Source organism: Arthrobacter sp. MAHUQ-56, from assembly GCF_019710585.1.
In the GTDB taxonomy this organism is placed as follows: Bacteria; Actinomycetota; Actinomycetes; order Actinomycetales; family Micrococcaceae; genus Arthrobacter.
The window spans coordinates 989,183-1,045,704 of sequence record NZ_JAIFZQ010000020.1 but is presented as its reverse complement, the minus strand read 5'-3'; the positions used below and the strand labels follow the sequence as shown (position 1 = coordinate 1,045,704).

At 68.8% G+C, this 56,522-nt stretch carries 53 protein-coding genes (2 of these 53 running past the window's edge); 18 read left to right on the top strand and 35 right to left on the bottom strand.

From position 1 onward, the window contains the following. The 3 genes from K4G53_RS17235 to K4G53_RS17225 form a co-directional block, all read left to right on the top strand. Positions 1-2,481, top strand: partial view of an efflux RND transporter permease subunit gene (locus K4G53_RS17235; protein ID WP_221386831.1) — the 3' portion only. 753 nt of this gene lie to the left of the window's left edge; only the last 2,481 of its 3,234 coding nucleotides appear in the window; the start codon falls outside the window, past its left edge; the stop codon is at positions 2,479-2,481. Positions 2,482-2,675: 194 nt separating this feature from the next. Beyond that, positions 2,676-3,785, top strand: a complete 1,110-nt coding sequence (locus tag K4G53_RS17230) for an LLM class flavin-dependent oxidoreductase (RefSeq protein ID WP_221386830.1) — start codon at positions 2,676-2,678, stop codon at positions 3,783-3,785. Then, complete coding sequence (locus K4G53_RS17225; protein ID WP_221386829.1) at positions 3,785-4,258, top strand: MarR family winged helix-turn-helix transcriptional regulator; 474 nt, start codon at positions 3,785-3,787, stop codon at positions 4,256-4,258. Before K4G53_RS17230 ends, K4G53_RS17225 begins: the two co-directional genes overlap by 1 nt. Here the strand turns inward: K4G53_RS17225 and K4G53_RS17220 are convergent, their stop codons facing one another. Together K4G53_RS17220 and K4G53_RS17215 are read right to left on the bottom strand one after the other, a co-directional pair. Next, complete coding sequence (locus K4G53_RS17220) at positions 4,259-5,065, bottom strand: transglutaminase family protein (protein ID WP_221386828.1); 807 nt, start codon at positions 5,063-5,065, stop codon at positions 4,259-4,261. 71 nt (positions 5,066-5,136) lie between these two features. Continuing rightward, positions 5,137-5,958: a hypothetical protein gene (locus K4G53_RS17215; protein WP_221386827.1), complete on the bottom strand. Its 822-nt coding sequence runs from the start codon at positions 5,956-5,958 to the stop codon at positions 5,137-5,139. 147 nt (positions 5,959-6,105) lie between these two features. On the opposite strand from K4G53_RS17215, the gene K4G53_RS17210 reads away from it, so the two are divergent. The 3 genes from K4G53_RS17210 to K4G53_RS17200 are packed head-to-tail and all read left to right on the top strand — an operon-like array spanning position 6,106 to position 8,108. After that, positions 6,106-6,768 carry a DUF1684 domain-containing protein gene (locus K4G53_RS17210; RefSeq protein ID WP_221386826.1) on the top strand — a complete coding sequence of 221 codons (663 nt, stop codon included), beginning with the start codon at positions 6,106-6,108 and terminating at the stop codon, positions 6,766-6,768. Positions 6,769-6,771: 3 nt separating this feature from the next. Then, positions 6,772-7,623 carry a fumarylacetoacetate hydrolase family protein gene (locus K4G53_RS17205; protein WP_221386825.1) on the top strand — a complete coding sequence of 284 codons (852 nt, stop codon included), beginning with the start codon at positions 6,772-6,774 and terminating at the stop codon, positions 7,621-7,623. Further along, a complete protein-coding gene (locus tag K4G53_RS17200; protein ID WP_308287910.1) occupies positions 7,620-8,108 on the top strand; it encodes a GtrA family protein in 489 nt (162 codons plus the stop codon). Before K4G53_RS17205 ends, K4G53_RS17200 begins: the two co-directional genes overlap by 4 nt. Positions 8,109-8,138: 30 nt before the next feature. On the opposite strand, the gene K4G53_RS17195 is transcribed toward K4G53_RS17200, so the two are convergent. From K4G53_RS17195 to K4G53_RS17175, 5 genes are read right to left on the bottom strand one after another with little or no spacing between them, the layout of a single operon-like run. Next, complete coding sequence (locus tag K4G53_RS17195; protein WP_221386824.1) at positions 8,139-9,296, bottom strand: cysteine desulfurase family protein; 1,158 nt, start codon at positions 9,294-9,296, stop codon at positions 8,139-8,141. 3 nt (positions 9,297-9,299) lie between these two features. Continuing rightward, entirely contained in the window at positions 9,300-10,217 is a 918-nt protein-coding gene (gene nadC, locus K4G53_RS17190) for a carboxylating nicotinate-nucleotide diphosphorylase (protein ID WP_221386823.1), read from the bottom strand. After that, on the bottom strand, positions 10,210-12,030 hold the full coding sequence (locus K4G53_RS17185) for an L-aspartate oxidase (RefSeq protein ID WP_374226180.1): 1,821 nt from the start codon (positions 12,028-12,030) through the stop codon (positions 10,210-10,212). Before K4G53_RS17185 ends, nadC begins: the two co-directional genes overlap by 8 nt. Next, positions 12,027-13,331 (bottom strand): quinolinate synthase NadA, encoded by a 1,305-nt coding sequence (gene nadA / locus K4G53_RS17180; protein ID WP_221386822.1) that lies wholly within the window; start codon positions 13,329-13,331, stop codon positions 12,027-12,029. The genes K4G53_RS17185 and nadA overlap by 4 nt, the downstream gene beginning before the upstream one ends. After that, on the bottom strand, positions 13,328-14,038 hold the full coding sequence (locus tag K4G53_RS17175) for an NUDIX domain-containing protein (RefSeq protein ID WP_221386973.1): 711 nt from the start codon (positions 14,036-14,038) through the stop codon (positions 13,328-13,330). Before K4G53_RS17175 ends, nadA begins: the two co-directional genes overlap by 4 nt. Positions 14,039-14,281: 243 nt before the next feature. Between K4G53_RS17175 and K4G53_RS17170 the strand changes: the two genes are divergently transcribed. The 3 genes from K4G53_RS17170 to K4G53_RS17160 all read left to right on the top strand — a co-directional run bounded on the left by K4G53_RS17170 (position 14,282) and on the right by K4G53_RS17160 (position 17,347). Next, positions 14,282-15,679 (top strand): amino acid permease, encoded by a 1,398-nt coding sequence (locus tag K4G53_RS17170; protein WP_221386821.1) that lies wholly within the window; start codon positions 14,282-14,284, stop codon positions 15,677-15,679. Between the two features lie 102 nt (positions 15,680-15,781). Continuing rightward, on the top strand, positions 15,782-16,609 hold the full coding sequence (locus K4G53_RS17165; RefSeq protein WP_221386820.1) for an alpha/beta fold hydrolase: 828 nt from the start codon (positions 15,782-15,784) through the stop codon (positions 16,607-16,609). A gap of 90 nt (positions 16,610-16,699) precedes the next feature. Beyond that, on the top strand, positions 16,700-17,347 hold the full coding sequence (locus K4G53_RS17160) for a phosphoribosyltransferase (RefSeq protein WP_221386819.1): 648 nt from the start codon (positions 16,700-16,702) through the stop codon (positions 17,345-17,347). A gap of 77 nt (positions 17,348-17,424) precedes the next feature. Here the strand turns inward: K4G53_RS17160 and K4G53_RS17155 are convergent, their stop codons facing one another. Beyond that, on the bottom strand, positions 17,425-18,759 hold the full coding sequence (locus K4G53_RS17155; protein WP_221386818.1) for an MFS transporter: 1,335 nt from the start codon (positions 18,757-18,759) through the stop codon (positions 17,425-17,427). A 253-nt stretch (positions 18,760-19,012) separates the two neighbouring features. On the opposite strand from K4G53_RS17155, the gene K4G53_RS17150 reads away from it, so the two are divergent. Continuing rightward, entirely contained in the window at positions 19,013-19,753 is a 741-nt protein-coding gene (locus K4G53_RS17150; protein ID WP_221386817.1) for an IclR family transcriptional regulator, read from the top strand. A gap of 48 nt (positions 19,754-19,801) precedes the next feature. On the opposite strand, the gene K4G53_RS17145 is transcribed toward K4G53_RS17150, so the two are convergent. From K4G53_RS17145 to K4G53_RS17130, 4 genes are all read right to left on the bottom strand, one after another. Beyond that, positions 19,802-21,103: an MFS transporter gene (locus tag K4G53_RS17145; protein WP_221386816.1), complete on the bottom strand. Its 1,302-nt coding sequence runs from the start codon at positions 21,101-21,103 to the stop codon at positions 19,802-19,804. Positions 21,104-21,244: 141 nt separating this feature from the next. Further along, positions 21,245-24,367, bottom strand: coding sequence for an AAA family ATPase (locus K4G53_RS17140; protein WP_221386815.1), 3,123 nt, complete (start codon positions 24,365-24,367; stop codon positions 21,245-21,247). Continuing rightward, entirely contained in the window at positions 24,364-25,542 is a 1,179-nt protein-coding gene (locus K4G53_RS17135; protein WP_221386814.1) for an exonuclease SbcCD subunit D, read from the bottom strand. The genes K4G53_RS17140 and K4G53_RS17135 overlap by 4 nt, the downstream gene beginning before the upstream one ends. A 71-nt stretch (positions 25,543-25,613) precedes the next feature. After that, positions 25,614-26,558, bottom strand: coding sequence for an MIP/aquaporin family protein (locus K4G53_RS17130; RefSeq protein WP_221386813.1), 945 nt, complete (start codon positions 26,556-26,558; stop codon positions 25,614-25,616). 154 nt (positions 26,559-26,712) lie between these two features. On the opposite strand from K4G53_RS17130, the gene K4G53_RS17125 reads away from it, so the two are divergent. Then, complete coding sequence (locus K4G53_RS17125) at positions 26,713-27,726, top strand: ADP-ribosylglycohydrolase family protein (RefSeq protein ID WP_221386812.1); 1,014 nt, start codon at positions 26,713-26,715, stop codon at positions 27,724-27,726. On the opposite strand, the gene K4G53_RS17120 is transcribed toward K4G53_RS17125, so the two are convergent. Beyond that, on the bottom strand, positions 27,707-28,186 hold the full coding sequence (locus tag K4G53_RS17120; protein WP_221386811.1) for a DUF4395 domain-containing protein: 480 nt from the start codon (positions 28,184-28,186) through the stop codon (positions 27,707-27,709). The genes K4G53_RS17125 and K4G53_RS17120 overlap by 20 nt on opposite strands. Before the next feature lie 9 nt (positions 28,187-28,195). After that, entirely contained in the window at positions 28,196-29,239 is a 1,044-nt protein-coding gene (locus K4G53_RS17115; protein WP_221386810.1) for an exonuclease domain-containing protein, read from the bottom strand. Between the two features lie 82 nt (positions 29,240-29,321). On the opposite strand from K4G53_RS17115, the gene K4G53_RS17110 reads away from it, so the two are divergent. Beyond that, positions 29,322-30,116, top strand: a complete 795-nt coding sequence (locus tag K4G53_RS17110) for a DedA family protein (RefSeq protein WP_221386972.1) — start codon at positions 29,322-29,324, stop codon at positions 30,114-30,116. 61 nt (positions 30,117-30,177) lie between these two features. Here K4G53_RS17110 and rdgB read toward each other — a convergent pair whose 3' ends face one another. The 6 genes from rdgB to clpS all read right to left on the bottom strand — a co-directional run bounded on the left by rdgB (position 30,178) and on the right by clpS (position 34,514). Then, positions 30,178-30,825, bottom strand: a complete 648-nt coding sequence (rdgB, locus tag K4G53_RS17105) for an RdgB/HAM1 family non-canonical purine NTP pyrophosphatase (protein ID WP_221386809.1) — start codon at positions 30,823-30,825, stop codon at positions 30,178-30,180. Then, positions 30,822-31,580 (bottom strand): ribonuclease PH, encoded by a 759-nt coding sequence (gene rph / locus K4G53_RS17100; protein ID WP_260323646.1) that lies wholly within the window; start codon positions 31,578-31,580, stop codon positions 30,822-30,824. The genes rdgB and rph overlap by 4 nt, the downstream gene beginning before the upstream one ends. Positions 31,581-31,640: 60 nt before the next feature. After that, the gene (locus K4G53_RS17095) at positions 31,641-32,438 is read right to left on the bottom strand and encodes an MBL fold metallo-hydrolase (RefSeq protein WP_221386808.1); all 798 of its coding nucleotides are present in this window, start codon (positions 32,436-32,438) and stop codon (positions 31,641-31,643) included. Continuing rightward, entirely contained in the window at positions 32,435-33,448 is a 1,014-nt protein-coding gene (gene murI, locus K4G53_RS17090) for a glutamate racemase (RefSeq protein WP_221386970.1), read from the bottom strand. The genes K4G53_RS17095 and murI overlap by 4 nt, the downstream gene beginning before the upstream one ends. Positions 33,449-33,571: 123 nt before the next feature. Continuing rightward, positions 33,572-34,138 carry a DUF2017 domain-containing protein gene (locus K4G53_RS17085; protein WP_221386807.1) on the bottom strand — a complete coding sequence of 189 codons (567 nt, stop codon included), beginning with the start codon at positions 34,136-34,138 and terminating at the stop codon, positions 33,572-33,574. Continuing rightward, complete coding sequence (gene clpS / locus K4G53_RS17080; protein WP_221386806.1) at positions 34,131-34,514, bottom strand: ATP-dependent Clp protease adapter ClpS; 384 nt, start codon at positions 34,512-34,514, stop codon at positions 34,131-34,133. The genes K4G53_RS17085 and clpS overlap by 8 nt, the downstream gene beginning before the upstream one ends. A 38-nt stretch (positions 34,515-34,552) precedes the next feature. On the opposite strand from clpS, the gene K4G53_RS17075 reads away from it, so the two are divergent. Then, positions 34,553-35,881 (top strand): nicotinate phosphoribosyltransferase, encoded by a 1,329-nt coding sequence (locus K4G53_RS17075; RefSeq protein WP_221386805.1) that lies wholly within the window; start codon positions 34,553-34,555, stop codon positions 35,879-35,881. A 9-nt stretch (positions 35,882-35,890) separates the two neighbouring features. Beyond that, a complete protein-coding gene (locus K4G53_RS17070; protein WP_221386804.1) occupies positions 35,891-36,526 on the top strand; it encodes an isochorismatase family protein in 636 nt (211 codons plus the stop codon). Positions 36,527-36,545: 19 nt separating this feature from the next. Here K4G53_RS17070 and K4G53_RS17065 read toward each other — a convergent pair whose 3' ends face one another. From K4G53_RS17065 to K4G53_RS17045, 5 genes are all read right to left on the bottom strand, one after another. After that, entirely contained in the window at positions 36,546-38,324 is a 1,779-nt protein-coding gene (locus K4G53_RS17065; protein WP_221386803.1) for a DEAD/DEAH box helicase, read from the bottom strand. Beyond that, complete coding sequence (locus K4G53_RS17060; RefSeq protein ID WP_221386802.1) at positions 38,324-38,665, bottom strand: DUF3039 domain-containing protein; 342 nt, start codon at positions 38,663-38,665, stop codon at positions 38,324-38,326. Before K4G53_RS17060 ends, K4G53_RS17065 begins: the two co-directional genes overlap by 1 nt. Before the next feature lie 119 nt (positions 38,666-38,784). After that, positions 38,785-39,564: a glucosamine-6-phosphate deaminase gene (gene nagB / locus K4G53_RS17055; protein ID WP_221386801.1), complete on the bottom strand. Its 780-nt coding sequence runs from the start codon at positions 39,562-39,564 to the stop codon at positions 38,785-38,787. Between the two features lie 22 nt (positions 39,565-39,586). Then, a complete protein-coding gene (locus tag K4G53_RS17050; RefSeq protein WP_221386800.1) occupies positions 39,587-41,158 on the bottom strand; it encodes a transporter in 1,572 nt (523 codons plus the stop codon). Beyond that, entirely contained in the window at positions 41,140-41,934 is a 795-nt protein-coding gene (locus K4G53_RS17045; RefSeq protein WP_221386799.1) for an ABC transporter ATP-binding protein, read from the bottom strand. Before K4G53_RS17045 ends, K4G53_RS17050 begins: the two co-directional genes overlap by 19 nt. Before the next feature lie 47 nt (positions 41,935-41,981). On the opposite strand from K4G53_RS17045, the gene K4G53_RS17040 reads away from it, so the two are divergent. Further along, positions 41,982-43,856 carry a Na+/H+ antiporter gene (locus tag K4G53_RS17040; protein ID WP_221386798.1) on the top strand — a complete coding sequence of 625 codons (1,875 nt, stop codon included), beginning with the start codon at positions 41,982-41,984 and terminating at the stop codon, positions 43,854-43,856. 34 nt (positions 43,857-43,890) lie between these two features. On the opposite strand, the gene K4G53_RS17035 is transcribed toward K4G53_RS17040, so the two are convergent. From K4G53_RS17035 to K4G53_RS17020, 4 genes are read right to left on the bottom strand one after another with little or no spacing between them, the layout of a single operon-like run. Continuing rightward, positions 43,891-44,169 carry a DUF3253 domain-containing protein gene (locus K4G53_RS17035; protein WP_221386797.1) on the bottom strand — a complete coding sequence of 93 codons (279 nt, stop codon included), beginning with the start codon at positions 44,167-44,169 and terminating at the stop codon, positions 43,891-43,893. Positions 44,170-44,184: 15 nt separating this feature from the next. Further along, on the bottom strand, positions 44,185-45,282 hold the full coding sequence (locus K4G53_RS17030) for an NADH:flavin oxidoreductase/NADH oxidase (RefSeq protein WP_221386796.1): 1,098 nt from the start codon (positions 45,280-45,282) through the stop codon (positions 44,185-44,187). Continuing rightward, positions 45,282-46,271 (bottom strand): tetratricopeptide repeat protein, encoded by a 990-nt coding sequence (locus tag K4G53_RS17025; protein ID WP_221386795.1) that lies wholly within the window; start codon positions 46,269-46,271, stop codon positions 45,282-45,284. Before K4G53_RS17025 ends, K4G53_RS17030 begins: the two co-directional genes overlap by 1 nt. A gap of 51 nt (positions 46,272-46,322) precedes the next feature. Next, on the bottom strand, positions 46,323-47,990 hold the full coding sequence (locus tag K4G53_RS17020; protein WP_221386969.1) for a hypothetical protein: 1,668 nt from the start codon (positions 47,988-47,990) through the stop codon (positions 46,323-46,325). A 233-nt stretch (positions 47,991-48,223) separates the two neighbouring features. Here K4G53_RS17020 and K4G53_RS17015 point away from each other — a divergent pair, with 233 nt between their 5' ends. Then, a complete protein-coding gene (locus tag K4G53_RS17015) occupies positions 48,224-49,540 on the top strand; it encodes an AI-2E family transporter (RefSeq protein WP_221386794.1) in 1,317 nt (438 codons plus the stop codon). Between the two features lie 5 nt (positions 49,541-49,545). Here K4G53_RS17015 and K4G53_RS17010 read toward each other — a convergent pair whose 3' ends face one another. After that, positions 49,546-50,343 (bottom strand): alpha/beta hydrolase, encoded by a 798-nt coding sequence (locus tag K4G53_RS17010; protein WP_221386793.1) that lies wholly within the window; start codon positions 50,341-50,343, stop codon positions 49,546-49,548. A gap of 45 nt (positions 50,344-50,388) precedes the next feature. Beyond that, positions 50,389-50,742 (bottom strand): ATP/GTP-binding protein, encoded by a 354-nt coding sequence (locus tag K4G53_RS17005; protein WP_221386792.1) that lies wholly within the window; start codon positions 50,740-50,742, stop codon positions 50,389-50,391. Positions 50,743-50,820: 78 nt separating this feature from the next. On the opposite strand from K4G53_RS17005, the gene nucS reads away from it, so the two are divergent. Further along, positions 50,821-51,516, top strand: a complete 696-nt coding sequence (nucS, locus tag K4G53_RS17000; RefSeq protein WP_221386791.1) for an endonuclease NucS — start codon at positions 50,821-50,823, stop codon at positions 51,514-51,516. A gap of 315 nt (positions 51,517-51,831) precedes the next feature. Continuing rightward, complete coding sequence (locus K4G53_RS16995) at positions 51,832-52,035, top strand: cold-shock protein (RefSeq protein WP_003804766.1); 204 nt, start codon at positions 51,832-51,834, stop codon at positions 52,033-52,035. A 93-nt stretch (positions 52,036-52,128) separates the two neighbouring features. Here K4G53_RS16995 and K4G53_RS16990 read toward each other — a convergent pair whose 3' ends face one another. The 4 genes in view from K4G53_RS16990 to K4G53_RS16975 are tightly spaced (at most 32 nt apart) and all read right to left on the bottom strand, a layout consistent with a single transcriptional unit that may run on beyond the window. After that, entirely contained in the window at positions 52,129-54,663 is a 2,535-nt protein-coding gene (locus K4G53_RS16990; protein WP_221386968.1) for a bifunctional lysylphosphatidylglycerol flippase/synthetase MprF, read from the bottom strand. Positions 54,664-54,695: 32 nt separating this feature from the next. Next, on the bottom strand, positions 54,696-56,006 hold the full coding sequence (locus K4G53_RS16985; RefSeq protein ID WP_221386790.1) for an alpha/beta hydrolase family protein: 1,311 nt from the start codon (positions 56,004-56,006) through the stop codon (positions 54,696-54,698). Positions 56,007-56,011: 5 nt separating this feature from the next. Next, complete coding sequence (locus K4G53_RS16980; protein WP_221386789.1) at positions 56,012-56,443, bottom strand: DUF2550 domain-containing protein; 432 nt, start codon at positions 56,441-56,443, stop codon at positions 56,012-56,014. A gap of 10 nt (positions 56,444-56,453) precedes the next feature. After that, on the bottom strand, positions 56,454-56,522 hold the 3' portion of the coding sequence (locus K4G53_RS16975) for a F0F1 ATP synthase subunit epsilon (protein ID WP_018760117.1). The gene runs 216 nt beyond the window's last position; 69 of the gene's 285 nt are visible here — the last part of the coding sequence; its start codon lies off the right edge, out of view — the gene reads right to left on this strand; its stop codon occupies positions 56,454-56,456.

Genomic DNA, 56,522 nt, shown 5'->3' with positions numbered 1-56,522 from the left:
ACCATCGGCTCGGTTGCCGACGTTTCGCTCAAGGACGACGAACGCACCTCGATCACCCGCACCAACGGCGCCGAGACCCTGGCCGTCTCTGTCACCAAGAAGCCCGAAGGTGACACAGTGGGAATCTCCCACGCCGTGCGCGACAGCCTTAACGAGCTGGAGGCCGAACTGGGCTCCAACGCCAAGTTCACCCCGGTGTTCGACCAGGCGCCGTTCATCGAGAAGTCCATCAAGGACCTCACCACCGAAGGCCTGCTGGGGCTGGGCTTCGCCGTTGCCGTCATCCTGCTCTTCCTGATGTCCACCCGCTCCACCCTGGTCACGGCGGTGTCCATCCCGCTGTCACTGCTGATCACGTTCATCGGCCTGTCCGCCACCCGCTACTCGCTGAACATCCTGACGCTGGGGGCGCTCACCATCGCCATCGGCCGCGTGGTGGACGACTCCATCGTGGTCATCGAGAACATCAAGCGGCACCTCAGCTACGGCGAGGAGAAGTCCGCCGCCATCCTGACTGCCATCCGTGAGGTGGCCGGAGCCATCACAGCCTCGACCCTGACCACCGTGGCCGTCTTCCTGCCGATCGCGTTCGTGGGCGAACTCGCCGGCGAACTGTTCCGGCCCTTCGCCCTGACCGTCACCATGGCGCTGCTGGCATCACTGCTGGTCTCCCTGACCATCGTCCCCGTGCTGGCCTACTGGTTCCTCAAGAACCCCGGCGCCGTCCCCGGCGGCCTGCCCGCAGGTTCGCTTGAGGCCCGCCGCATCGCCGCGGAGGCGAAGGCAAAGGCCCACGACGCCGAGCAGCGCAGCCGGCTGCAGCGCGGCTACCTGCCCATCCTCCGGGGCACGCAGAAACACCCCGTCATCACCTTGCTGGCCGCCGTCCTGGTGCTGGGGGCCACCGGCGCCATGACGCCCCTGCTGGCCACGAACCTGCTGGGGAACTCTGGCCAGAACAGCATGACCGTGCGCCAGGTGCTGCCCGCGGGCACCAGCCTGGCGGACACCAGTGCTGCCGCCATCCGCCTCGAGGAAGTCCTTCGCGGCATCGACGGCATCAAGGACGTGCAGGTGACCTCCGGAAATGCCCAGGCCGGCTTCGCCGCGCTCACCTCCACCGGGTCTTCCAACTCCACCTTCACGGTGGTGACCGATGAGAAGGCGAACCAGGAACGCCTGCAGGAGACCGTACGCTCGGAGCTTGCCAAGGTGCCTGACTCCGGCAAAATTTCCGTGGGCACCCAGCAGGGCGGCTTCGGCACCTCGTCCACCGTCGACATCACCCTGAAAGCCGCCACCAGCGCCGACCTGCAGGCAGCCAGCGACGCCATGGTCTCAGCCATGACCGGTGCACCGGGAACCAGCGAGGTAGCCAGCAACCTCGCTGCCAGCAACCCCGTGGTCCAGGTCAAGGTCGACAGGGCCAAGGCGGTGGCCGCCGGGCTGAACGAGCAACAGGTGGCGGGCGTCCTGGCCTCCACCATCAGCCCCATCCCCGCCGGCACGGTGCGGATCGACACCAACGACTTCCCGGTCCGGATCGGCCAGGGCACGAAGTTCACCAGCATCGACGCCGTGCGGAACATCCCGCTGCCGGCGGCTGGGGCGCCTGTGACGCTCGGCAGCATCGCCTCCGTCGAGCAGGTGGACGTCCCCGTCTCCATCACCGCCAGCAACGGCCAGCGCACCGCCAAGGTGTCCGTTACGCCGTCGGGCGCCAACCTGGGTGCGGTCAACAGCGAAGTCCAGAAGCGCCTGGCCGGCGTCCAGCTGCCGCCGGGCGTCACCGCCGAACTGGGCGGCGCCACCACCCAGCAGGCAGAATCCTTCCGGCAGCTCGGCCTGGCCCTGCTGGCGGCCATTGCGATCGTGTACGTCATCATGGTGGCCACCTTCAAGTCCCTGGTCCAGCCCTTGATCCTGCTGGTCTCGGTTCCTTTCGCAGCCACCGGTGCCGTGGGACTGCTGCTGCTCACCGGCGTCCCGCTGGGCCTTCCGTCGCTCATCGGCATGCTGATGTTGGTGGGGATCGTTGTCACCAACGCCATCGTGCTGATCGACCTCATCAACCAGTACCGGCAACCGCACGACGGCCGTCCCGGCATGAATGTTGCGGATGCCATCACCCACGGTGCGCGGCAGCGCCTGCGGCCCATCCTGATGACCGCCCTTGCCACGGTGTTCGCCCTGACCCCGATGGCGCTGGGCCTCACGGGCGGGGGCGGCTTCATTTCCCAGCCTCTCGCAGTGGTGGTGATCGGCGGCCTGGTGTCCTCCACCGCCCTGACCCTCATCCTGGTTCCGGTGCTGTACCGGCTGGTGGAGGGCCGGCGCGAAAGGAAGGCGCTGCTCCGGGACATGCACGCCCGCCCGGAGTTCGGCCCGGCCGCCGACGTCGACGCCGAGTTCCAGGACTGGACCACCGGCCAGGTTCCCAAGGTCAGCGGCCGCCGTGCCGCCCCCGGCGGAGCCGAATAACCTGCATCTTCCCGTCATGCCCGTGCCGCTCCAGCGGTGCGGGCATGGCTGCTTTAACGCCCGTCCCGCCGCCGGCCAGGGCGGGGAATAATCCCGGCGCCGCCACGTTACAGTAGGCGATAGATGCAAATGCATCTAAATTGGTCTAGACTGGAACCAAGCCCAGCAAGTCCAGGAACGGAAAGAGGCACATCATGCAGATCGGTGTTTTCAGCGTCAGCGACATCACCGCGGACCCCACCACGGGCCGCACCCCCACCGAGCACGAACGCATCAAGGCCTCGGTGGCCATCGCCAAAAAGGTCGAGGAAATCGGCATGGATGTCTACGCCCTGGGCGAGCACCACAACCGCCCTTTCTTCTCGTCCTCCCCCACCACCACCCTCGCCTACATCGCCGCCCAGACCGAGCGCATCATCCTGTCCACGGCCACCACGCTGATCACCACGAACGACCCCGTCAAAATCGCGGAGGACTTCGCCATGCTCCAGCACCTGGCGGACGGGCGCGTGGACCTGGTCCTCGGGCGCGGCAACACCGCGCCCGTGTACCCGTGGTTCGGCAAGAACATCCAGGACGGCGTGGAACTGGCCATCGAGAACTACAGCCTGCTGCGCAAGCTCTGGGACGAGGACACCGTGAACTGGTCCGGCAAGTTCCGCACCCCCCTGCAGAACTTCACCTCCACACCGCGCCCGCTCGACGGCGTGGCTCCCTTCGTGTGGCACGGCTCCATCCGCACCCCGCAGATCGCGGAGGTGGCCGCGTACTTCGGCGACGGTTTCTTCGCCAACAACATCTTCTGGCCCAAAGAGCACTACCAGCAGCTGATCGGCCTCTACCGTGAGCGCTACGAGCACTACGGCCACGGCAAGGCGGACCAGGCGATCGTTGGACTCGGCGGCCAGTTCTTCATGCGGAAGAACTCGCAGGACGCCGTGAAGGAGTTCCGCCCCTACTTCGACAATGCCCCCGTCTATGGCCACGGCCCGTCACTGGAGGACTTCACCTCCCAGACCCCGCTGACCGTGGGCAGCCCGCAGGAAGTCATTGAGAAGACCCTGACCTTCCGTGAGCACTTCGGCGATTACCAGCGCCAGCTGTTCCTGATCGACCACGCCGGCCTGCCCCTGAAGACCGTGCTGGAGCAGCTGGACCTGTTCGGCGAGGAAGTCCTGCCGGTCCTCCGCAAGGAGTACGCGGCCCTCAAGCCGGCGCACGTTCCGGAGCCGCCCACGCACGCCGGCCGGGTTGCCGCGCTGCTGGCAACGCAGGAAGCCGATACCGCGGCTTCGGAGGCGTGATGGCTGCCGCGGGCTCCGAATCGCCCGTCCGGCTTGCTGCCGAGATGTGGGAGTCGCTCTTCCGGGCGCAGGTGGCGGTGATGCGCAAGCTGCAGTCCGGGCCGGCCTTCCGGAAGCTGGCCGTCAACGAATACGACGTCCTGTTCACGCTTTCGCGCTGCCCGTCCGGCTGGCTGCGGCTCAACGAGCTCAACGACAACGTCCTGCTGAGCCAATCCAGCCTGAGCAGGCTGGTGGAACGGCTGGAGAAGCGCGGACTCATCGCCCGCATGCCCGCGCCGGAGGACGGCCGCGGCGTACTGCTCAAACTGACGGAGGAAGGACGGGAGCTCCAGAAGGAGATCGGCCGGGAGCACGTCAGGGACATCTCAGCCCTGGTGGCTCCAGCGCTGACCCCGGCCGAGCAGAAGGAACTGGTCCGGCTGACGGAAAAGCTGCGGAACTCGCTGGGTTCCCTGCCCCGGAAGGCCTAGCTAGCCCAGCGCCACCAGCTGCGTGGGGTCCTCCACGGGAAGGGAGCCGTCCACCACTGCTGTCACCCGCAGCTGGTTGAGGGTGAGGCTGCCTCCCACGGTGGAGAGGAAGGCGGTGTCGGACGAGTCCCGGCCGGCGGTGATGCGCAGCATCGACTCCCGCGGGGCAAGCCCCGTGGGGTCGATGACGTGCCAGGCCCCCTCCACGTAGGCTTCCGCCACGGCATGGAAATCCATCGGACTTAGGCCCGGTGCATATACGGCAGCGAGGCGGGCAGGAATGTCCTTCGAACGCAGCAACGCGATGGCCAGGTGGGCGAAGTCCCTGCAGACGCCGCGCCTGCTCAGCAGGGTTTCCACCGCGCCGTCGGTACCCCGGGAGGAACCGCTGAGGTACCGCAGTTCCCCATTGACCCAGTTGCGCACGGCGTGCAGCAGGCCGGCGCCCTGCACCCCCTCGAATTCCGCGTAGGCGGTGGGCAGCAGCCGGTCCGATTCGGCGTAGCGGCTCGGGCGGACGTAGCGGATCCGGTCCGCCAGGCTGGCCTCTTCGGGCTCACCGCGTCCGGCCACGGTGGCGGAATACTCCACGGTGACCTCGGCCGGCTCGGTGAACTCCATGTAGTGGAAGCGGCCACCGTGGTGGTCCGCGATTTCGGTCAGCGGCACCTCGTTGCCGCCGGCTGTGACGGACAGGGTCTCGTCGAAGGATGAATACCCGCTGTTCCTCGCTGCGGCGATGGCCATGGCCACTTTGGTGTTGGGGGCGGTCCTGAAGACCAGGCGTGCGGAAACAGAGCGTTCCATGTCTCTCCGGGGATGTCGGGGGCGGACGGAAAGTCGCGTGCCCCGGCACCTCGTGGGGGCGGGCAGCGGGACTAGTTTTTGACCTTCAGCGACATTAGCATCCGCTGCACGTTGGCGAAGTCGGAGCTTTCGTTCACGTACTGGGCGGCCTGGCCCAGCGTGTCGAACGCCTGCGCGGGAGCTACTTTCTCGTCCGGAGCGAAGGCCTTCAGCGAAACCACGTCGCCGAAGGAGTAGTCCCCCTTGCCAGCCGCACCGCGCACCACGTTGCGCAGCTCGCACGCCTGCCCGTCCGCGCCGCCCACAACGTTGGTGATGCCGTAGGAACCGAAGAACCGGTAGCCCTGGATCACCCGGTAGACCATCCGCGGCGGGATGGTCCCCTCCCCGCCGGCGGCCGGGAGTTCCATGGGCACACTGCTGATCACGGTGTAGGGGCGCCGTGCGGCTTCGGGGCAGTCAGCAGACGACGGCGGCAGTCCCGTCCGCAGGGCTGCCACGAACGTTCCGTCGGACTTCTTCACTTCCACCTTCAGCGCACCGGCAAGCGCACCGTCCTCCGGGGCCACCGACTGCGCGATCCAGTCCTGCGGCAGTTCGAAGCTGACGGTCTTGCCGGGGTCCGAGAAGGTCTTCCAGGACGGTGCAGTGGGAACAGCCTGCGGCCCTGTGGGTGACGCCTGGCCGGACGGGGACGCAGCGGTGGATGCCGCCGGCCCGGATGTTCCGGGGGCCGGCGCGGCCGTGGACGGGGATTCGGAGCCGGTACCGGCCCCCGTTTGCGCCGTCCAGCCGGGGTCCTTCGGCTGCGGGCCCGCACACCCCGCCAGGAGCAGGCCTGCGAGCAGCATGGACGCGCCGGAAACAACCCTCGATGCTGCCTTGCCTCTCATGCAAGCCAGCCTAGTGGCGCGGGCGGCCATCACATGGCCACCACGCTGGCATGTCACGCCCGGCCGGCACGTGGCCCTGCCGCCCCCGCGGCCCGGCGTGTCGCCGTCGTACGCTTCCTGCCGCGGCCGGGCACTAGGCTGGAGGCTATGGCGGAAGAGCAGCACGGCGCAGCCGAAGAAAACCCAGCGGACATCTCCGCCCTGGATATCGCCGACTGGCGGCTGCGCACCTTCGCGATGTACGACAATGTCCGCAAGATCGCCGCCGACGACCCGGCGGAGGCGCACTCGTACTGGCGGCACCAGCGGGACCTGATGTTCGCCACGCACCCGGCGTCCCCGCTGACGCGGGCAGGACGGGCAAACTTCGCCGGACTGAAGACCGCCTACTACGATCCGATCTACCGCTTCCACGTGCCCCTCACCAAGGAGGGCGCCGGCCGGGAAATGAGCGTGGACACGGGAACCGACGGCGTGGTCAACTTTGTCCGGCTGGGCACCTTCGACCTGCCCGAGATGGGCCAGCTGGCGGTATGGAAGATCCATGGGTATGGCGGCGGAATCTTCGTTCCGTTCCGCGACGCCACCGCCGGCCAGCCCGGCGGCAGCTACGGTGCGGGGCGCTACCTGCTGGACACCATCAAGGGCGCCTTCCACGGCGTCAACGGGACTGGGCCCGACGCCCGGTTCGTCCTTGACTTCAACTTTGCCTACAACCCTTCCTGCGCCTACAACGAGGCATGGGCATGCCCACTCGCCGGCCCCGCCAACCGGCTGGCCGTCGACATCCCCGTGGGCGAGCTGTACTGACCCATGGCTTCTTCTCCCCGGCGCCTTGCCCGCGTCCGCCCGCTGTCCGCTGCGTGGCCCGGCGAGCAGTTCTTCGTCACCAGCGGCGGCGGGACCACCTGGACCGTCGCCGAGTCCCCCTTCCCGGATTCCCGGGCCAATGCTTCCAGCCCCTGGCGCGACGGCTGGCGGCCCGGAGCTGCGGTGCCGCAGGATGCCTTTGTCTTCCTCGCCCCAAGCGCTCCGGCCAACGTCCTGGGTATGGCCCACAACACCGGCCAGGCGGGCCGGAACCTTCCGCCGCAGGCTTTCCACAAGGCAACCACCAGCGTGATTGGCCCCGGCGAGGAGATCCGGCTGGCACCCGGAATGACGCAGGTGGAGCCCGAGGCCGAACTTGCCGTGGTGATCGGCAGGACGGCCAGGGCACTGACGCCGGCCACGGCCCGGGATGCAGTGTTCGGCTTCACCATCGCGAACGACGTCACCTGCCGGGACCTGCAAAAGACCGACGAACTGTGGTTCGCGGCCAAGAGCCAGGACACGTTCACGCCGGTGGGGCCGTGGATCGCCGTGGGGCTGGATGACTCGGACCTGGAGATCGGCGTGGCGGTGAACGGCACGGCGCTGGCGACGGCCAGCACTGCAGACCTGGGCTGGACGGTGGATGAGATCCTGGTCTACCTGACCTCCGTGCTGACCCTGCATCCCGGCGACCTGGTGCTGACCGGATTCCCCGCCGTCACCGCGCCCCTGTCCCCCGGCGACTCAGTGGCGTGCCGCGTCCAGGGGATCGGTGAGCTGGCCAATCCGGTCGTCGCGTCGGCATGGCCCGGGGTGCCCGGCAGGATCGGGCCCGGCGGGATGCAGGCGTGAGGGAGGGCGCACCTGCCCCGGTTGCGCTGGAGGCGTCCACGCGGCGCCAACCCGCCACCAGGCACTACCGGGGCATCCTGCGCTTCCCGGTGGTCCGGCAACTGATCCGGTTTTCCGGCGTCGGCGTTGTCTGTACCGCGGCATCCCTGGCCCTGTACGCGCTGCTGCGGCCGTGGCTGGGAGCCCAGCTGGCCAACGCGGTGGCGCTGGTGGTGACGTCGCTGCTGAACACCGCGTTGAACCGCAGGCTGACGTTCAAGATCACCGGGCAGCAGCGGCGCACCCGCGACCACCTCCACGGGCTGGTGGTGATTGCCGTGGCGCTGGTGATCACCGGCAGCAGCCTGGGCGTACTGCACTGGTTCAACCCCAATGCCACGGTGGGGGACGAACTGACGGCAACGACGCTGTCCGGGTTCCTGGCCACGGCCGTGCGCTTCAGCCTGCTGCGGCACTGGATTTTCCGGCGGGCACGCCACCGCTAGCCCGCGTGGGAGTGCACGGGCTGCAAAGGCTCAGCGCGTTCCCAGCGCTTTCACGCCGGCGACGGCGGTCCGGACGGCCGCGGCGGCTGCCTCCAGGTCGTCCCGGGTCACCGAGGCGTCAAAGCTGAAGCGTACTGCCGTTTGGGCGACCACGGCGGGGATCCCCAAGGCGGTGAGCACGGGCGAGGGCGCATCCGAGCCAGCTGCGCACGCCGAGCCGCTGGAGCACACGATGCCCTGCCGCTCCAGTTCCAGGAGGACCGCTTCGCCGCTGGTTCCCGGGAAGCAGAACGAGGCGATGGACGGCAGCCGTTCCGTGGGGTGCCCGGTAAGGACGGCGTCGGGGACTCCGGAGAGCACGGCGTCGATGAACCCGTCCCGCAGGGCGGCCACCCTCCCCTGCTGCTCCGCCTGGCGGCCCTGCGCCAGCGTCAGTGCGGTGGCCATGCCCACTGCTCCGGCCACGTTTTCGGTGCCCGACCGGCGGCCGCGCTCCTGCCCGCCGCCATGGACCAGCGGTTCCAGCCGCGTGCGGCTGCGGACGAACAGCAGTCCGCAGCCCTTGGGAGCACCGAGCTTGTGGCCCGAAATGCTCATGGCGTCCACCCCCAGCGCCCGCACATCCAGTGGCAGCCAGCCGGCCGCCTGCACGGCATCGGTGTGGAACGGGATGCCGTGCGCGTGTGCGAGTTCCGCCAGTGCGGCGATGGGCTGCACGGTGCCCACCTCATTGTTGGCGTACATCACGCTCACCAGTGCCGTTTCCGGCCGCAGCACCGCGGCCAGCGCCTGCGGCGTGACCCGCCCGGTGCTGTCCACCGGCACCACGTCCACCGCGAACCCGTGGAAGCGTTCGAGGTAGCGTGCGGATTCCTCCACCGCGGGGTGTTCGACGGCGCTGATCACCACCCGGTCCAGCTCCGGCCTGGCTGCCTGCCGCGCCAGGGCGATGCCCTTGACGGCGAGGTTGTCCGCTTCCGTCCCGCCGGAGGTGAACACCACTTCCCCCGGCCGGCAGCCGAGGACCGCGGCCACCGATGCGCGGGCGCCTGCGAGCGCGGCTGCCGCCGACCCGCCCAGCGCGTGGTGGCTGGACGGGTTTCCGAATTCGCCCGTGAGGTAGGGCCACATGGCGTCCAGGACCTCGCGGCGGACAGGGGTGGTGGCGGAGGCATCCAGGAAGATCACGGGTCAGCCGGCCGTCAGCTCGACGTCCAGGCCGAGATCCAGGGCGGCCACCGTGTGCGTGAGGGCACCGACGGAGATCACGTCCACGCCGGTGGCCGCTATGGCCCGGACGGTGCCCAGGTTCACGTTCCCGCTGGCCTCCACCCGTGCGCGTCCTGCCACCAGGGCGACGCCGCCCTGCAGTTCCTCCAGCGTGAAGTTGTCCAGCATGATGGTGTCCACGCCGGCGGCGAGGACGGGTTCGATCTGGTCCATGCTGTCCACTTCCACTTCAAAGTGCGTGGTGTGGCCCAGCTGCGCCTTGGCGGCCCGCAGGAGTTCCGTCAGCCTGGCGGGGTCGCCGCCGGTCATCACGGCGAGGTGGTTGTCCTTGGCCAGTACGGCATCGGAGAGGCTGTACCGGTGGTTCATGCCCCCGCCGCAGCGGACGGCGAAGCGTTCAAGGACCCGCAGGCCGGGGGTGGTCTTGCGGGTGTCGGTAATGCGGGCGGCGGTGCCTTCGGTGAGCCGGACGAACTCGGCGGTTTTCGTGGCAATGGCGGACATCCGCTGGACCAGGTTGAGCGCCACCCGTTCTGCCAGGAGCACCGAGCGCGCGGTCCCGCTGACCCGTGCAAGGTGGGTGCCGGCGTCGAACGTTTCTCCATCCGCCACCAGCAGCTCGACCTTCGTGGCGGGGTCCACCAGCTGCATGGCATCACGGAACACGGTGGCCCCGCTGAGGACGCCAGGCACCCGGGCGTTCAGGACTGCGGTGGCCCGCGCCGCGGCCGGGATCAGCAGCTGGGAGGTGATGTCGCCGGAGGGCGCGTCCTCGGCGAAGGCGCGTTCCAGGATCTCCCGTACAGGAGCCACCGGCAGGGTGAGGTCCAGTGCCGGCCGGACGGGCGCAGCCTGGTCGAGTACGGCGGGTTCAGTCATGGAGGAGGCTCGCTTTCGGGCGCAGGGAGTACGTGTTGTCGGGTTCGGCAGCGGCAGGTTCGTCGTTCCGGTAGTGGGCGCCAAGGGATTCGGTCCTGCCCAGGGCTGCCTGGACGAGCAGTTGCGCAGCCAGCAGCAGATTCCGGTCCTCGTGCACCAAAGGGTCGCCGGAGTCCGCAACAGCCAGAGGTTGCACGACGCCGGCCCACCGCTCAAGCGTCCGGCCAGCCTCGCGCAACAGCTGCCCGGAGCGCAGCACCCCGGCATGCGACGTCATGAGGCGACGAAGGGCATCCCGCGAAAAGGGCTCCCCGGCCCCTTCTCCCCCTCCGAAGTTGGACAGCCCACCCCCGCCGCACGCACCTGACCGACCCGCCGTTTGCCCTTCCCCAGTGGCACCCAAACGGGAGCGAACCTCGGCGCCTGAGGGTGCTCCGGAAGCGAGCGTCAAGGGGAGGCCGCCCGCGGCCGAGACAGCGAGCGGAGGAGCGCCGTCAGGCGCCACCCAAGTACCGCCGTCGAGGTCACCGGAGAGGAAGGATTCAACAGCGCGGCGGCCGAAGACGAGTCCCTCAAGGAGGGAGTTGCTGGCCAGCCGGTTAGCCCCTTGGACCCCTGTGCACGCAACCTCGCCGGCAGCGTAGAGGCCGGGGACGCTGGTGCGGCCGGAGTGGTCGGTGGCGATCCCGCCCATCCAGTAGTGGGCGGCGGGTGCGACCGGGACCAGTTCGCGGGTCCAGTCGATGCCGGCGTCGAGGGTCTTGCCTGTGAGCGTGGGGAACCGCTGACGGAGGAAGCCGCTGCCCTTGGCCTGTTCGAGGGCGCGGGCGTCCAGGTAGACATGGCCGGTGGGGTCGCCGAGCTTGGCCAGGTGCAGGGCGATGCTGCGCGAGACGACGTCGCGGGGCGCGAGTTCGGCGTCGGGGTGGTAGGCCTTCATGAAGCGGCGTCCGCCGGCATCCACCAGGACGGCTCCTTCGCCGCGGACGGCTTCGGAGATGAGCAGCGGTCCGCCCGTGCGGGCCTGCCCGGCGGTGTCAACCAGGCAGGTGGGGTGGAACTGGAAGAACTCCAGGTCTGCCACGGCGGCTCCCGCACGGACGGCGAGTGCCAGGCCGTCGGCGGTGGCCACCGCCGGGTTGGTGGTCTGGGCGAACAGTTGGCCGGCTCCCCCTGTGGCCAGCAGGACGGCGTCCGCGTCGAGGCCGGCGGGCCGGCCGGCGTGGAGATAATCCACCCCGGTGACGGTTCCCGCGCTGGTGCGCAGGGCGGTGGCGTGCGCCTCGGAGATGATCGTGAGTTCCCCGGCATCCCGGCGGGCCAGTACCGCCTGGATCAGGGCGGCGGCGACCCGGGCGCCGGTGGCGTCCCCTCCCGCGTGCAGGATCCTTGGTGCACTGTGCGCCGCTTCGAGGCCCAGGGCCGGGCCGCCGTCGTACTTCGTGCCTCCCTGCACGGCGGCACCATGCCCGGCGTCAAAGCTGACCCCGTAATGCTGCAGAGCCGCGATGTCGCCGGCGGCGTCGGCGCACATGAGCTGGACGGCAGCTGCGTCGCAGTGCCCGGCCCCGGCCCGGAGGGTGTCGGCGATGTGCGCGGCAACGGTATCGCCGGGCGCGGGAGCGCCAAGCACTGCGGAGATGCCGCCCTGGGCGTACCAGGTGTTGCTCTGCTCCAGCGCACCTTTGGTCAGCAGCACCACCTCGGCGCCTGCGTCCGCTGCCTGCAGTGCCGCGTACAGGCCCGCGATGCCGCTTCCGACGACGGCAAGCCGGCGCGGCGGCAAGGCGGCACGGGGCTGCGGGGTCACTATGGCCTCGCTGCCAGCATGCGCTCGAGCGCAGTCCTGGCGTTCGCCTGCACGTCGTCGTCGACGGTGATGCGGTTGACGACGCGGCCCGCCACCAGTTCCTCGAGCACCCAGGCCAGGTAGCCGGGGTGGATGCGGTACATCGTGGAGCAGGGGCAGATCACCGGGTCCAGGCAGAAGATGGTGTGCTGCGGGTACTCGGCGGCGAGCCGGTTCACCATGTTGATTTCGGTGCCGATGGCGAACGTGGTGGGCTCGGTGGCCGCCGCGATGGCCTTCTTGATGAAGTCCGTGGAGCCTGCGGAATCGGCGGCGTCCACCACCTCCATGGGGCATTCCGGGTGCACGATCACCTGCACGCCCGGGAAGTCGGCGCGGGCCTTCTCGATCTGCGCCACGCTGAAGCGCTTGTGCACGGAGCAGAAGCCGTGCCAGAGGATCACGCGGGAGTCCAGCAGGGCCTGTTCCCCATTGCCGCCGAGGTCCTTGCGCGGGTTCCACATGGGCATCTGCTCCAGCGGCACCCCCAATGCTTTCGCGGTGTTCCGGCCCAGGTGCTGGTCGGGGAAGAACAGGACGCGCTGTGCCCGCTGGAAGGCCCACTCCAGGACAGTCCTGGCATTCGAGGACGTGCAGACGATGCCGCCGTGTTCACCGCAGAACGCCTTCAGCGCTGCGGAGGAGTTCATGTAGGTAACGGGGATGACCGGGACGCGCCCCCCGGCGTCCGGTTCCGTTCCGAAGATCTCCTCCAGCTGTTCCCAGCACTCCGCCACGGAGTCGGCATCAGCCATGTCAGCCATGGAGCAGCCGGCGGCGAGGTTGGGCAGGATGACGGCCTGCTCCGGAGTGGAGAGGATATCGGCCGTTTCCGCCATGAAATGGACGCCGCAGAACACAATGGCTTCCGCATCCGGCCTGGTGAGCGCCGCGTTGGCCAGCTGGAAGGAATCGCCCACGAAGTCGGCGTGCTGGATCACTTCGTCCCGCTGGTAGAAGTGGCCCAGGATCACTGCGCGGTCGCCCAGCGTGGCCTTGGCCGCGCGGATGCGCTCCGCGAGTTCGTCGTCGCCGGCAAGCTTGTACTCCTCCGGAAGCTGCCCCTGGCGGGGGGTTGCCGCGGGTGCGACGTCGGTGCTGGACGCTCCCGGGCCGTAGGCCGGGATGCCGGCGAGCGCTTCGGCCAGGTCGTAGTCCCACGGCCCCTTGGCGAGGGCAGGGCTGCAGGTGCTGCGGGTGGCGGCAGCGCCCTGTTCGGCCTGTTCGCGCGTGATCAGCTGGATCGCTGTGTTGACGCTGCTCATGGTGTGCTCCTGTTGTCGGGGTCGAGGCCGGGGCGGCCGGTGTAGCGGTAGAGGCGTGGCGGGCGGTGTTTGCCGCCCTGGAGGAATTCGCCGGTTTCTTCGATTTCGGGCGTCGCTTTGAGTTGCCGGCGGAAGTTGGCAGGGTCCAGTTCGCGGTCCAGGACGGCTTCGTAGACTTCCCGGACCTGGGCCAGGGTGAAGTACTCCCCCAGCAGGTGGTAGGCCACCGAACCGTAGGCCAGCTTGTTGCGCAGCCGCCACAGCGCGTAGTCGACGATGGCGTTGTGGTCGAAGGCCAGGCCCCCCAGGCGGTCGGCGCGGAACCAGCGCACATTTTCTGATTCGTCGGCCAGGGCGGCCTCCGTGGGCTGGACCAGTGCCCAGTACACGATCGACACCACCCGCTGGGTCGGGGACCTGTGCAGGCCGCCGAACGCGTACAGCTGCTCGAGGTAGCTGGGGGCGAGGCCAGTGGTCTCCCGCAGGTTGCGGGCGGCGGCGTCCTGCAGGGACTCGCTGTGGCTCAGCGGGCCGCCCGGCAGTGCCCAGAGGCCTTTGAAGGGTTCCCGGATCCGCCGCACCAAGGGAAGCCAGAGGGTGGGCCGGCCTGAGCTTTCACTGGGCCGGAGGGCAAAGATCACCGTGGAAATCGCGAGCGACGGCGGCGCAGCCTGCCGCTCGGAGACATTCGCCGAGCTGTAGTACAACCCCTTCACCGCCCTCCATCGTCCTTGACCGCCGGTCCGGCCGGATCCTTACTTATAGTCACTTTGACCAAAACTAATAATACGTCCGGTAAGGCAGGAAGAGGAAATATTTCCCGGGCTTTAAGCTGCGCGCCTGCCGCAGTCGCGGACCAACGGTCAGCGGGGCGCCAGCCGAGGCGGTAAATTCAAGAGGTCCCACAAGGAACGCCCCGCCGAACCACGCCCCAAGAAGGTTTACCGCCCATGACGATGAAGTCCGCCCCCACCACCGCTCCAGGACCGCACCGCAGCGGCCCCGCCGCCCACAGCATGAAGCCGCGCCAGCTCACGATGATGGGGCTCGGCAGCGCCATCGGAGCCGGCTTGTTCCTGGGATCCGGCGCCGGCGTGCAGGCGGCGGGACCGGCAGTCCTGGTCTCCTACCTGGTGGCCGGGACGCTGATCATCCTGGTGATGTGGGCGCTGGGCGAGATGGCGGCCGCGAACCCGAACAGCGGTGCTTTTTCGGTCTACGCCGGTCGCGCGCTGGGCCGTACGGCCGGCGCCACCATCGGCTGGCTCTGGTGGCTGCAGCTGGTGGTGGTGATCGCCGCCGAGGCGCTGGGCGCCGCGGGCCTCCTGTTCTCCGTCTGGCCGGTGGTTCCGGTCTGGGCGCTGGCGCTGCTGTTCATGGTGGTGTTCACGGCCATCAACCTCACCGGCGTCCGCAACTTCGGCGAGTTCGAGTTCTGGTTCGCCATCCTCAAGGTCGCTGTCATCGTCCTGTTCCTTGCCATAGGTGCCGCCCTGCTCCTCGGCCTGCTCCCCGCCGTCGCGTCGCCCGGCCTGGCAAACCTCAGCGCCGACTTCGCGCCCCAGGGCCTCGGCGGGGTTGCCGCGGCCCTGTTCGTGGTGATCTTCGCGTTCGGGGGGACGGAGATTGTCTCGGTTGCGGCCGCCGAAACCGAGGATCCCGAACGCAGCGTGGGCAAAGCTATCCGGACCGTCGTGTGGCGCATCCTGGTGTTCTACATCGGCTCCGTCTTCGTCATCGCCGCCGTCCTTCCCGCAACGTCCAAGAGCCTTGCCTCGCCCTTCGCGGGGGTCCTCGACGCCGCCCGGATCCCCGGCGCCTCCGCTGCCATCACCCTGGTGGCCGTCGTCGCCCTCCTCTCGGCACTGAACGCCAACCTCTACGGGGCCTCCCGCATGGCGTACTCCCTGGCACAGCGGGGTGAGGCGCCGCGCGCCCTGACCCGGCTCAACGGTGCGGGCGTCCCCCTCCTTGCGGTGGGCGTATCGGTGGCCTTCGGCTTTATCGCCACGGTGCTGGAGCTGTTGTTCCCCGAGCGCATCCTGCCCGCACTGTTCCAGCTGGTGGGCTCGACGTGCCTGGTGGTTTGGGGCAGCGCGCTGGTGTCGCAGCTGATCCTGCGGCGGCGCGCCGACCGGGACGGCACACAGCTTCCCCTGCGGATGAAGGGTTTTCCCGGGCTGACGTACCTGGGTCTTGCACTGCTGGGCCTGATCTTCGCCGTCGGCTTCAGTGCCGAGGGCAGCCGCGTGCAGCTCGTGAGCACCTTTGGACTGGTGGCCGGGATCGCACTGGCCTGCGCTGCCGGTGCCCGCGTGGCCGCCGGACGCCGCGCCTCCGGCGGGTAGAGTGGTGCCCACCTGCGGGGCAGCTGTTGGCGGGCCCCGGCATGAGAGACGCACCGAAGCGCCGGGTCAGCCCAGGCGCAGGACCTGATGAGGACTGAGAGCATGAGCGGCAGGCACACCGGACAGCAGCACCCGCACACCGTGGAAGGCACGGACCCGCAAATGTATGTCGCGGTCCACGAGCCCGCCAACGACGCCGGGCTGCGGCCCGTACTGTTGCTGCACGGGTTCTCCTCATCGTCCAAGCTCAACTGGGAGGACACCGGCTGGGTAACGGCGCTGCTCGACGCCGGCCGGCGTGTCGTCACCGTGGACCTTCCGGGCCACGGCCGCAGCGGCGCACCCGAGGACATGGACTCGTACTCCCCCAGCAGGATCCGGGCGGACCTGCTCCAGGTTGCGTTCGACGCCGGCGCGCGCCCCCTGCACGAGGGCGATCCTTCCAGCGGACTGGACGTGGTGGGCTATTCCCTGGGTTCCAGGCTCGCATGGGAGTTCGCCGCAACCCAGCCCGAGCTGGTCCACCGGCTGGTGCTGGGCGGGCCCAACACCTCGGATCCGCTGGCCGAGTTCGACCTCATCGCCGCACAGGACTACCTTGCGGACGGCACGCCCATCAAGGACGAATCCACGGCCCAGCTGCTCAAGATGGCCCTTCTGCTGCCGAGCAACAACATCTTTGCGCTGCTCTCCCTGGTGGAGGCCATCAAGGCCGAACCCTACGACCCCGCCGAAGCAATCCCGCACGTTCCGGTGCTCCTCGTGGCCGGGGACAAGGACGAACGGCTGGCCAGCCTGCCCAAGCTTGCGGAACTGGCCCGGAGCGCCGGCTCCATGGCCGAACAGCTCGTCTTGCCGGGCCGCAACCACACCAATGCCATCACCAGCCGGGCATTCAAACAGGCCGCCATCTCCTTCCTGGCCGTTTGACTGGCACCCGGTGTTTGACCGGCACAGGGTGTTCGACCGGCACCGGGTCCGCCACGCTCCGGCGCGAACATGAAGGGGGGCGGGGAACACATGGGCACGCGTTTTGAAGACCGGACGGAGGCCGGGGAGCGCCTGGCAACGGTCCTGGCCCAGTTCCGGGAGCAGCCCGACGCCCTGGTCCTTGGCCTGGCGCGGGGCGGGATCCCCGTTGCCGCTGCTGTCGCCAAGGCACTTAGGCTGCCCCTTGGCGCCATGCTGGCCCGGAAACTGGGCATCCCCGGCCACGAAGAAACCGCCTACGGCGCCCTTGCCTGGATGCAGGGCCGCACGGTCAAGGTGGTGAACAAACCCCTCCTGGACCGCGTCCTCAAGCACGGCGTGCGGCAGGAGTGGCTTGATGAGGTGGAAACCCGCGAGCGCGCCGAACTGCTGCGGAGGGCAGGACTCTACCCGGAGGCCGGTGACGATGTTGCTGGCAGGACCGTCTTGTTGGTGGATGACGGTCTTGCCACGGGCGCCACGATGCGGGCCGCCGTCGAAGCCGCCCGGGCGGGAGGCGCTGCCGCCGTCGTCGCCGCCGCTCCCGTGGCGTCCGTTGACGCCGAAGCCTCGCTTGAGCGGGTGTGCGATGCCGTGTTCTGCCTTTACCTTCCGGGCAAGTTCCGTGCGGTGGGCAGCTCCTACCGGCACTTTGGGCAGCTGACGGACGACGACGCCGTCGCCTTCCTCACCCGGTGACGCCGTCCGCACCCGACCGCCGCTGAAAACGCTGCAGGCCCGGACATCGGTCCGGGCCTGCAGTGGTTGGGCAGTCGTTAGTGATGGGCGCTGACCCCGAGCGGGCGGCCCTTGGTTTCCTTGGCGAGCACCACTCCGACGGCGGAAATGACGCACAGCACCATGATGTAGATACCGATCGAACCGGTCCACTTGGTGGACTGCAGCAGCGACTCCGCAATGGTTGCGGCAAAGGCGCCGCCCAGGATGGCACCGAACGCGTAGCCAATGGAGATGCCGGAGTACCTGACGTTGGCCGGGAACATCTCGGCGTACATGGCGGACATGGGGCCATAGGACAGGCCCAGGCCGATGGTCAGGACGAACAAGGCGACGCCGTACAGCATGATGTCCTTCGTATCGATCAGGGCGAACATCGGGATCATCCAGGCGAAAACGATGGCGTAGCCCAGGAGGAAGGTCTTGACCCGGCCAATGCGGTCGGACAGCCAGCCGCCCACCAGGGTGAAGATCAGCCAGCCGAAGGACGCCAGCGTGGTGGCCAGCAGGACCTGGGGCGTGGGCATCTTCAGGGTCTTCGTAGCGTACGAGATGAAGAACGCGATCAGCAGGTAGCCTGCTGCGTTGTTGCCGATGAAGATCAGGGTGGAGTAGAGGACCGGCAGTTTGTGGTTCCGGACCAGCTCGCCCAGGGGCGCCTTGCTCTCCTTTTTCCGCAGGGCCATCTCCTGGAAGACCGGGCTCTCGGCCACGGCACGGCGGATCAGGTACCCGACCACGATCAGGACGATGGAGAGCAGGAACGGCACGCGCCAGCCCCAGGCCGCAAAGTCTTCCTTGGACATGCTGGTGTTGAGGAAGAACAACAGGCCGGTGGCCAGGATCATCCCCACGGGCACGCCGATCTGCGGGTAGGCGCCAAACAGGCCACGGCGGTTCATCGGCGCGTGCTCCACGGCCATGAGGGCAGCACCGCCCCATTCACCGCCGGCCGAGAAGCCCTGGATGACGCGCAGCAGGATCAGCAGCACCGGAGCCCAGGCCCCGATCTGCGCATAGGTGGGGAGCATGCCGATCAGGGCCGTGGCGGCCCCCATCATCACGAGGGTGAAGACCAGCATCGCCTTGCGCCCCAGGCGGTCCCCCAGGTGTCCGGCAATCACGGCTCCGAGGGGGCGGAACAGGAAGCTGATGCCGATAAGGGCGAAGGACAGGATCTGCGCCAGCCCCGGGTTGGACTCGTTCAGCGGTGCCAGGAACAGCGGTGACAGCAGCGTTGCGGTCAGCTGGGCAAAGATGAAGAAGTCGTACCACTCGATCGTGGTGCCGACCAGGGTACCGGCGAGGACCTTGCGCTCCTCGCGCCGGCTGCTGGGGCCGGCGAGCGTATCCACCTTGGAGGGTGTGGTCATTGAAACTCCATTGTTTATTGGGCGGCAGTGCGCCCGGTCGCCTTCAGGATTACCGACAGAACGGTCAGTTAGTTAGTAGGGTACTACGAAAATGTGATGCTGAACACGCGGGCGGCAAATTCAGTTGCTGATGGACGGGAGAGGAGTCGAGTTCTATATTTGAATAGCCAGTTCGCAATGAGGACACTACCGCTATGCGTTTGCCAAAACAAGAGTCGCAGGGCCCCGGCTCCAGCCACCTAGGATGGAGTCCATGACCCCTCCAGCCGCAGCCCGGGCGGGAGCCGCGCCGCAGCAGGCTTCTGTGCCGCCATCCCAGACGCTCTCGCGCGGTATCCGTGCCCTCGAAATCCTTGCAGCGGCCCCGGGGCCGCTCACCATCGCCGAACTCGCCGACGCCATGGGCGTCCACCGCTCCGTGGCCTACCGGATCCTGCGCACCCTGGAGGACCATTCGCTCCTGGTGCGCGACGATGCAGGCAAGGTCCAGCCCGGACCCGGGCTGGCGGTCCTGGCCCGGGGCGTATCCCGGAACCTGCAAAGTGCCGCGCTGCCCGAGCTCACCCACCTCGCCAACCTGCTGGACATGACCGCGTTCGTAGCCGTTTGGGACCATCACGACTGCATCACGCTGGTCACCGTCGAGCCCCGGCACTCCGGGGCGACCGTGGCTCAGCACCCCGGAACGAGGCATCCGATCAACGCCGGCGCTCCCGGGATCGCCATCCAGTCCGCCATGTCCGAGGCCGAGTGGGACCGGCTGGACACGGGCATCGCCTACCGCCCGGAGGCAGCCGAGGCGCGCAGGAAGGGATATTCCGCCAGCCACGACGAAGTCATTGCCGGTGTTTCCTCCCTTGCGGCGCCGGTCCGTGTACCGGGCGGCCGGCCGGCGGCCCTTGCCGTCGTCTACATCCGTTCCGCCCACGACCCCGCGGCCGTGGGCACCGCCCTGGCCGAAAGTGCGGCGCGGATCGAAGGCCAACTGGCCTAGCGCCTGCCCCCCCTGCGCCGGGCTGTCCGGAACGTGGGGGTGCAGCCGTCAGTGACGCCGGCGAAGGACGACGGCGGTTCCCGCACCCAGCAGCGCCAGCGCCCCCGCGGCGCAGACCGGAACAAGGAACGCGGTGCCGTGGCCGTGGAACTGCGCCAACTGGCCGCCGATGGAGGACCCGAGCGCCGTCCCGGCGACAATGCCGCTGGCCAGTCCGGTCATGACCGTGCCGAGCCGCCGGGCAGGGGCGAGCGCACCGCCCACGGCGAACACTGTGACCATGACCGGCCCCACCGGCAGGCCCAGGACCAGCAGGACCACAGCCATCCCGGCGAGGGAAGCGGGCAGCAGCAACAGGACAGCCAGCGCCGCCATCAGCCCTGCGCACAGCATCCACCGCAGGGCCAGGCCGGCGCGCCGGGGCCAGTAGGCCACCGACAGCGCTGCCACCGCCGAACTCAGGCCCATCACCGCGTACAGCAGCCCTGCGATCTCCGCGCCGGCAAGGCCGGCCGAGAATGCGCTCAGGGCAGCCTGGGTGGAGCCAAAGAACGTTCCCATGCAAACCATCGCGGCAATGGGCAGTGCAACGGCCCAGGGCATCCTTCCGCCGGTTGCCGGGCCGCGGTCCCGCCCGGCCGCGGGCCGCCGTGCCACGGGCACTGCCAGGTGTGTGGGATGCGCGGCAAACGCGGGAACGAGCGTAATGGTCATTGCTGCCGCCAGTGCCAGGGGCAGCCACGGAACGACGGCGCTGGCGAGGACGCCCACCAGCGCCGGGCCCAGGACGAAGGTCACCTCGTCGGCGGTGCTTTCGTAGGACAGTGCGGTGTCCAGGTCGCGGTCCGGGCTCTCAGGCCGGTCCGGGGCAGTGGCCGTCAGGGCCATCCAGCGGACCCGGGCCAGGGGACCCACCTGGGGGCTGCTGGCACCGGCGGCGAAAGCTGCGGCCAGCAGGGCCAGCGGGAAGTCTTCGTCCCGTTCCAGGGCGCAGGCAGCGAGGATCAGGAGCACCACCGCCGCCGTGTTCAGGAGCGCGGACAGCAGCAGCACCGGGCGCTGGCCCCGCCGGTCTGCCAGGGATCCCAGGACGGGGGCACCCAGGGCCGATCCGATGCCTACGGCCCCTGCCGCAGCACCGCCGGTGGCAAAGGAGCTGCTGGTGGAAGTGACCAGCGTCAGTGTTCCCATGGTCAGCATGGCCAGGGGCAGCCGGGCGAAGAGTCCCAATGGCAGGAAGCTCTTCCCGGCCAGCAGGGGAAGCCGGGCGAAGCGTCCTTCGCGTGCAGCTCCCGCCAGGCTCCTGGTGGCAGCTTCCTGCGTGGCTGAAGGTGATGTTTGAGAAGTCAATTCCGGGCTCGTTCAGTCAGCGCGCATCGTCCCTCCTCCCGATGCGCCCAACCCGGTAACGGGTCCAAGTATATCGGCCGCCGGGGCGGACGGCCGGTACTGCCGCCGGCCGGCGCCACGTTCGGCACCATCCCTGCGCCGTCAGACGACGGCGTCCAGGCTTTCGGAGATCCGGAGCGTGGAGCCGTTGCGGCCCTTGAGCACCTGGAGCTGGGTGCCGATCCGCTGCTTCATCTCGGCGACGTGGCTGACAAGTCCCACCACCCTGCCGCCGTCGCGGAGCCCTTCAAGGGCGTCCATGACCTGCTCGAGGGATTGCTCGTCCAGGCTGCCGAACCCTTCGTCCACGAACAGCGTCTCGATCTCTACGCCCCCGGACTCCTGCTGCACCACGTCCGCGAGGCCCAGCGCCAGCGACAGCGACGCCATGAAGGATTCCCCGCCGGAGAGGGTGGAGGTATCCCTGCGGTAACCCGTCCACTGGTCCACCACTTCCAGGCCGAGTCCGGATTTGGCGCCCCGGGCGGCCTTGGCGTCGGTGTGCTGCAGGAGGTACCGGCCGTCGCTCATGGCCACGAGGCGCTCGGATGCCGCGAGGGCCACCTGCTCCAGCCGGGCCGCCAGGACATAGCTGTTGAGACTCATCCGGTAGGTGTTGTCGCCCCTGCCGGCCGCGGTGTCGGCCAGGGACGCCAGCATGTGTGCCCGCTCTGCCGGTTTCCGGGCTGAACCGGCAAGAACCTCGTACTCTGCGGCAATGGAAGCCAGGGAGGCCAGGCAGCGGCGGGCAAGGCCGGCGGCCAGGTCGGCGGCACGGGCATCCTGCTGCGCGCCGTCCGCTTCCCGGCGCAGTGCCGTCAACCGTTCCCCGTCCACCGCGAAGCCGCCCGCTGCTTCCTCCCGGGCCAGCAGGATGTCCTCGGACGCGAACAGCTCGGCAACCCGGGCGGCCTCATCCTGCGCCGCCCGTATTCCGGCCTCCAGCGAAGCCACCTCGGGTGCGGCAACGAGCTGGCTGCGGACTTCCCCGGCCGTGGCGAACCCTGCTCCCGGGAGTGCCAGCTCAAGCTGTTCCTGCGCGTCCGCCGCCTGGCTCCGGGCTGCTGCGAGACGCGCCTGGGCTTCAACGGCCTGGCTCAGTGCTGCGACGGCGCCTTCAAGGGCCCGCAGCCGCCGGGACAGGTTGGGGTGTTCCCCCCGCAGCGCCGCCAGCGCCTGGTCAAGCGATTCCTCCTGTTCCGCCAGGTCGGCGAGGGTCGCAGACGCCTGGGAAAGCCCTGCCTCTGCGTCGGCCACCTTTCCCCGGTTTCCGGCGATGTCGGCGTCGAGGGCTTCCAGCCGCCGGTGGGTCCCAAGGAGTTCCTCGGCGGCTTCCTCGGCATCGGCCGCTGCCGCGAGCGCGCGCTCGGCGCCGGCACGCGCCTCCTCCGCCGGGGTGTTCCCGCCTTGTCCGGCGAGGACGGCAACCAGTTGCCCGGCTTCGGCCAGCTCTGCGGCCACGGCATCATGGGCCGCCTCCGCGTGCTCATACGCGACGTGGGCTGCTTCCTCGTCCTGGGCCAGGCCGGGCCCTTCACCGCCGGCAGCCGCAGGATGGGGGTGCTCTTTGCTGCCACACACGGGGCACAGGCCGCCGGGGGTCAGTTGCGCGGCCAGCTCGGATGCCGCGTTGGCGAGCCGCTCTTCCCGGAGGTCCAGCCAGCGGCGCTTGGCCTCCAGCAGGTTTTCCCGGGAATCGTCATGGCGCAGCTTGATCCGGTCCCTGGCCTGGCACGCTGTGCCGTACCGGCGGACCACGTCCAGCAGCTCCTCCGCGGCCGCTGCCTCCTTGCGGCGCAACGCGGCGTCGCCGGCACGCAGTTCCAGGTGCTGCATCCCCGCGGCAAGGCGTTCCCGTTCCGCCAGGAGCTGCCCCGCGCGGGCCTCCAGCATCCCGGCGGCGGCATGGAGTTCCGCCTGCCGGTCAAGCAGGCTGCGGCGCCGTTCGCGCAGGGACTGAAGCCTTTCCTCGTCCGGCAGCCGGGCCTCGACAACTGCCAGCAGTGAACGGAGGCGGCCCAGGTCTTCCGCGGCATTCGTCACGGCCGGCCGGGCGCAGGCGGAACCCCCGCCGGCAGCACCGGCACCGTGAAGATCCCTTGCAGTATCATCCATGGCCCCGTCATCCGCGGGCGACAGGTCCAACTGGGCCAGCTCACCGTCCTCGGCGGCGGCGAGCCGGAGCAGGGTCATGGCGGACTCGGCTGCGCGCTCGGAACTGCGCACTTTGGCCGCTGCGGCGTCCACGGCCTGCAACTGGCCCGCTAGGACCTCGGCCTGCCGGTGCCGGGCCAGCCGGGCGGAGAGGCCCTCCAGGCGCGGCGCGGCTTCGGCCACCGCAGCTTGCCGCGCCACCGCTGCTTCGAGCTTGCGGTGGCGCTCATGCCGTGCAGCCTCGGCGTCGGCGGCGTCCCGGCGCTCCCGGCTCACGGTTTCCGCGGCCTCCGCCAACCTGCTGAGTTCCTGAAGGCGCAGGTCAACGGCGCCCTGCAGCCACGCGAGCCTGCCCGGAATGTCCTCCACGGGGGGCGCAGCGGCGTCATCGAGCTGCAGCTGGACGGCTTCTGCCTCGGCGCGCGAGGCAAGAAGTCCGAGTTGCGCGGTGAGGGCGGCGACGTCCTCCCGTGCGGCGGCTGCCTGCCGGGACAGCTCCTGCTCCAGGGCTTCAAAGCGCTGGGTGCCGAAAAGCTTCTGCAGCAGGTCCAGCCGGTCAGTGGCCTTGGAACGCAGGAAAGCTGCGAAGTCACCCTGCGGCAGCATCACAACCCGGGTGAACTGGTCGCGGTCCATGCCCAGCAGGGCCATGATCTCAGCACCCGCCTCGTCATTGCGGGCGGACTTCTCCACCCAGGCCCCGCCCACCCGCTCGCGCAGGAGCGTCTTGGCCTGCTGCAGGGTGAAGCCGTTCCTGCCCCTGGCGCTTGGCTTTTCCCATGCCGGGGAGCGCGTCACTTCGAAGCGGCGGCCCTGGGCGGAAAACTCGCAGGTCACCGCGGGTTCCTGCGAAGGCTCGGCATGATCGCTGCGGAGCCGCTTGCCGTCCTGCCGCGCTCCGGGCACAGATCCGTACAAGGCAAAGCAGATGGCATCCAGCACGCTTGTCTTGCCGGCACCGGTTGGACCGTTCAGGAGGAACAGGCCGTGGGCGCTGAGCCGGTCGAAGTCGATATCCTCCGTTCCCGCGAAGGGGCCGAACCCGGAAATTTTCAGGTGGTGGATCCTCACCGCGAGACCTCCAGGAGCCGGACGTTTTCCAGCGCCGCGGCGAGCGCAGCCTTTTCGGCGTCATCGGGAACCCGTCCGCGCACGTGCTCCAGGAACCCGCAGCAAACGGAGAGGTCGTCCGGCGCCTCAGCGAGCCTGCTGCTGTAGGACGCCTGGCTGGTGACCTCGGCCCCCTGGGGGTCAAAGGAAAGGACGAGGGTGTCCGGGAACCGGGAGCGCAACCGCTCCATGGCCCGTGCAGGCCTCTGCGCATCGGTCAGGGTGACCTGGCAGTAGGCGGTCTCCGCCCACGCGTGGTCCGGCGATTCCAGGAGCGCGGACAGTTGTCCGCGCAGCACGGCCAGGGCGCGCGGCGCTTCCCAGCCGACCTCCTCCACGGCGGTCACTCCGTCGGCGCCGATCTCCACGAGCCAGGCGCCTTTCCGGTGTCCTGCTTCGGAGAAGGAGTAGGCCAGGGGCGATCCGGAATACCTGACCCGGTCCGATAAGGTCTGCCGGCCGTGCAGGTGGCCCAGCGCGGTGTAGCTGAACCCCTCGAAGAGATCCAGCGGCACGGCGCCCACGCCGCCGATGCTGAGGTCCCGTTCACTGTCCGAGCTGATTCCCCCGCTGGCGAAGGTGTGGGCCAGGACCACCGGATGGACGGCAGCGGCATCCGAGCGTCGCCCGACGTCCTCCCGGATCCGTGCAGTTGCCGCCCGCGTGACTTCGAAGTGGCTTGCCGCCTCCACGCCCAGCTGCTCGGCAGTGAGCCGGGGCTCAAGCCAGGGGATGCCATAGACGGCCACGACGGCTTCCCGGCCCGCGGCATCCGTCCCCAGGGGCAGCAGCAGCGGTTTGTCGAGGTCCTCCACCCGGGTGCGCAAGTGCACTCCCCCGCGTTCGAGCAGCCGCGAGGCGAAACCCAGGCGGATGGCGGAATCATGGTTGCCGCTGGTGAGGACCACCTGTGCGCCGGCGGACGTCAGGCGGACCAGGGCGTCGTCGAGCAGGTGGACTACGTCCACCCCCGGCAGCGCGCGGTCGTAGACGTCTCCTGCGATGAGGACCACATCCACGTTGTGCCGGGCAACGGCCGCAACCAGCTGGTCAACGAAGCCGCGTTGGGCTTCCAGCATGCCCACGCCGTGGAAGGAACGGCCCAGGTGCCAGTCCGAAGTATGAAGTAACCGCATATTCCTAAGCTATCGGCAGCCACTGACAGTGTTGACACCGGCTCACCGGCCTCATGCCGGCGCCGCAGCCGTCATTGCCGTTTGCCCTCGAAAAACTCCTGTGCCTCACTCGCGCCCGCCGCCTTGTCCCGGTCGGTGCGCGCGTCCTGGGTAAGTTCTTCCACGTCCGCATCCAGGCCGTCGTCGTCAATGCTGCCCGCGTGGCCATCCCCGGTGCCGCTCCCGGCGGTTTCCACCCGCACGGCCTGCCCGGAACCTGCCTCGGCGGCTGTTGCGGCACCGCGGAAGACCAGCCCTGCAAGGGCTGCCCCCAGCAGGGGCGCCGCAAGGAATACCCACAGCTGCTCCAGGGCCCAGCCGGAGCTGAACACTGCCGAAGCCAGGGCGCGCGCGGGGTTGAACGGCAGGTTGCCCACCGACTGGCCCAGCTGCAGGAGCGCCGCAAAGGAGAGTCCGACGGCGACCGGTGCCACGGTGCGCAGGCCGCCGTCCCGTCCGGCCGCGCCAAGGAAGACGGCCACGATGATGGCCGCCCCCAGGACCTCCAGGAGCAGCACTGCGGCCATCGGCGCCTGGATGATGGAGTGTTCGCCAAAACCCGCGGCGACGGTGTCGAAGGCGGTCCTGCTGTCCTGGATGCCGGGAAGCGTGCTGAGGATCCCGAACAGGGCCAGGGCGCCGAGCAGCGCACCCACGGCCTGGGCAAGGACGTAGGCTGCTGCCGCGCCGGCGCGGATCCTGCCGGCCAGGAGGTGTCCGAGGGTGATGGCCGGGTTGAAGTGGCCGCCCGAAAGGTGGCCGAACGCCAGCATCGCGGCGGTCACTGCAAGGCCGGCGGCCAGGGCGGCCGGGACGGGACTGGACTGCGGAATGCTGAACAGCGGCACGCCCAGTCCGGCCACTGCCAGGAAGAGGCTGCCGAAGGCCTCGGCCGACAGCCGGGGCAGCAGCGCGGGCTGCGTGGCAGCCGGGGCGCCTGGCTGCTGTATGTCACGGCCGGGAACAAGGGTGCTCATGGTGGAACCTTCAGTCGGGGGTGGTTTCAGGGCTGCGCCGGGCAGCCCCAGCAGTATTCCATCCCAGGCTGTGCGTTTGCTGGACACCTGCTGGAAAGGGCGGCACGCCCGGTGCCGCGAAGGGCGGGTGCGGCCGCCACGGTAAATTTACTGCATGAGTACTGATCACCCCGTCCCCGCGCCAACCGTGAAGTCCCGCATCCACGGCTGCCTTCTGGGCGGAGCGCTCGGGGATGCGGCGGGCTACGCGGTGGACGTTCCGGGCGGCCTGTTCTCCGACGACACCCAGCTGACCCTCTACACCGTGGACGGGCTCGTGGAAGCCTTGGAATGGGCCAACGCGGGAGTGGGCGCCGACGTCAACGCGTGCCTGTGGCTGGCGTACCTGCGCTGGCTTGCAACCCAGGGCGAGGACGCGGGGCCTTCCGCGCCGGTCCCCCAGCCCCGTTGGATCGACGGCAACGAGGTCCTGCGCCGGCGCCGGGATCCGGAGCAGGACTGCATCTCCGGCCTCGCCACCGGCGAAATGGGCACTGCAGCCAGGCCCGTCAATCCTTCGTCGAGGGGCCGCGGAACGGTGATGCGTTCGGCGCCGTTCGGCCTGGTGCCGCACATTGCGCCCGACGCCGTCTACAAGTTGAGCGTGGACGCCGCCGCGCTGACGCACGGGCATCCCGCCGCCCGCCAGAGTGCCGGAATCTTCAGCCTCCTGATCCACCGCCTGGTGTCCGGCGAAGAGTTGCGGGCCGCCGCCGAGGCCGTCACGGCGCACGCGGCCGGCCTCCCTGATGTGGCACCGGAACTGCCGCAACGGCTGGAGGCCGCCCTCCGCCTCGCAGGCTCAGCCCATGCGCCCGGGGAACTGGCTGAGGCGTTGGGCGGGGGTGAGGCAGCGGAAGAAGTCCTCGCCGTCGCGCTTTACTCGGCACTGGCAACCATCCCGCCGGGTGGCGGCACCCTGCCGTCACAGCACTTCAGCGAGGCTGTGGCGCTCGCGGTGAGCCACGGCAGCGCACGGGACACGGCCGGCGCCCTGACTGGCAGCATCCTGGGGGCCAGCTACGGGGAGGACTGCCTGCCGGTCCAATGGCTGGAGGTGCTGGAGGCCGCCGAGGTGGTCCGGGGCATGGCGGACCAGCTGGTGGGGGTTACGACCGGCGAAGGCTGATGTTGTTGCACGCCTCGCAGACGTCCTCCGGGATGACGCCCCGGCGCTGCAGGAATCCGAAGATGGTGCATCCGAGGCAGAAGCCGGCAAACGCTTCCAGGGAGGCCGCGACCACCAGGATCCCCAGCAGGGTCCAGGCTGCCGGGGCCGCACCTGAGGAAAGCAGGAGCAGGGCGGCGGTGGACACCGCGGCGCCGATCCCCTGGGCGAAGCGCTTTGGCGGCCCGGGCACCAGCTTCACCTTTCCCAGGCGCGGTGTGATGACTTTCACCGACAGCAGGGCCAGGGGCGAGATCCGCGGGCCGAACAGCACGCGCAGCCAGAATCCGACGGCGATGGCGAGCAGACCCCAAAGGGAGCCGGTGGCGGCGGTAACGACGGCCAGCAGCACGACAAGCCCCGCCGTCACACGGGCTGCGTACTCGTTGACGGGATTGGGAAAAGCGAACAGGGTGCCCATGAGGCAAGGCTAGGAGGCGGCGGCCGGGACGCAAAGATTTGTTGCGCCGGATGACCCGTCCTGCGATCCGCCAACCATCTGCAGGAACTCCCCCTCGGACAGCACCTCGATCGCCTGTCCCCGCTCGTGGAGCTCAAGGACGCGCCGCGCTTTGCCGGTCAGGCGGCCGGAGCGCAGGTCGGCGGCGACGAACCCGTCGCCCACCACCAGGACGGTGGTGCGGCCGGTCACGCGGCTTTCCGTCCGGGCGCCGCAGCGCGCCGAACGCTGTTTCGCATCGGGACGGGCAATGGACAACTGACCGGTGAAGACGACGGTCTGGCCGTACAGCGGATGGCCGGGCTCGGCGTCGGGGTCGGGGTCCGGGTTCAGCCCCTCTTCCGGCCAGCCGGACTGGAACCGGCGCACCAGCGCCGCCCCGGTGCCGGCGGCACCGGACATGGCGGCAAGGCTGGGCTTTGAGAGGCTGCCGGTGGCCGGATCGAACGCCTGCTGCCGCGGCATGGCCAAGCCCAGGGACAGGTAGAGTTCGGCGATGCTGTTGGCGCCGTTGCGGGCGGCGATGTCGATCAGGATGCCGGCGCAGGCCCGGGCATCCTCGGCGGCGTCGTGGTGGTTGACCAGCGGCACGCCGGCCTCCTCCGCGGCGAACGGCAGCGAGTTGGACACCAGCGAGTAGCAGCGCCGGGACAGCATGACCGTGCAGACATAGTCGTAGGCGGGACCGGGCAGGCCGGAGACTTCCAGTGCGGAGCGGATCACCCCGAGGTCGAACGCTGCGTTGTGGGCGGCGAGGACGTCATCGCCGATGAAGGCCCCAATCTCCGGGAACAGCTCCCCGAAGCGGGGCTGCCCTGCCACGTCGGCGGGAGTGATCCCGTGGATGCGCACGTTGTGGTGGTCGAAGTGGTCGTAGCTGGCCGGCGGGCGCATCAGCCAGGATGCTTCGGCCACGATCTTCCCGCCCCTGACCTTCGTCAGTCCCACTGAACACGGGGAGCCCCGGAAGCCGTTCGCTGTTTCGAAGTCAATCGCCGTAAAGTCCAAACCCACGGCCCCCACCTTACCGCCGGAAGCGGCGCAGCCCGGGACGCACAGGCCCGTCAAGTACCCTTGAGGGGTGAACTTTCCTGTAATGAACGACCTCGCTGTGTCCATGCTGGGCGGTGCGGGACCGGTCCAGCCGCAGCTGGCCTCCTTCCTCCCCGACTGGCTGAACCCCCAGGTGTTCCTGGCCGATCCCGCCCTTGCACCCTGGGTGGTCCTGCTGGTGTGCGGGATCGTTTTTGCGGAGACCGGCCTGCTGGTGGGATTCTTCCTGCCGGGCGATTCCATGCTGTTCACCGCGGGCCTGCTGGTGGCTACGGACACCATCAAGTTCAACGTGTGGCTGCTGGCCCTGCTGATCGTGGTCTCGGCCATCATCGGCAACCAGACGGGCTACCTGATCGGGTCCAAGGCCGGACCGGCCATCTTCAACAAACCCAACTCGAGGCTGTTCAAGCGGGAAAACGTTGAGAACGCCCACGCGTTCTTCGAAAAGCACGGCGGCAAAGCCCTGATCCTGGCCCGCTTCGTGCCCATCATCCGCACCTTCGTTCCGGTGATCGTGGGCGTCGCGCAGATGAGCAGGAAGAAGTTCTTCCTCTACAACGTCATCGGCGCAGTCCTCTGGGGCGGCGGCGTCACGCTGCTCGGCTACCTGCTGGGCGACAAGGTCCCGTGGGTCCGCGACAACCTGGACATCATCTTCATCGCCATCGTGCTGGTCTCGGTGATCCCCATCGGCATCGAGGTCCTGCGCGGGCTGTCCGCCAAGCGCCAGGCCCGCGCCTACGGCACCGACGCCGTGGACGAGTACATCGAAGAGCACGCGCCGGAGGAGGAGCGCAAGACTCCGCGCAATATCCACGGCACCCGCCAGGAGTAGCCGCTTCCCACTAACAGCGCACAGGGTGCGCGCCCACGACGGGCGCGCACCTTTTGTGTTCCTACTCCGCGGCCTGTAGCGCCGCCACAATGGACGGAAGCAACGCACGGAAGGCTTTCCCGCGGTGGCTGATGGCGTTCTTTTCCTCGGCGGACAGTTCCGCGCAACTGCGGTCCTCGCCGGCCGGCTGGAGCACGGGGTCGTAGCCGAAGCCGCCCTCCCCCCGGGGCTCCCGCAGGAGGAACCCTTCCAGCTGGCCGTACTCCACCACTTCATGCCCCGGGCCGCCGGCGTTCCCGGGCACCGCGAGGGCCGCCGCGCAGACGAACGCTGCCCCGCGGTGCGCGTCCGGCACGTCGGAGAGCTGGTTCAGCAGGAGCTCCAGGTTGGCAGCGTCGTCACCGTGGCGCCCGGCCCAGCGTGCGGAGAAGATTCCGGGGGCGCCACCCATGACGTCCACCGCCAGGCCGGAGTCGTCGGCGATGGCCACCAGGCCCGTGGCACCGGCCACCGCACGCGCCTTCAGCAGCGAATTCTCGGCGAAGGTGACGCCGGTTTCGGCGACGTCGGGCGCACCCGCCGCCGCTGCATCCACCACCTGGGTGTCGACGTCGAGCCCGGGCACCTGCCCGCGCAGCAGTTCCCTCAGTTCGCGGAGCTTGCCCTTGTTGTGGGTGGCGAGCACCAGCCGCGCAGCAGGGACGCTCACAGGGTGTCCGCCAGGGTTTCGCGCTGGATCGCTGCCAGCTGCGTGGTGCCCAGCAGGGCCAGGTCCAGCAGCTGGTTCAGCTCCTCGCGGTCGAACGGGGCGCCCTCGGCGGTCCCCTGCACCTCGACGAACTTGCCCGAGCCGGTGACCACGACGTTCATGTCGGTCTCGGCCCGCACGTCCTCGACGTACGGCAGGTCCAGCATGGGGACGCCGTCGATGATGCCCACCGAAACGGCGGCAATGGTATCCAGGAGGGGCTGTGCGTTCTTGGCGATCAGCTTGGCCTCGCGCGCGAAGCGGATGGCGTCGGCCAGCGCCACGTAGGCGCCGGTGATCGCGGCCGTGCGCGTGCCGCCGTCGGCCTGCAGGACATCGCAGTCCAGGACTATGGTGTTTTCGCCCAGGGCCTTGGTGTCGATGATGGAGCGCAGCGACCGGCCGATCAGGCGCGAGATCTCGTGGGTGCGGCCGCCGATCTTTCCCTTGACGGATTCCCGGTCGGAGCGGGTGTTGGTGGCGCGCGGCAGCATGGCATATTCGGCGGTGACCCAGCCGCGGCCTTCGCCCTTGAGCCAGCGCGGAACTCCGGCGGTCAGGGAGGCCGTGCACAGCACCCGGGTGTTGCCGAATTCGATCAGTGCCGATCCCTCAGCCTGGTTGGACCATCCGCGGGTGATGCTGATGGGCCGGAGCTGGTCGGGGGCACGGCCGTCGGCGCGCACGATGGGCACTGCTGTTGCTTCAGATGTCATGCCTTTAGCTTATCGAGTGGCCGCCCGGGCGGCGCGCGGGGCACCCTGCAGGAGCAGCCCCTAGATCGTGTAGTGCACGCCCGCCACGGCAACGGCCACGTCACCGGGGAAGACCGGGCGGGCCTCCGCCATGACGGTGGTTTGGGACGTCCAGACGGGGATATGGGTCAGCAGCAGGCGGCGCGCACCGGCGGCAGCGGCGGCCTCGCCCGCCCGCTTGCCCGTAAGGTGGACGTCCTTGATGTCGCTGTCCCTGCCTTCCTCGAAGGCCGCCTCGCACAGGAACAGGTCGGCGTCCCTGGCCGCTTCCTCAAGCCCGGGACAGGAGTCGGTGTCGCCCGAGTACGTCAGCGTCCGGTGGACCGGGGTCCCGTCCTTGCCGGGCTCCGCCACGTCCACGCGCAGCGCGTAGGCCTCCTCGATGGGATGGTTCACCGCGTACGGGGTGACGGTGAAGGGTCCCACGGTGACGGGCTTCCGCTCCGCCCAGTTGGTGAAGTCGAACTCCTCGTGCATCCCGGGGTCCAGGTCCAGGCCGTACGCGGTGGCCATCCTGTCCGCCGTGGCCGCGGGGCCCCAGACGGGAATCCGGCCGCGTCCCCAGCCGCCGGGCTTCCAGCGGATGGCCACATGCAGGCCGCACAGGTCCATGCAGTGGTCCGGGTGCAGGTGGGTGAGGAAGATCGCGTCGATGTCCTCCAGGTCGGTGTAGCGCTGGATGGCCCCCAGTGCCCCGCTGCCAAGGTCCATCACCACCTTCCACGTCCGCTCGCCGTCGGTGGCGGTCAGCAGGTAGCACGACGCCGGGGAGCCGGGCCCGGGGAACGAGCCCGTGCACCCCACAATGGTCAGCTTCACAGGGCAGGTCCCCCGGCGCGGCCGGAATTTGCGAGGCCGCCGCCCACGAAGTTCGAGATGCGGGGGCGCTGCCGGGCACTTTGGGCTGCCGCGATCATCTCGGGGGTGATGCGGGCCAGGCTGCCGGTGGGGTACTGGGCCGCCACGTGGTCGACGTGGCGGACGGACAGCACCTCGGGGCCAAGGAACCGGCGGGCCAGTGCCTCGAACTGCCCGGCGTCGCCGGTGGCCACGAAGTGGTGCTCGGGCGGCGCTTCAGAGGTGCGCTGGAGGTTGTGGGTGGCCAGGGCGCGGTAGACGTCCTTGGCGGTTTCCTCGGCGCTGGAGACGAGCGTGACGTCGGCGCCCATCACGTACGAGATCACGCCAGTCAGCAGGGGGTAGTGGGTGCAGCCCAGGACCACCGTGTCCACGGCGGCGGCCTTCAGCGGTGCCAGGTATTCCTCCGCGACGGCGAGCAAGGCCGGGCCGGTGGTGATCCCGGCTTCCACGTAGCTGACGAACTCGGGGCACGCCACGGAGGTGATGTCGAGGTCCGGGGCTGCGGCGAACGTGTCCTCGTAGGCGCGCGAACCCACGGTGGCGGAGGTGCCGATGACGCCCACCTTGCCGGTGCGGGTGGCGGCGACCGCACGCCGCACCGCGGGCTGGATCACTTCGATCACCGGGATGCCGTACTTGGCCGTGTACCGCTCACGGGCGTCGCGCAGAACAGCGGCCGACGCCGAGTTGCAGGCGATGGTCAGCAGCTTGACTCCGGAGTCCACCAGTTCGTCCATCACGCCCAGGGCGTTGGCGCGCACCTCCGCGATGGGAAGGGGGCCGTACGGCCCGTGGGCGGTGTCCCCCACGTAGAGGATCGACTCGTTGGGGAGCTGGTCGATGATGGAGCGGGCCACGGTCAGGCCGCCAACTCCGGAGTCGAAGACGCCGATGGGCCGGGTTGCCAGGGCGGCGGCCGGAAGGTCGCCGGCCGCGGGCGCCGGTTCAGTTCGCGCTGACGGGTCCATGCTCGAGGCTGTTGTCATGATTATTCGAGGATAGGTGCTCCCCGATGTGTCAGGCATCATCTTGTGGCCTGCAACTCGTGTCTGATCTGTCACAAGGACCCCGGGAACGGCAACTGCCGTTGCTCAACGCCGGGATTCCAGCGACTGCAGCATGGCCTGGACCAGGGACTCCTGCAGCCACGTGGTGAAGTTGTACACCAGCGCCAGGTAGCTCTCCACATCCTCGGCCTGGGACCAGTCCTGCATCCGGTGGACGTGCTCCGCGTCGGCTTCATCCCTGATGTCCAGCCGTTCGGCCAGGACCAGCCGCACATCGTTCAGCGCCATGGACCAGTGCCGTGCCCCCTCGGGCGTCAGCACGATCTCGTCCTTGTCCAGGTCCAGGGCGGCTGCGCGCAGGGCCCCGATCTTCGTTTCCCGCAGCGAACGCTCGGTGAGCTGGCGGAACTCAAGGCTGGCCGCGCCGTCGTCCTTCACCACGTTAGGCAGCAAACGCCGGACGGCACGGTCCGTGGGCTCGGCCACGTCCATGTCCAGGCCGATCAGTGCCGCCAGCGGGTCCTGCCCGGTGCGTTCCTCGGGCTGGAGCATGGAGATGACGTCGTCGATCAGGCTGCGCAGCAGGTCCCGTTCGGCCGGTTCCAGGTAGCCGGTGATGCCCTTGAGCCCGTATTTGAATGCCTTAGCCACGTTTCCCCTTGCCCTGGCCCGGGCCGCCGGACTTGCCTGAATTGCCGCTGTGGCCGCCGCTTGCCTTCTCCACCGTGGCCCACAGGCCGAAGCCGTGCATCGCCACCGCGTGCCGCTCCACCTGTTCCTTGCTGCCCGAGGCCACGATGGAGCGGCCCTTCTTGTGGACTTCCATCATCAGCTTGTTGGCTTTGCTTTCGGAGTAGCCAAAGTAGCTTTGGAACACGTAACTGACGTAGCTCATGAGATTGACGGGATCGTTCCAGATCACCAGGTTCCAGGGGATGTCCGGCGCGGTCAGCGAGTCGGTGGACTCTGCTGTGCCGGTCCGGATGCCCTCCTGTGTATCAGGGCCGGGCGCAACGCTTATGGTCATCTGTCCATTCTATGGGGACGCCCGATAGAGTGACTTTCGTGAGCACCTCAGCCGGCTGGGACCATCCCCGCACGTCCTTTTACACCGACCACTACGAGCTGACCATGCTCCAGGCGTCCCTCCATTCAGGCGCGGCACACCGCAGGTCCGTGTTCGAGGCGTTCGCCCGGCGGCTGCCCGACGGCCGGCGCTACGGCATCGTGGCAGGCACGGGGCGCCTCCTGGAAGGCATCGCCAACTTCCGCTTCGGTGAGGCTGAACTGGAGTTCCTGGAGCGCACGAAGGTAGTGAACGCGGAAACCCTGGAATACCTGGCCAACTACAGGTTTTCGGGCGACATCTGGGGCTACGCCGAAGGCGAGGCGTACTTCCCCAACTCCCCGATCCTCATTGTCGAGGGCACGTTCGCAGAGGCCTGCATGCTGGAGACGTACATCCTCTCGGTCCTCAACCACGACACCGCCATCGCCTCCGCCGCATCCCGGATGGTCAGTGCCGCGCACGGCCGGCCCTGCATCGAAATGGGGTCACGGCGCACGCACGAGGAAGCCGCCCCCGCATCAGCACGGGCGGCCATCATTGCCGGCTTTGACAGCACCTCCAACCTTGAGGCCGGCATCCGCTACGGGGTGAAAACCGTGGGCACCGCGGCCCACTCGTTCACGCTGCTGCATGACACCGAGCGGGACGCCTTCGAGGCGCAGATAGCCTCGCTTGGCGAGGGCACGTCGCTGCTGGTGGACACATACGACGTCGAAAAAGCCGTCCGCACGGCCGTTGACCTGGCCGGGCACCGGCTGGGCGCGGTCCGGCTGGACTCCGGCGACCTGGTGGACCAGGCGCAGTGGGTGCGCCGGCTGCTGGACGACCTCGGCAACGAAAACACCAAGATCGTTGTCACGTCCGACCTTGACGAGTACGCCATCGCGGCCCTGCAGTCCGCCCCCGTGGACTCCTACGGCGTGGGCACCTCGCTCGTGACAGGCTCGGGGGCCCCCACGGCCAGCATGGTCTACAAGCTCGTCAGCCGCACCGACGACGACGGGAACTTCGTGTCCGTGGCCAAGGCAGCCAAGAACAAGGCGAGCGTTGGCGGGCGCAAGTACGCGCTGCGGAAGCTGGACGAGCGCGGTACCGCCACCGCCGAGGTGGTGGGCGTGGGCCATCGGCCCGAGGATGACGGCAACGACCGGCCGCTGCTGCAGCAGTTCATGAAGAACGGCGAGCTGCTGCCGGGATGGACCGGCCACGAGGGAGTAGTCCGGGCCCGCCAGCGGCACGCGGAGTCAATGGCGGAACTGCCGCCGGTGGTCAACCGGCTCCAGCGCGGCGAAGCTGCGATCCCCACCCTCTACGAAGACAACTGAGGAGAACTGATGTCCCGGGCCTTGATCATCGTTGACGTCCAGAACGATTTCTGCGAGGGCGGATCGCTCGCTGTCCCCGGCGGCGCGGCCGTGGCCGGCGCCATCAGCGAGTACCTGGACGCCCACCACGGCCAGTTCGACCATGTGGTGGCCACCCAGGACTGGCACATCGATCCCGGCAGCCATTTTTCCGACACCCCCGACTACAAGGACAGCTGGCCGCCGCACTGCGTGGCCGGCACCCGGGGCGCGGAGCTTCATCCCGACCTCGACACCGAATACATCCAGGCCTACTTCCGGAAGGGGCAGTTCGCCGCCGCGTACTCCGGTTTCGAAGGGCTGCTGGCCCCCGAGGACGCTGTCCCCACCGGCGAACGGCAGGCCGGCGGCCTGGCCGCCGCCGCTGACGCGGAACGGCTGGCCGAGGGGGACGCCATCGGACTGGATGACTGGCTGCAGAGCCACGACGTCGAGGACGTGGTGGTGGTGGGCATCGCCACCGACTACTGCGTGAAAGCCACGTCGCTTGACGCAGTCCAGGCCGGCTACGGCGTGACCGTCATCAGGTCACTGACCGCAGGCATCGCCGAAGACCTCGAAGAGGCCGTTGCAGAAATGGAGCTCGGCGGCGTGGACGTCGCCTAGTTTCGACGTCGCCCCACCGCTACTTGCGGCCGACGAACCAGTCCTGGAGCTTGCGCAGCCGGGACTTCAGCTGCTCTTCGTTGGCCTGTGCCACCGGCGGTCCGCCACAGACGGTCCTGAGCTTGGTATGCACCACGCCGTGCGGCGTCCCGGTCCGGGCAGCCCACGCCGCCACGTTCTTGGCCAGTTCGTTCCGCAGGTCCATCAGCATGCGGTGGTCCGGGACGGCGGGGGCAGCGGGCTCCGCCGCCGGCGCCTTCCGGTTCTTCCGGTTCAGTTGCTCGTGCTGGCGCTGGCGCAGGAGCGTGCCCACCTGCTCGGCATCCAAAAGCCCGGGGATCCCCAGGAAGTCCATCTCGTCGTCGGACCCCACCTCGCCGCCGGTGCCGAACTCACCGCCGTCAAACAACACGCGGTCGAAGGAGGCCTGGGAATCCAGGGCCTCGAACTTGCCCTTGGTGAGGCTGTCCGAGGCCTTGTCCTCCCGGTTCGCCTCCGCCATAAGGGAGTCTTCCGGGTTGAAGAGCCCGTCCGGGTCCTCCTTTTCCGGCCGGTCCAGGGCGTGGTCCCGCTCCATCTCCATGGAGTTGGCCAGTGCCATCAGCTGCGGCACGGACGGCAGGAACACCGACGCCGTCTCGCCCCGTTTACGGGCACGCACGAACCGGCCAACGGCCTGGGCGAAGAACAGCGGGGTGGAGGTGGACGTGGCGTAGACACCCACGGACAGCCTCGGCACGTCCACGCCTTCGGAGACCATGCGGACCGCAACCATCCAGCGTTTGTCGCCGGCGGAGAACTCCTCGATCTTGCTGGAGGCCTTCGCGTCATCGGAAAGGATGACCGTGGGCGACTCCCCCGTGATCCTCTTCAGCTGGCCGGCGTAGGCGCGGGCGTCCTCGTGGTCGGTGGCAATGACCAGGCCGCCGGCGTCGGGCACGGTGCGCCGTACCTCGCTGAGGCGCTTGTCCGCGCCGGCCAGGACGGCGGGGATCCACTCGCCGGCGGGGTTCAGGGCGGTCCGCCAGGCATGGCTGGTGATGTCCTTGGTGACCGCGGCCTCGCCCAGCGACGCCGCCATCTCCTCGCCGGCGCTGGTGCGCCAGCGCATCTGGCCGGAGTAGGCCATGAACATCACCGGCCGGACCACATGGTCCCGCAGCGCGTTGCCGTAGCCGTACGTGTAGTCCGCCTTGGAGCGCCGGATGCCGTCCCGGTCCTCTGCGTACTCCACGAACGGGATGGGCGAGGTGTCCGAACGGAACGGCGTACCGGTCAGGGACAGCCGGCGCACGGCGGGGTCGAACGCCTCGCGCAGGCCGTCACCCCAGGACAGCGCCTCGCCGCCGTGGTGGATCTCATCCAGGATCACCAGCGTGCGGGCGGCCTCGGTCTTGGCCCGGTGCAGCAGGGGCTTGCTTGCAACCTGCGCATAGGTGACAGCGACGCCGATGAACCCGCGGCCGTGCTGGCCGTCGGAGTTCTTGAAGTTGGGGTCGATGGCGATGCCCACCCTGGCGGCGGCGTCCGCCCACTGCCGCTTCAGGTGGTCGGTGGGTGCCACGATCGTCACCCGGTTCACGGCACCGGAGTCGATGAGCGTTGAGGCAATCCGCAGCGCGAAGGTGGTCTTGCCGGCGCCGGGGGTTGCCACCGCGAGGAAGTCGCGCGGGCTGTTCTTCAGATAGAGGTCAAGGGCTTCCTGCTGCCAGGCACGGAGTTTCGGGGCGGTTCCCCAGGCTGCACGTTCCGGGTAGGCCGGGGGCAGGGTGGGACCGCCAAAGAGCGTCTCCGTCACTACTGGTTGCTGCCCGAGTCCCCTCCGGGACCCTTGCCGCCGTCGTTGCCCGGGCGAAGGCCCTCATAGACCTCTTTGCACGTGGGGCAGACCGGGAACTTCTTCGGGTCCCGGCCCGGCGTCCAGACCTTGCCGCACAATGCGATGACGGGCTCCCCGGTCATCGCGGACTCCATGATCTTCTCCTTGCGCACGTAGTGCGAAAAGCGCTCCCGGTCCCCCGGTTCCACTTCCTGGCGCAGTTCCTCGCGCTCAATGGTGGCCGTGGACGTTCCAGCCCCGGAAAGCTCGCGCATCGGGTCGTTTTCGAGAGGGTCCGTCATGCTAGTCATGCCAACCATCTTAGCCGTTCCCCCGGCCCGGCGTCCGACGGCGGCGCGTGCCGTGCCGGACGAAACCCACCCTCCTGCGCTGGCCAGCGTCGTCCTCTTCCGGAGGGCTGGCGCCGGCCGCGCCCGGGCTACAGCCCCTGCCAGGCCGGCTTGTGGTCGTAGGTGTGCCGGTAGAAATCGGCAAGCCGGAGCCCGGAGGCGGCGGCCTCGTCCAGCAGGATGGTGGCGTGCGGATGGAACTGCAGTATCGAGGCCGGGCAGATGGCTGCCACCGGCCCCTCCACGAAGTCGCGGACCGCCTGCGCCTTCTGCGCGCCGGTGGCGAGCAGGATCACATGCCGGGCATCCATGATGGTGCCCAGGCCCTGTGTCAGGACATGGTGCGGCACCTCTGCCAGGCTGTTGAAGAACCGGGCGTTGTCGCGCCGCGTCTGTTCAATGAGGCTTTTGATCCGCGTGCGCGAGGCGAAGGAGGAGCCCGGTTCGTTGAACGCGATGTGGCCGTCCGTACCCACCCCAAGCAGTTGCAGGTCCACTCCGCCCGCCGCCCGGATCGCCTCCTCGTAGGCAGCGCACGCAGCAGGGATGTCGGCGGCCGCGCCGTCAGGACCGTGGACATTCCCGGGGGCGATGTTCACCCGGTTGGTGAATTCCCTGCGGATCACCTCCCGATAGGATTCCGGGTGCCCGGCCGGCAGCCCCACGTATTCATCGAGGGTGAACGCGGACGCCCGGCTGAAGTCCAGGCCCTGGGCGTGCCGGGCTGCAAGTTCGTCGTAAACAGGCAGCGGCGATGAACCCGTCGCCAGGCCCAGGACCGCGTCAGGCTTGCGCCGGACCAGGTCCTCGATGGCGTCCGCTGCCAGCCTGCCAAGCTGTTTACTGCCGCCCAGGATCACTACTTCCATGCCATTTCCTTCCGGTGGGTTCTCAGCGATTAATGGAAACCTGCGCCAGGAGGTCCGGCCCCCGGGCATCGAGCCACCTGCCGCCCAGCCGGACTCCGGCCAGGAACAGCGCCAGCCCCAGCACACTGCCGGCCGCAAGGTTCAGCCAGCCAAAGAGGGCGTTGCCCGTGAGCGCCTCGGCGAGCAGCAGCGCAGCTTCCGGCAGCACCAGGACCCCAAGGACCGCCATGCCGAGGAACTGCACAGCAAGGGTCTGGCCAACGTTGCCCGGCGGCTTCTTGAACGGGCTGTCCCCCGGCAGCGGAACCGTCACGGTGTACCGGGCCGAGACCACCGAGGACAGTCCGAGGCCGGTGAACAGTATTCCCAGGCTCAATCCCAGCCGCCCCGGCAAGGCAGCCCATTCGTGGGAGAACGCGGCGTAGCCCACCGCGAAGACCAGCACCACCGGCAACGCGAACACCATGCATGCCAGCGCCCTGCCCAACCGGTCTGCCACCCCGGACACGCCGGTGGCCAGGTGCAGGGCGAACGCGGTGTTGTCGTAGGAGACGTCGGCGGAGATCGACCAGGCCAGGATGAAGGCGGACAGCGGAGCCAGGAGCGCCAGGCTCCCGTAGTTCCCGGTCTGCGTTCCCTGGAAAGCAAGCACCACCGGGAGCAGCGGGATCACCACCAGGGAGCCCGAATACCGCGGATCGCGGAGCCAGTAAATGAGCGAGCGAGCCATCACGGCACCGGCGGGGGTGGCAGGCAGCACGCCCAGGAGTCCCAGCCGGCTGCCCTTGCGCTTCGCGCCGCCTGCATACGGGGGCGTCACCAGCGCGCGCTCCAGGAGCAGTTTCCAGCACCAGGCGAGCGCGGCGAGGGAGGCCAAAGACACCAGCAGTTTCAATACAGCGGCCCCTGCACGGCCCGCTGCCACATCGCCGGCCAGTGCCCACGGAGCCCCGAGCGGGGTCCACGAAAGCGTGCGGGCAAAATCCGGCAGGAAAGCCGCGGAGGCGGAGATGCCGCGGCCCACCGCTGCCACGATGGGGCCCAGCAGGACCAGGGGCACCATGAACGCGATGGAACTGGTGTCCTTGAAGCGCCGGGACGCTGCAAGGCTCGCGGTCGCGGTGGTGGTCACCTTGGCCAGCACCACGCAGGTGAGGACGCCCAGGCAGGCACCCAGCAGGGCCGACAGCGCAGGCAGCACCCCGCGGGACCACGTCACCACGGTGGACAGTGCCACCAACAACGTGGCCAGCCCGGGGATCCCGATCAGCCCGCCGAGTGCCAGGCCGGCCAGCAGCTGCGGCATCGGGATCGCGAAGGTGGTGAAGCGCGCCGGGTCAAGGGTCATGTCCGTGGCAGATGCCACCAGCGGAACAACGCCCCAGCCCGCCACGGCGGCCGCGCCGCCCAGGACCACGGCTGTGTAGGCGATTTCCTGGCTGGCGTTGCGCAGCAGGACCAAGGCAAGGATCAGCGTCGCCACCACACCGAGCGCGTACAGCCCGGCAATGGCTATTCCCACCAGCTGCCAGCGGCTGCGGCGTAAACCGTTGCGCAGCAGCGTGAGCTTGAGCCTTAGAAGGTGCGCAACCATTCCAGCCCTTCCGTGTGGGTATGGCCGCCGACCAGTTGCACGAACCGGTCCTCCAGGGAAGCTCCCGCACGGACCTGGTCCACCGTTCCGGCCGCCAGCAGCCGGCCGCGGGCAACAACCGCCACGTGGTCGCACATCCGCTGGACCAGGTCCATCACGTGGCTGGACACGATGACGGTGCCGCCGGACGCGACGTAGCGGTCCAGGATGGAGCGGATGTTGGCTGCCGACACGGGATCGACAGCCTCAAAGGGCTCGTCGAGGACCAGCAGCCGGGGCGCATGGATCATGGCCGACACCAGGGCGATCTTCTTGGTCATGCCGGCGGAGTAGTCCACCACCAGGGTCCCGGCGTCCCCGGTGAGGTCCATGGCCGCCAGCAGCTCCCGCGCCCGCGCGGACACCACGTCCCGTTCCATCCCCCGCAGCAGCCCCGCGTAAGTGATGAGCTGTTCACCGGTGAGCCGGTCGAAGAGCCGTACCCCGTCGGGCAGGATTCCCATGAGGCGCTTGGCCTGCAGCGGATGCTGCCAGACGTCCACGCCGTGTACCAGGGCCGTGCCAAAGTCGGGACGCAGGAGCCCGGTTGCCATGGACAGGGTGGTGGTCTTGCCGGCGCCGTTGGGTCCCACAATTCCGAAGAATGATCCGGCAGGGACCTCCAGGCTGAGCCCGTCCACGGCGATCTTGCCGCCGAACCTCTTGGCCAGCCCACGGATGGAAAGGGCGGCGACGGGTGCCGCCTCCGGGGCCTGGGCTGGTATCGGCGTTGTCATACCGCCAGCCTAGCCGCCAGGCCCGCAGTCGGTGCCAGACTAAACAGATGGATATCGCGCTGGGCCTGCTGGCCATCGTTGCGGTGGTCTGCGCCGGAAGTGCCCTCGGCCGCCTGGTCAACGTACCGGTCCCGCTGCTGCTCGTCCTGGCGGGCGTTGCCGGCTCATTCCTGCCGTTCATCCCGCCGGTGGACCTGAACCCCGAACTGGTGCTCGTTGGCCTGCTCCCGCCGCTGCTGTATGCGGCCGCGTTCAGGACATCCTTGTTCGACTTCAGTTCGAACCGTCGCTCCATCGGGCTGCTGTCAGTGGGCTACGTCGTCTTCGGCACGCTGGCTGTGGGCCTGGTGGTGTGGTGGATCTTTCCTGAAATTCCCTTGGCCGCGGCGTTCGCGCTCGGGGCTGTGGTTGCGCCGCCTGACGCCGTGGCGGCGACGGCGATCGCGCGCAGGGTGGGCATGCCGCGGCGGATCGTGAACATCCTGGAGGGCGAATCGCTGGTCAACGACGCCACGGCGCTGGTTTGCCTGCGCGCCGCAGTGGCGGCCATCGCCGGCTCCGTCTCTGTACTCGACGTGGCCGGCGGCTTTGCGCTGGCCGCAGGTGGCGGCCTGGTGGTCGGCCTCGCCGCCGCATACCTCCTGACCGAAATCCGGAAGCGGGTCAGCAACGTGGCGATCAATACGTCGACGTCGCTGATGGCGCCCTTTGTCGCCTTCCTTCCGGCCGAGGCCATCCACGCGTCCGGCGTGCTCGCCGTCGTCGTCACCGGCCTGGTGATGGGCACCAAGGCGCCGGCGATGCCCAACGGCGCCGCACGGCAAAGCGCCCGGAGCAACTGGGACACCGTGCAGTTCCTGCTGGAGAACTCCGTGTTCCTGCTGATCGGCCTGCAGGTGCGGACCATCGTGGAAAGCGTCCAGGACGATTCCCTGGGCGTGGGCCGGGTGTGGCTGGGCTGCGCCGCGATCCTGCTGGCGGTGCTGGTGCTGCGCCCCGCCTGGGTTTTTCCCACTACCTACCTGCCCCGCCTGATCCCGGCCGTGCGCCGGAAGGATCCGGCACCGCCGTGGCAGTTCCCCGCCATCGTGTCGTGGGCGGGCATGCGGGGCGTGGTCACGCTGGCCGCCGTCCTGACGCTGCCCGATGACCTTGAGCACCGCAACGTGCTGGTCCTGGCAGCCATGGTGGTGGTGGCGGGCACGCTGGTCCTGCAGGGACTGACGCTGCCGGGCCTGGTCCGGGTGCTGGGGGTGCCGCGGCCGGACAAACGGGAGGACGCGTTGAACCAGGCCTCGCTGATGCAGCTGGCCACCGCCGCGGGCCTGGAGCGGCTCGAGCAGCTGCGGCGGGAGGGCGACCCGCCCGAGGTCATGGACATGCTCCGGCGGCGGACGCAGGAGCGCGGGCTGGCGGCCTGGGAGCGGCTGGGCAGGCCCGGCACCGAGGCGGCCACCCCGAGCCAGCGCTACGCCCAGTTGAGGATGGCGATGCTCGAGGCCGAGCGGGACAAGGTGCTGGAACTGAGGAGCGGCGGGGACTTCGCACATGAAGTCCTGAGCGAGGTGCTGGAACGCCTCGACGTCGAAGAGTCCATGCTGGACGCAACCCTCCACGAACTCGGCTCGGGCGTGGAGGGCGGCGGCGAGGGACTGTCCCAGCCGGGCGGGGCCTGCGACCACTTGGCCACCGCACTGCCCTCGCCGGTTCCCGCCAGTCCTGCCTGCGCGGAGTGTGCCAGGGAAGGAACCACCCCGGTCCACTTGCGGATGTGCCTGGGATGCGGAAATGTGGCCTGCTGCGATTCATCCCCCGGCCGGCACGCGAGCCGGCATTTCAGGGAATCCGGCCACCCGGTCATGCGCAGCATCGAACCCGGCGAGCAGTGGCGCTGGTGCTACGTGGATGACCTGCTGGGCTGAGCCGCAGGCACGAGCCGGCCGGCTTCAGTGGCCGTCAGCGGACCTTGCGGATACGGATCGGCCCCTTGGCAGTGGCGGGATCCACCGCAGAACCGCCCTGCGTGACCTGGACTGCACCGGATTCCACCAGCCGCCGCGCCGCTTGGCGTACCGGCTCCATCAGGGCCCGCCACTCGTCCCCGCCCACCGCGCGGGCAGCATCGGACGGGCAAATGGTGGCCGCCGGGGCGCGCGAGGCCAGAAGGCCCAGGATGGTGGCTTCAAGCTCCTGGTCCGTTGGGCGTGGCGCCCCGTCCGGGGGCTCGCGGGTCATCTGCAGCTCGCAGGCTCAGAAGGTCCGCCGGGGAACGGCGCGCTCGTATTGTGGCGGCCAGGCGAGATCGTGGCCCAGTTCGAAGGCCGCGCGGAGCCACCAGTGCGGGTCCCTCAGTGCCGCCCTCGCGATGAAGACGCCATCAGCCTGTCCGGTGGCGATGGCATGCTCGGCCTGGCCGGGAGTGGTCACCAGTCCCACGGTGCCGGTGGCGACCCCCGACTCTTCCCGGATGGCGGCGGAGAACCCGGTCTGGTAGCCCAATCCCGGCTTGATCTGCTGGTGGGCCACTGCCCCGCCGCTGGAGACATCCACGAGGTCCACGCCATGTGCGGCCGCCTCGCGGGCAAGCCGGACCGAGGCGCCCTGGTCCACACCACCCGCCGCCCAGTCCGTGGCCGAGATCCGGAGCAGCAGTGGCATGGAATCGGGAATAACAGCGCGCACGGCGTCAACCACGGCCAGCATCAGCCGGTTCCGGCCCGCCTCGTCCCCGCCCCACTCGTCGTCACGCTGGTTGATCAGCGGACTCTGGAACTGGTGCAGCAGGTAGCCGTGGGCCCCGTGGATCTCCATGGTGTCGAAGCCTGCATCCACCGCACGGACCGCCGCGGCGGCAAAATCGGCGATCACCCCCTGGATTTGGTCCACGGTCATCGCAGCAGGGGCGGCGTAGCCTTCAAAGGAGGTCGTGGACGGGCCCAGCGTGTCCCAGCCGCCGTCGGAGGCCGGAACGCTCCCGTGCTTGCCCGAGAACGGCCAGTACGTGGACGCCTTGCGTCCCGCGTGGGCCAGCTGCACGCCGATCCGGGTGCCGGCAGCACCGTTCCGGTGCACAAAGGTGATGATCCGCTCCCAGGCCGCAGCCTGTTCGTCGTTGTACAGTCCCGCATCACGGGGACTGATCCGGCCCTCCGCGTTGACGGCCGCCGCCTCGGTCAGGATCATCGCCGCGCCGCCCACCGCGAAGCCGCCCAGGTGCACCAGGTGCCAGTCGTTGGGGACGCCGGGGGCGGCGTCGGGATCGCAGCTGTACTGGCACATGGGCGAGACCCAGCCCCTGTGCTGCAACTCCAGCGAACGCAGCGCCAGGGGATCGAACAGGCCGGGCACTAGAAGAGCACCCGGGCCAGCGCCTGCCGGGCTTTGGCGACGCGTTCGTCAGCAGCACCGACGACGTCGAACAGTTCCAGCAGCCTGACCCGTGCGGTCTCGCGCTCTGGGCCGAAGTTCCTGCCGATAAAAGCCACCAGCCGGTTCAGTGCGTCTTCCACGTGCCCGCCGGCGATGTCCAGGTCCGCCACGCCAAGCTGCGCCTCAAGGTTGTCGGGTTCGTTGGCCGCCAGGGAGCGCAGCGCTTCGCTGTCCTGGGCTGACATCGGCTGCAGCCGCCCCATCAGCTCCACCTGCGCCAGCCCGGCCTTGGCCTCATGGTCTGACGGCATTTCCTTCAGGGCCCGGCGGTAGGCCTCGGCAGCGGCCGGGTAGTCGCCGGCCTCGATGGCGTCGAAGGCGGCCTGGTGCAGCGGAGGAAGCGGCGCTGGCTCCTGTTCTGCGGCAGCTCCCCCGCCCAGGCTTCCGGTGACACCGTTGGCAGCGGCCACCTTGAGCAGTTCATCGAACAGGCCACGTACCTGCTGTTCGTCCGCACCGCCCTGGAAGAGCGGCACGGGCTGGCCCTTTACGACGGCGACGGCCGTGGGCACGGCCTGCACCTGGAAGGCCTGGGCGAGCTGCGGGAACGCTTCGATGTCGGCCGCGCCGAGGACCAGGCGGCCGCCGTAACCGGCCACCACGCGGTCCAGGGTTTCGAGCATCCTGGCGGACTCCGGCGAATAGGAGGCCCACAGGGCGAAGACCACCGGCACCTGCGCGGAGAGTTCCACCAACTGCTGGAAGTTGGCTTCGGTGACATTCACCTTCAGCTCCGGCCCGCCGCCCTGTCCACCGGGCTGCGCTGCGGGAGGCGCCTGGCCGCCGGAACCTGGCTGGGCTCCGGAAGGAGCTGCCGGGCGCTTCAGCGAGGAAAGGTCGACGGCGCCACGCAGGTTAAGCGGGTTGGCGGCGGCAGGAGGAACTGGACGGGAAGCTGGCGAACTCATGTTTCCCACTCTAACCACTCCGGCCGCCGCCGGTGGTAATGCCGCCAGGGGCTACTTGAAGCTGGCCCCCACCAGGCCGCGGGTGGCGGCAACAAGCTTCATCGGGTCGCTGGAACCGGCCGGCGGAACGTACACCGCCATTGACTCGGCGAAGTTGAGGACCATCCCCGTGGTGGTTTCCTTGCCGCCGGCCAGTGCTGCGGCGTCGTCACCGATGGTGAGCTTGTCGCCGGCAGCCTTGGGGGTTCCCTCGAAGCCGAAGTTGATCCTGCCCAGGACCAGCGCGCCGCCGTCCGAGGTCCGGAACACCACGGTGCTCTCCGGGACCACCTTGTGGGTGAAGGTGAAGTTGCCGTTCTGGCCAGCCTTGGCCACCTCGGCCTGGTAGGACAGGGTGTCGGCAATGTAGGGCGAGGACTCGCCCTCCACCAGCTTGTCCTTGAAGGGCGAGTCGGCGGATGTGAGCCTGTCGGCGAGCCCGGACATGGTCTCCTCGCCGCTGTACAACAGGCCGGCCTTGTCGGCGGGGGCCAGGGTCTGGGTGCCTCCCCGGCTGATGTTCGGGAAGGTCGTTCCGGGCTGGAGCGGGGTGGTCTCCACCAGCTTGTAGTTCTCGCGCGGCGACTGCTGGACCAGCGTAAGGATCTGCGGGACCACGTTGCCCTCGCCTTGGGTGACGGCCAGTACCGAACGCGGCCAGTCCCGGTCGCTGGTGACCACCGTGGTCAGCAGCTTGGTGGAGCGCACCGGCATGCGGGGCTCGTAGGAGCCTACCTGCGAGCGGATCTTGTAGTTCTGCGTACGGACTTCGAGTTCGGGACCGGCTACGCGGTCTGCAAGCTTGGCCGCGTCTTTGGCGGCGTCGCCCGCGTCGGTTGCGCTGGAGACCTGCTCCAGGATGCGGCGGAACTGCGAATCCAGCAGCACCGGCAGGCCGCCGGAGGTTGCCGGCGCGGAAGCATTCCCGGTGGCCGCCGGGGACGGAGTGGCGGCCTGGGCGGCGGGCGCGGTTCCCGCCAGCACGGCGGCCGTCATGCCGGCGGCCAGCATGGTCAGCCGCGACGGGGAGGACTTCGCCTGGCTGCGGGCACGGGCGCGCTGCGCAAAGCTGCTGCTCCCGCCCTCGCCTTCGCCGTCCGCCCCGCCGTCCTTCCGGCGGCCGGAAAGCACGGCCAGGGCGATGCCGCCCAGGATCAGCAGACCGCCGACGACCATCAGGGGGACGGCCCAGGGGGTGGAAGTATCGTTCGGGAACGTCATGGACACCGACGCCGGGGCAGGCTTGGTGCCGTCGGCGGCAAGCAGCAGGGACCAGTCCCCGTCAGCGGGCGGGGTCCAGGTGTACTCCAGTTCGCCGCTGGCGTTTTCGCTGGCGGCCCAGAGGTCCGACCCGGCCGGGTTCGGCGCCGTGGCGTCGCCGTCGGCGTGTTCAACCTGCAGGGACTTCCCGTCCTCGGAAACCCCGGAGATGGTGTTGTGGGCAGTCGGGCCGACCCAGGCCTGGACGTCGTCCGGCCTGCCGGCAGCCAGGATGAAGTTTCCGTCGCCCTGGACGGTCACCTTGACCGGTCCCTCGTGGAGGGTCCGCAGTTTTTGGTCGATGACGGTCAGCGGAGCGGCAGCGGCATCCGCCGGGACGGCGGCAGTGAACGTCTCCGATGGAGCCCAGATGGTCCTCTGGCCAATGCCGGCCAAAAGTGTCAGGAGGCCGAGCAGCACGAGTGCGACTGCAGTCTTTAAACGCAAGGGAAACACCTATCATCAGCGGGGGTTTGCCTTCAATAGTAACCTTTTTGTTACCACGGGCCCGGTTTCCACCGTCCGGGGCGGGACCGCGGCGCCTCCCGGACGGCGCCTTCCGCTCCCGTTGACAAGCCTGCTGATAGTGTTTGCGATGATCATCACACCGGCCCGCCGAGGCGGCGCCTCGCACGGAACAGGCCCCAAAACCAGTGACTGACAAGACGGACCCGTCCTCCGCGGAAGCCGGAAATTCCAGGGACTCCAGGGGCGCGGCCCCGGCCCCGGTGGTCCCGGCAGGCATGGCAGCAGCCCGGCGCAGGGGCACCGCCGCGGCGACCCTGGGCCAGGTGGTGCGCAGGCTCCGGCAGCCCCTGCCCGGCGCCCAGCCCCGGCTCAGGTTCGAAATGCCGCCAGAGTATGCAGGACAGGCACCCGAAGCGGACCACGACAACGACGAGGAACCGCAGTTCGGGCACCCCGGGCCCCGCATGTCCCCCCAGCATCCGCTGTACATGGGGTTCATGGGCACCGTGGGCGTGGGACTGGCGCTGCTCGTCTACTGGATCGGCTCCCACACCACGCAGTTGCTGCTGTGGATCGTGGCGGCGCTGTTTATCGCCCTCGGCCTGGAGCCGGTGGTTGGCTGGCTGGAGAACCGGAAGATTCCCCGCCCGGCCGGAATCCTGGTCTCGGTGGCGGTCCTGATGGGCGCCGTCGTCGGCTTCTTCGCCACCCTGATTCCCACGATCGTGGAACAGGTGTCTGAAATCGTCCAGCAGGCGCCGGACTGGGTGCGCAACTTCATGGACTCGGACTTCTTCCGCAGCCTGGACAACCAGTTCGGCATCAGAGACCGGATCACCGAGGAACTGGACAAGTTCGTCAAGGATCCCGCCGCAATGGGCGGTATTTTCGGCGGCGTGGTGGGCTTCGGATCTACGGTGGCCAACGCCCTCTTCGGCACACTGATCGTCCTGGTCCTGAGCCTCTACTTCCTGGCGGCACTTCCGGCCATGAAGAAATGGGGCTACCGGCTGGCACCGCGTTCGCGCCGGAAGCGCGTGGCCGCGCTGTCGGAGGAGATCACGCGCTCAGTGGGCAACTACGTCATCGGCCAGGCCTGCGTGGCCCTGCTCAACGCCACATTCGCCTTCATCGTCATGTCCATCGTGGGCGTCCCCTTTGCCCTGCTCCTGGCGTTCGTGGTGGCGCTGCTCGCGTTCATCCCCTTGGTGGGCGGCATGATCGCCGGCATAGTGGTGGTGCTGGTGTCCCTCACGGAGGGCTGGCAGGCGGCCGCGGTCTACGCGGTCTGCTACTTCGCCTACCTGCAGTTCGAGGCCTACTTCATCTCGCCGCGCATCATGCAGAAGGCCGTGGCGGTGCCCGGCGCCGTGGCGGTGATCTCCGTGATCGCCGGCGGCAGCCTGCTGGGCGTGCTGGGCGCCCTGATCGCCATCCCCACCGCCGCCGCCGTCATGCTCCTGGTCCGGGAGATCTACATCGTCCGGCAGGACCAGCACTAGCCTGCCTACGTGGCCGCTGTCGCCGTCGGGCCGTCCCATTCCTGCGGGAGCGAAGCGCCGGCGGCGTCCGGGCTGACCAGTGACACGATGTCATTGAGCACGCGCGCGGCGTACTTCTCCCCCACCCACAGGTGCTTGGCGCCGTCCACGCCCACCACCCGGGCCTGCGGCACCAGGGCAAAGCGGGCGGCTGCCTCGGCCGGCTGCAGGAAGTCGTCGTGCTCGGGCACCAGCACCGTCAGCGGCTTGCCCGACTCCGCCCACTGCTGCAGGTGCTTGTCCGTGGCACGGTGCAGCGGCGGCGACAGAAGCACGGCGCCCTCGATCTGCGCGGCCACCGGCTCCACAGCCCCGTACATCAGCGCAAGTTCCGTTCCGAAGGACCACCCCACCAGCCAGCGGTTGGGCAGGCCACGGTCGACGGCGAAGCGGACGGCCGCCTCGACGTCGTACCGCTCGCCGATGCCCTCTTCAAAGCCGCCGGTGCTGGTGCCGCGCGGCGACTCCGTGCCGCGGGTGTTGAACCGCAGCACGGCGATACCGGCGAGCGCGGGCAGACGGTAGGAGGCCTTGCGGAAGACGTGCGAGTCCATGAACCCGCCGTGCGTGGGCAGCGGGTGGAGTGTGATCAGCGTGGCCTTGACCGGCCCCGATTCCGGAAGTGCCAGCTCGCCCACGAGGGTGTGGCCGTCCTCCGTCTGCAGTTCGATGTTCTCCCGGAGTGCTGGCAGCACAGTGGAGGCACGGATGGGGGCGGGGCCCGCGGACGGAGTGAAGTGGTACGACGCCGGATCAAAAGTCATGCCTGCCAGCTTAGCGAGAGCCGGGCGGCGCTGCGGCAGGAGACATCAGCGGTAACGGTAGCTGCGCGACACCCAGCAGTTGGTGTGCCAGTGCCGGCGTTCGGCCAGGCCGGCGGCGGCACCGAAGAGGTGGTCGTCCTTCCAGACCACCAGGTGCGCGACTCCGGGCAGGACGGCCGTGGAGCATTCGGGGCAGATGTAGGTCTTTTCGGCGTTCTTCGCGGTCATGGTGCGGACCATCCACTCGCCGTCGGGAGCGCTCTCCCGGCGGGCGATGCCGGCCCGTGCCCGCTCAAGGTCCAGTTCGGGTACGTCGGCGCTGTTCCTGCGTCCCGCTCCCCTGCCAGAGGCGGCACCCTTGCCGGAGGCTGGACGGCGGGGACGGTTGGAGCGCGGCATGTATCCATTCTGCCCCAGGCGGCCGGCAGGACAGGGCGCCGGCACGGCCCTCGGGCCCCACGCGGTAGTCTGTACGGCGTGCGACTTGTCATAGCCCATTGCTCCGTTGATTACGTTGGCCGGCTCAAAGCCCACCTCCCGCTCGCTACCAGGCTGCTGCTGGTGAAGGCGGATGGTTCGGTGCTGGTGCACTCGGACGGCGGCTCCTACAAGCCCCTGAACTGGATGAGCCCGCCGGCCACGCTCCGTGTCTTCTCCCCCGACGACATCGACCTGGAGCTTGGCGTCGTGGAGCAGTGGACGGTCCAGTCGGCCAAGACCGACGACCGGCTGATCATCAACATCCACGAAAAACTCAGCGAATCCTCGCACGACCTCGGGGTGGATCCGGGCCTGATCAAGGACGGGGTGGAGGCGGACCTGCAGCGGCTCCTGGCCGAACAGATCGAAACGCTGGGCCCGGGGTACTCCCTGATCCGGCGCGAGTACTTCACCGCGATCGGGCCGGTGGACATCCTGGCCCGGGACGCCGACGGCGCCACGGTGGCCATCGAACTCAAGCGCCGGGGGGACATCGATGGCGTGGAGCAGCTGACGCGGTACCTGGAACTGTTGAACCGGGACCCGCTGCTGGCTCCGGTCCGGGGCATCTTTGCCGCCCAGCAGATCAAGCCGCAGGCCAAGGTCCTCGCCAACGACCGCGGCATTGACTGCGTCACCCTCGACTACGATGCCATGCGCGGCGTGGACGACATCGAATCGCGGCTTTTCTAGTCCCCTTCCAAGGTTCCTGTTCGCTCTTCCGCGGAACTCAGGGGCTCCCGGAACGCCTTGTTTCGCGTTACCGGCTTTTTACCCAAAATTTATCCCTTTTCCTGTTCGAGCCGTTGACCTGCGGGAACGGGCATGAAATTCTTGTCTCAGTCTTTGTGTAGGTGTTTTTCATGCTCGCAAGACATGTTGCGAGCGCGAAGCTCCTGCAGCGCCAGACCCTTCCAGGCAAGGCAATCCAGGATTCTTCTCGCGGAGTGACCAAGACCGGTACGAAGTGTGCCGATCTTAAATAAGTTCCACAATGAGGAGAAATAAATGGCACAGGGAACCGTCAAGTGGTTCAACGCTGAAAAGGGCTTCGGCTTCATTACCCCGGATGACTCCGACGGCGATGTCTTCGTTCACTACTCGGAGATCCAGACCGGCGGCTTCAAGACCCTCGACGAGAACCAGCGTGTTCAGTTCGAGATCGGCCAGGGCGCCAAGGGTCCCCAGGCTACCGGCGTAACCGTCGTCTAGTCTGACCCCGTCAGCCTTACCCGTCCGGCCGCCGCATGCGGCCGTCAGCGGAGAAGATGGTCCCCCGGCGTATGCGCCGGGGGACCATTTCCGTTACGAGACCAGTTTCCGCACCAGGCGGGCCCCCTGGGCCAGGGAAAGTCCGGGGAGGTAGGCGCGGGTGAGGGCCCTGCCGATCGCCGGCAGGTGCAGCGGGTCCTGGTAGTACAGGTAGAGCGCACGGTACTCCGGCTTGAACCGGGACTTGAAGGCCGCGAGCGAGCGGAACCCGTAGACAGGTTCCAGGGCATGGCCCACCAGATCCAGGATCCGGACCAGGTTCTCCGCCTCCTCGTCGCGGGCGCCTTCGCCTGCCCCGCCGTCCGCGCCCGCCTCCGCCGGGACCTCCGGCCTGCTGGCCAGCGGTGAACCCGACAGGGAAATCACCTCCACGGAATCACGCAGCTCCAGCACTGCGGAGGCGATCAGGAATTCCATCACGCCGGGGAATCCCTCGGTACCCCGGCGCATGACGTCAAGTGTCCTGCTGACCAGCCGCCCGCCGTCGTACACGGGAAGCCAGCTGGTCACCCCGTGCACCGTCCCGTTGCCGTCCACGGCCAGGCAGCACAGGACCTCCTCGTCATCGAGCTCGTCCACACCGCCCAACGTGAAGCCCATCTCGGGAACCGACTTCCCGGCTGCCCATTCCTCGGATACTTCATTCAACCGGGACCGCAGCGCTGCGGGCAGCGAGTGGTACGAGCCCCACACAGCCTCGACCCCCAGCTTGGCCGCGCGGTTCAGCGCCGTGCGGACGTTTTGCCATTCCTTGCCCTTGAACTCGAGCTCGTGCAGGGCAAGCCGCGTCTCCTGTGCCACCGCCACCCGCGAATAGCCCCGCTCACGCAGGACTGGCCACAGGGTGTCGTCGCAGGAGTACAGCGCAGGTATCAGCGCCTGGCTGCGGCAATAGTACAGGAATCCCTCCGTGACCGCCTGCTCTGCCCGGCGGTCCCCGAAGGCCCCGCCCAGGGTCAGCGCCACCGTGCCATGCTGCTGGAACGCCACCGCGCCTTTGCCGTCAGGGCTGAACCAGTAGGTGTTGGGCTCCCACAGCGCCATCCAGGACAGCGGACCACCGCCCTGGTGGAGGAGTTCCCGCGCCCGGTCCCTGTCCTGCCCGCCCAAGACGTGCCCGTGGTGGCGGCCGACGAGCACCCACCACACCGCCGCCAGGGTGACGAGCCAGAAGATGGGGCCGGAGTAGGCAAAGAGGAACGCCTCGGCGCTGTCCCGGGCCCCGAAGACCCGGCGGAAGTTCTGCGGAATGGGCACCGGGACATACTGCCGGGCCAGTTCGGCCAGCAGTCCCAGCACTCCCCCGTCGCGGGCCAGGCCGCCGGAACCAAGCCAGGCAACGGTGTAGAAACTGGCAAGGGTCAGCCAGGTCCCGCCCACCACCACGCCAAGCGTTCGCCGGGCTCCCGGCTGGGTCTGCACGCGGAACTGCCGGCGGTTGAGCCACAGCACCACCGACAGCAGCAACGGCACCACAACGAGGGGCAGCACATGGGCGAAGGCGGAGGCCAGGGGCGTGGCGTGCGGACCCTGCAGCCGTGACGGGACCAGCGCGAACAGGGTGAGGTACACAGTCGCCAGGGCTGTCACCGCCAGCTGGATGGCAAGCGCGATGTTCAGCGCCAGCCTGCGGCCGCGGCGCATGCCGTCCGCGCAGATCAGCAGCAGGATGACAGGGACAATGGCCAGCGCCAGTCCGAACGGCCCCGCAAACCCGGCACGGCCCGTCTCGAGGCAGGAGGGATCCACGGTGGCGCCGCAGTTGAACACCAGCTGGCTAAGGGTGGGCATCGGGCTAAGCACCACATCGCGCAGCAGGGCCAGAGGACCGGTGGGAGCCCGCGTGATCCCGGTCAGGATCGGCCCCACGGCAAAAACGGCCACGGTGAGCGCCAGCAGGTTCCTCGTCTCGCGGCCGGTGGACCGGTGCCGGTGCAGCCGTCCCTGGTCGCCTTGGATCCACCAGCCGGCAAGGAGGCCCAGGAGCGCACCGATCAGGCCGATGACAGTCTCGGCGTGCCCCACATAGAGGACCAGCAGGATCGAGATCGAGAGCACCGCGGTACGGAGCCGACGCTGCCAGAGAAGGGGGATCCGGGCGCTGGCAGCCAAACCCGCGGTAAGAACGGGAGCGTAGGGCCCGATCAGGCGGTCGTTGACCATCCTGTCCAGCCACCCATCACCGCCATAGACTGCCAGCTGGGTGACCAGCAGGAAGAGGGTCACGGCGGCGAACTGGCCGCCGAAGAACAGTCCGACGGCGGCGCGCCGGCCCAGCCTGCGCTCGGCCAGTCCCAGCAACAGGACGATCATGAGGGACGCGGTCAGGTACGCGAGCGGATTGGTGGCGAAGAAGATGCTGGTGAACAGCTGCCACCAGTTGCCGGCCCGCAGGTCCGGGCCGCTGACGGAGGCCAGCCACAGGAGCCTCTCGGGCGGCCCGTCCAGGTAACTGCCCGTCACGGCACCGGCTGCGAGGAAGGCGGCAAGGACACCCAGGGTGAGCGGCATCGATCTCAGCGTGACCAGGGCCTGCCGGAGCGCCGGGCGGCCCACGCTGGACCACATCAGGGTGACCGTACGGTCCCTGGTTGGGACATTCACGGCTGCATCCTCCACCGGTCGGCCAGGAACTGCAAGGCATCCGCTATCCGTTTCGACGAGGTATCCCAGGAATGGCCGGTGTGTTCAACCTCGTACGCGCGCACGGTGAAGCCGGCACCCTCCGCGGCGGTGGCCAGGGTGTGGAGGTACCCCACGAATTCGGGGTCGTTCTGGCCCGCGGTCAGGTACATGCCGCTGGCCTCGAACCGTTGGTGTTTCATGATCTCCAGTGGCAGCTGTTGGGTGAATTCCTCCGGATTTCCCGGGAAGGAGGCGTCTATGGTCTTCTGCCGCTCCTTGGCTATGGCAGGCTCCGCTTCACTGGAGAAGGCCAGGACGTCCGCAAAGACGTCAGGATGCCTGGTGCCCATCTGCACGGCACACGTTCCCCCGAAGGAGAATCCGCCCACTGCCCAGTGGCTGTGGTTGGTATCGATGGCCAGGGTGGAACTGATCCAGCGCGGCACGTCCTGCGACAGGTAGGTGTCCGCCTTGGCGATCTTGCTGTCCATGCACATGGTGTTGGCCGACTGTGAGCCGTTGGGGTCGGGGATCACCACTACCGGTGCCAGCCCGCCGTGGGCCGCTGCAAAGGAATCCAGATGCCCCCGGATGGCGCCTCCGGTCAGCCAGTCCGCGGGGCCACCGGGCTGGCCGGCCACCAGGACCAGGACCGGGAGGGCGGGACGGTTGCGCGCGAAATAGGCGGGGGGCAGGTAAATGTAGGCGTCACGGTTGTTCATCCCGGACGAGGTGCCGGGGATCGGGGATTTGCGGAGGACTCCCCCGGCCGGCAGCTCGCCGTCGGGCTTCCATCCCTGCAGCGGCACGCCGTCGGACTCGCCGGAGCGGCGCATGAGGTCCTGCTCCAGGGCCGGGATGCGGGCCAGGGCGGTCCCCATCAGGTCACTGACGGTCCGGTTCAGCCCGAAGTAGGCATTGATCTGGAGGGCCGAAAGCAGCACCACCAGCAGTGCGGCCAGGATTACTCCCCCGCGTCCAGGCCAATTGGTCCGCGGCAGCCGGAGCAGGGCCAGGAGGAGGGCCGTAACGGCCGGCACCAGCCACATCAGCACGGGATCCGGCAGGTCTTCCGGAAAGACCGTAAAGACATTGATGAGGGCCCAGTGCACGGTTGCCACCAGCGCGAACGCTGCGCCGGCCGCAACAACGATCCGGGCGAGCCACAGCCTCGCCGGGGCACACCGGGGCGGCACCAGGAGCAAGGCTGCGGCGCCTGTTCCCAATACCAGGACGGACCAGTACAGTGGCCCGTCCGTGAGCCGGATGTCTGAAAACCAGTCCACGTTGGCTAGCGCCAGGTGCCCACGCCGATGACGGGTCCCGCTTCCAGCCAGGATGACAGGCCGGTGTAGGCATCGAACTTCATGGCCAGACGCAGGTCCTGTCCCTCATAGCGCAGTTCGACAATCACCACGTTCGGCTGCACCTTCACAGCTTCCGCCTCCGTAGGTTGCCGTCGGCCCAGCAGTTCCAGGGAACTGCGCCTGAAGGTGTGTTTGGGCCGCACGCTCAGGGAGATCAGCCGGAACCATTCAAGGCAGTCGTCCTGATAACGACAAACCCCCATCTGCCAGCTGTTTCCAGCCATGCAAATGGAGGCGTCCACGGTGCCGAGGGCACGCCGCAGGTTGAAGCGGCGCACCCCCGAAAGGCACAGTGCAAAAATCAGCAATCCGAAAGTGACTGCCAAGGCGATGAACGGAAAATCTGCTGCGTCCATCAAGGTCGTGCTAGCGGATCCCAGCGGTAGCCGAGCCGCCCAGCTGGGCGTTGTCAGCAACGATAACCACGCGGTTGTT

Bases quoted from the DNA above. Each gene is read 5' to 3' on its own strand.
- K4G53_RS17010 (WP_221386793.1), bottom strand. From the start codon at position 50,343: ATGACTTTTGATCCGGCGTCGTACCACTTCACTCCGTCCGCGGGCCCC.
- K4G53_RS17215 (WP_221386827.1), bottom strand. From the start codon at position 5,958: ATGAGAGGCAAGGCAGCATCGAGGGTTGTTTCCGGCGCGTCCATGCTG.
- K4G53_RS17120 (WP_221386811.1), bottom strand. From the start codon at position 28,186: ATGGGCACCCTGTTCGCTTTTCCCAATCCCGTCAACGAGTACGCAGCC.
- K4G53_RS17035 (WP_221386797.1), bottom strand. From the start codon at position 44,169: ATGACCCGCGAGCCCCCGGACGGGGCGCCACGCCCAACGGACCAGGAG.
- nadC (WP_221386823.1), bottom strand. From the start codon at position 10,217: ATGACTGAACCCGCCGTACTCGACCAGGCTGCGCCCGTCCGGCCGGCA.
- murI (WP_221386970.1), bottom strand. From the start codon at position 33,448: ATGGACCCGTCAGCGCGAACTGAACCGGCGCCCGCGGCCGGCGACCTT.
- K4G53_RS17165 (WP_221386820.1), top strand. From the start codon at position 15,782: ATGAGCGGCAGGCACACCGGACAGCAGCACCCGCACACCGTGGAAGGC.
- K4G53_RS17155 (WP_221386818.1), bottom strand. From the start codon at position 18,759: ATGACCACACCCTCCAAGGTGGATACGCTCGCCGGCCCCAGCAGCCGG.
- K4G53_RS16980 (WP_221386789.1), bottom strand. From the start codon at position 56,443: ATGGACGCAGCAGATTTTCCGTTCATCGCCTTGGCAGTCACTTTCGGA.
- K4G53_RS17225 (WP_221386829.1), top strand. From the start codon at position 3,785: ATGGCTGCCGCGGGCTCCGAATCGCCCGTCCGGCTTGCTGCCGAGATG.
- K4G53_RS17135 (WP_221386814.1), bottom strand. From the start codon at position 25,542: ATGCGGTTACTTCATACTTCGGACTGGCACCTGGGCCGTTCCTTCCAC.
- K4G53_RS17170 (WP_221386821.1), top strand. From the start codon at position 14,282: ATGACGATGAAGTCCGCCCCCACCACCGCTCCAGGACCGCACCGCAGC.
- K4G53_RS17110 (WP_221386972.1), top strand. From the start codon at position 29,322: ATGAACGACCTCGCTGTGTCCATGCTGGGCGGTGCGGGACCGGTCCAG.
- K4G53_RS17220 (WP_221386828.1), bottom strand. From the start codon at position 5,065: ATGGAACGCTCTGTTTCCGCACGCCTGGTCTTCAGGACCGCCCCCAAC.
- K4G53_RS17050 (WP_221386800.1), bottom strand. From the start codon at position 41,158: ATGGTTGCGCACCTTCTAAGGCTCAAGCTCACGCTGCTGCGCAACGGT.
- K4G53_RS17045 (WP_221386799.1), bottom strand. From the start codon at position 41,934: ATGACAACGCCGATACCAGCCCAGGCCCCGGAGGCGGCACCCGTCGCC.
- K4G53_RS17025 (WP_221386795.1), bottom strand. From the start codon at position 46,271: ATGAGTTCGCCAGCTTCCCGTCCAGTTCCTCCTGCCGCCGCCAACCCG.
- K4G53_RS17060 (WP_221386802.1), bottom strand. From the start codon at position 38,665: ATGGTTGGCATGACTAGCATGACGGACCCTCTCGAAAACGACCCGATG.
- K4G53_RS16990 (WP_221386968.1), bottom strand. From the start codon at position 54,663: ATGTGGTCCAGCGTGGGCCGCCCGGCGCTCCGGCAGGCCCTGGTCACG.
- nagB (WP_221386801.1), bottom strand. From the start codon at position 39,564: ATGGAAGTAGTGATCCTGGGCGGCAGTAAACAGCTTGGCAGGCTGGCA.
- K4G53_RS17070 (WP_221386804.1), top strand. From the start codon at position 35,891: ATGTCCCGGGCCTTGATCATCGTTGACGTCCAGAACGATTTCTGCGAG.
- K4G53_RS17160 (WP_221386819.1), top strand. From the start codon at position 16,700: ATGGGCACGCGTTTTGAAGACCGGACGGAGGCCGGGGAGCGCCTGGCA.
- K4G53_RS17210 (WP_221386826.1), top strand. From the start codon at position 6,106: ATGGCGGAAGAGCAGCACGGCGCAGCCGAAGAAAACCCAGCGGACATC.
- K4G53_RS17230 (WP_221386830.1), top strand. From the start codon at position 2,676: ATGCAGATCGGTGTTTTCAGCGTCAGCGACATCACCGCGGACCCCACC.
- K4G53_RS17125 (WP_221386812.1), top strand. From the start codon at position 26,713: ATGAGTACTGATCACCCCGTCCCCGCGCCAACCGTGAAGTCCCGCATC.
- K4G53_RS17040 (WP_221386798.1), top strand. From the start codon at position 41,982: ATGGATATCGCGCTGGGCCTGCTGGCCATCGTTGCGGTGGTCTGCGCC.
- K4G53_RS17205 (WP_221386825.1), top strand. From the start codon at position 6,772: ATGGCTTCTTCTCCCCGGCGCCTTGCCCGCGTCCGCCCGCTGTCCGCT.
- rph (WP_260323646.1), bottom strand. From the start codon at position 31,580: ATGACATCTGAAGCAACAGCAGTGCCCATCGTGCGCGCCGACGGCCGT.
- K4G53_RS17150 (WP_221386817.1), top strand. From the start codon at position 19,013: ATGACCCCTCCAGCCGCAGCCCGGGCGGGAGCCGCGCCGCAGCAGGCT.
- clpS (WP_221386806.1), bottom strand. From the start codon at position 34,514: ATGACCATAAGCGTTGCGCCCGGCCCTGATACACAGGAGGGCATCCGG.
- K4G53_RS17130 (WP_221386813.1), bottom strand. From the start codon at position 26,558: ATGAGCACCCTTGTTCCCGGCCGTGACATACAGCAGCCAGGCGCCCCG.
- K4G53_RS17005 (WP_221386792.1), bottom strand. From the start codon at position 50,742: ATGCCGCGCTCCAACCGTCCCCGCCGTCCAGCCTCCGGCAAGGGTGCC.
- nadA (WP_221386822.1), bottom strand. From the start codon at position 13,331: ATGAGCAGCGTCAACACAGCGATCCAGCTGATCACGCGCGAACAGGCC.
- K4G53_RS16995 (WP_003804766.1), top strand. From the start codon at position 51,832: ATGGCACAGGGAACCGTCAAGTGGTTCAACGCTGAAAAGGGCTTCGGC.